The 57,671-nt window shown below is 71.9% G+C and carries 46 protein-coding genes, 2 tRNA genes and 2 pseudogenes (2 of these 50 only partly in view); 32 read left to right on the top strand and 18 right to left on the bottom strand.

Annotated features, from left to right (window positions below):
* The 6 genes in view from O5O46_RS01460 to O5O46_RS01435 are tightly spaced (at most 14 nt apart) and all read left to right on the top strand, a layout consistent with a single transcriptional unit that may run on beyond the window.
* Positions 1–114, top strand: partial view of an NDP-hexose 2,3-dehydratase family protein gene (locus O5O46_RS01460; RefSeq protein ID WP_269853325.1) — the final stretch only. The gene continues 1,287 nt to the left of window position 1, outside the view; the window shows 114 of its 1,401 coding nt (coding positions 1,288–1,401); its start codon lies off the left edge, out of view; the stop codon is at positions 112–114.
* Positions 107–1,219, top strand: a complete 1,113-nt coding sequence (locus tag O5O46_RS01455) for a Gfo/Idh/MocA family protein (RefSeq protein WP_269853324.1) — start codon at positions 107–109, stop codon at positions 1,217–1,219. Before O5O46_RS01460 ends, O5O46_RS01455 begins: the two co-directional genes overlap by 8 nt.
* Positions 1,216–2,871 carry an acyl-CoA carboxylase subunit beta gene (locus tag O5O46_RS01450; RefSeq protein WP_269853323.1) on the top strand — a complete coding sequence of 552 codons (1,656 nt, stop codon included), beginning with the start codon at positions 1,216–1,218 and terminating at the stop codon, positions 2,869–2,871. Before O5O46_RS01455 ends, O5O46_RS01450 begins: the two co-directional genes overlap by 4 nt.
* On the top strand, positions 2,868–3,089 hold the full coding sequence (locus O5O46_RS01445; RefSeq protein WP_269853322.1) for an acyl-CoA carboxylase subunit epsilon: 222 nt from the start codon (positions 2,868–2,870) through the stop codon (positions 3,087–3,089). Before O5O46_RS01450 ends, O5O46_RS01445 begins: the two co-directional genes overlap by 4 nt.
* 14 nt (positions 3,090–3,103) lie before the next feature.
* The gene (locus O5O46_RS01440; RefSeq protein ID WP_269853321.1) at positions 3,104–4,105 is read left to right on the top strand and encodes a thiamine pyrophosphate-dependent dehydrogenase E1 component subunit alpha; all 1,002 of its coding nucleotides are present in this window, start codon (positions 3,104–3,106) and stop codon (positions 4,103–4,105) included.
* Positions 4,106–4,109: 4 nt separating this feature from the next.
* Positions 4,110–5,144, top strand: a complete 1,035-nt coding sequence (locus tag O5O46_RS01435) for an alpha-ketoacid dehydrogenase subunit beta (RefSeq protein ID WP_269853320.1) — start codon at positions 4,110–4,112, stop codon at positions 5,142–5,144.
* Positions 5,145–5,308: 164 nt separating this feature from the next.
* Here the strand turns inward: O5O46_RS01435 and O5O46_RS01430 are convergent, their stop codons facing one another.
* The 3 genes and pseudogenes from O5O46_RS01430 to O5O46_RS01420 all read right to left on the bottom strand — a co-directional run.
* On the bottom strand, positions 5,309–6,520 hold the full coding sequence (locus O5O46_RS01430) for a cytochrome P450 (RefSeq protein ID WP_269853319.1): 1,212 nt from the start codon (positions 6,518–6,520) through the stop codon (positions 5,309–5,311).
* A 55-nt stretch (positions 6,521–6,575) separates the two neighbouring features.
* Entirely contained in the window at positions 6,576–6,815 is a 240-nt protein-coding gene (locus O5O46_RS01425) for a ferredoxin (RefSeq protein WP_269853318.1), read from the bottom strand.
* 245 nt (positions 6,816–7,060) lie between these two features.
* Positions 7,061–7,321, bottom strand: a pseudogene (locus O5O46_RS01420) (leucine zipper domain-containing protein); the annotation flags it as partial.
* Positions 7,322–7,387: 66 nt separating this feature from the next.
* Here O5O46_RS01420 and O5O46_RS35275 point away from each other — a divergent pair.
* A pseudogene (locus O5O46_RS35275) lies at positions 7,388–7,459 on the top strand (transposase); the annotation flags it as partial.
* A 4-nt stretch (positions 7,460–7,463) separates the two neighbouring features.
* Here the strand turns inward: O5O46_RS35275 and O5O46_RS01415 are convergent.
* The 4 genes from O5O46_RS01415 to O5O46_RS01400 form a co-directional block, all read right to left on the bottom strand.
* On the bottom strand, positions 7,464–10,094 hold the full coding sequence (locus O5O46_RS01415; RefSeq protein ID WP_269853317.1) for a glycosyl hydrolase: 2,631 nt from the start codon (positions 10,092–10,094) through the stop codon (positions 7,464–7,466).
* 197 nt (positions 10,095–10,291) lie between these two features.
* Positions 10,292–12,250 carry an ABC transporter permease gene (locus O5O46_RS01410; protein WP_269853316.1) on the bottom strand — a complete coding sequence of 653 codons (1,959 nt, stop codon included), beginning with the start codon at positions 12,248–12,250 and terminating at the stop codon, positions 10,292–10,294.
* Positions 12,247–13,044 (bottom strand): molybdate ABC transporter substrate-binding protein, encoded by a 798-nt coding sequence (modA, locus tag O5O46_RS01405; RefSeq protein WP_269853315.1) that lies wholly within the window; start codon positions 13,042–13,044, stop codon positions 12,247–12,249. Before modA ends, O5O46_RS01410 begins: the two co-directional genes overlap by 4 nt.
* Before the next feature lie 168 nt (positions 13,045–13,212).
* Positions 13,213–16,068: a lysylphosphatidylglycerol synthase transmembrane domain-containing protein gene (locus O5O46_RS01400; protein WP_269853884.1), complete on the bottom strand. Its 2,856-nt coding sequence runs from the start codon at positions 16,066–16,068 to the stop codon at positions 13,213–13,215.
* A 251-nt stretch (positions 16,069–16,319) separates the two neighbouring features.
* Here O5O46_RS01400 and O5O46_RS01395 point away from each other — a divergent pair, with 251 nt between their 5' ends.
* The 5 genes from O5O46_RS01395 (at position 16,320) to nudC (ending at position 26,457) form a co-directional block, all read left to right on the top strand.
* A complete protein-coding gene (locus tag O5O46_RS01395; protein WP_269853314.1) occupies positions 16,320–16,718 on the top strand; it encodes an MGMT family protein in 399 nt (132 codons plus the stop codon).
* A 288-nt stretch (positions 16,719–17,006) separates the two neighbouring features.
* Complete coding sequence (locus tag O5O46_RS01390) at positions 17,007–20,462, top strand: ATP-dependent helicase (protein ID WP_269853313.1); 3,456 nt, start codon at positions 17,007–17,009, stop codon at positions 20,460–20,462.
* A 44-nt stretch (positions 20,463–20,506) separates the two neighbouring features.
* Entirely contained in the window at positions 20,507–23,983 is a 3,477-nt protein-coding gene (locus O5O46_RS01385) for an ATP-dependent helicase (RefSeq protein ID WP_269853312.1), read from the top strand.
* A 32-nt stretch (positions 23,984–24,015) separates the two neighbouring features.
* Entirely contained in the window at positions 24,016–25,413 is a 1,398-nt protein-coding gene (locus O5O46_RS01380; RefSeq protein ID WP_269853311.1) for a dipeptidase, read from the top strand.
* 129 nt (positions 25,414–25,542) lie between these two features.
* Positions 25,543–26,457: an NAD(+) diphosphatase gene (gene nudC / locus O5O46_RS01375; RefSeq protein ID WP_269853883.1), complete on the top strand. Its 915-nt coding sequence runs from the start codon at positions 25,543–25,545 to the stop codon at positions 26,455–26,457.
* Positions 26,458–26,462: 5 nt separating this feature from the next.
* Here nudC and O5O46_RS01370 read toward each other — a convergent pair whose 3' ends face one another.
* Positions 26,463–26,705, bottom strand: coding sequence for a mycoredoxin (locus O5O46_RS01370; protein WP_269853310.1), 243 nt, complete (start codon positions 26,703–26,705; stop codon positions 26,463–26,465).
* 229 nt (positions 26,706–26,934) lie between these two features.
* Here O5O46_RS01370 and O5O46_RS01365 point away from each other — a divergent pair, with 229 nt between their 5' ends.
* The 5 genes from O5O46_RS01365 (at position 26,935) to O5O46_RS01345 (ending at position 30,840) form a co-directional block, all read left to right on the top strand.
* Complete coding sequence (locus O5O46_RS01365; RefSeq protein ID WP_269853309.1) at positions 26,935–29,205, top strand: ATP-dependent DNA helicase UvrD2; 2,271 nt, start codon at positions 26,935–26,937, stop codon at positions 29,203–29,205.
* Positions 29,206–29,357: 152 nt separating this feature from the next.
* Complete coding sequence (locus tag O5O46_RS01360) at positions 29,358–29,699, top strand: hypothetical protein (protein ID WP_269853308.1); 342 nt, start codon at positions 29,358–29,360, stop codon at positions 29,697–29,699.
* A 164-nt stretch (positions 29,700–29,863) separates the two neighbouring features.
* Entirely contained in the window at positions 29,864–30,229 is a 366-nt protein-coding gene (locus O5O46_RS01355) for a WhiB family transcriptional regulator (protein ID WP_269853307.1), read from the top strand.
* Positions 30,226–30,537: a hypothetical protein gene (locus O5O46_RS01350; protein ID WP_269853306.1), complete on the top strand. Its 312-nt coding sequence runs from the start codon at positions 30,226–30,228 to the stop codon at positions 30,535–30,537. The genes O5O46_RS01355 and O5O46_RS01350 overlap by 4 nt, the downstream gene beginning before the upstream one ends.
* Positions 30,538–30,630: 93 nt before the next feature.
* A complete protein-coding gene (locus O5O46_RS01345; RefSeq protein WP_269853305.1) occupies positions 30,631–30,840 on the top strand; it encodes a hypothetical protein in 210 nt (69 codons plus the stop codon).
* Position 30,841: 1 nt separating this feature from the next.
* On the opposite strand, the gene O5O46_RS01340 is transcribed toward O5O46_RS01345, so the two are convergent.
* Positions 30,842–32,191: an ABC1 kinase family protein gene (locus O5O46_RS01340; RefSeq protein ID WP_269853304.1), complete on the bottom strand. Its 1,350-nt coding sequence runs from the start codon at positions 32,189–32,191 to the stop codon at positions 30,842–30,844.
* Positions 32,172–33,359 (bottom strand): TOMM precursor leader peptide-binding protein, encoded by a 1,188-nt coding sequence (locus tag O5O46_RS01335; protein WP_269853303.1) that lies wholly within the window; start codon positions 33,357–33,359, stop codon positions 32,172–32,174. Before O5O46_RS01335 ends, O5O46_RS01340 begins: the two co-directional genes overlap by 20 nt.
* A gap of 225 nt (positions 33,360–33,584) precedes the next feature.
* Between O5O46_RS01335 and O5O46_RS01330 the strand changes: the two genes are divergently transcribed.
* Positions 33,585–34,187: a M48 metallopeptidase family protein gene (locus tag O5O46_RS01330; RefSeq protein WP_269853302.1), complete on the top strand. Its 603-nt coding sequence runs from the start codon at positions 33,585–33,587 to the stop codon at positions 34,185–34,187.
* Positions 34,188–34,212: 25 nt separating this feature from the next.
* Here the strand turns inward: O5O46_RS01330 and O5O46_RS01325 are convergent, their stop codons facing one another.
* Both O5O46_RS01325 and O5O46_RS01320 read right to left on the bottom strand, forming a co-directional pair.
* Positions 34,213–34,746, bottom strand: a complete 534-nt coding sequence (locus tag O5O46_RS01325; protein WP_269853301.1) for an NUDIX hydrolase — start codon at positions 34,744–34,746, stop codon at positions 34,213–34,215.
* Entirely contained in the window at positions 34,743–36,176 is a 1,434-nt protein-coding gene (locus O5O46_RS01320) for a zinc-dependent metalloprotease (protein ID WP_269853300.1), read from the bottom strand. The genes O5O46_RS01325 and O5O46_RS01320 overlap by 4 nt, the downstream gene beginning before the upstream one ends.
* Before the next feature lie 133 nt (positions 36,177–36,309).
* Between O5O46_RS01320 and O5O46_RS01315 the strand changes: the two genes are divergently transcribed.
* The 4 genes from O5O46_RS01315 (at position 36,310) to O5O46_RS01300 (ending at position 39,574) form a co-directional block, all read left to right on the top strand.
* Positions 36,310–37,419, top strand: coding sequence for an SDR family oxidoreductase (locus O5O46_RS01315; RefSeq protein ID WP_269853299.1), 1,110 nt, complete (start codon positions 36,310–36,312; stop codon positions 37,417–37,419).
* 121 nt (positions 37,420–37,540) lie between these two features.
* Positions 37,541–38,005, top strand: coding sequence for a molybdenum cofactor biosynthesis protein MoaE (locus O5O46_RS01310; protein ID WP_269853298.1), 465 nt, complete (start codon positions 37,541–37,543; stop codon positions 38,003–38,005).
* 252 nt (positions 38,006–38,257) lie between these two features.
* A complete protein-coding gene (locus O5O46_RS01305; RefSeq protein WP_255927486.1) occupies positions 38,258–38,428 on the top strand; it encodes a hypothetical protein in 171 nt (56 codons plus the stop codon).
* Between the two features lie 78 nt (positions 38,429–38,506).
* On the top strand, positions 38,507–39,574 hold the full coding sequence (locus tag O5O46_RS01300; protein ID WP_269853297.1) for a YlbL family protein: 1,068 nt from the start codon (positions 38,507–38,509) through the stop codon (positions 39,572–39,574).
* Positions 39,575–39,672: 98 nt separating this feature from the next.
* On the opposite strand, the gene O5O46_RS01295 is transcribed toward O5O46_RS01300, so the two are convergent.
* Positions 39,673–40,236 carry a PPA1309 family protein gene (locus O5O46_RS01295; RefSeq protein ID WP_269853296.1) on the bottom strand — a complete coding sequence of 188 codons (564 nt, stop codon included), beginning with the start codon at positions 40,234–40,236 and terminating at the stop codon, positions 39,673–39,675.
* Between the two features lie 166 nt (positions 40,237–40,402).
* Here O5O46_RS01295 and O5O46_RS01290 point away from each other — a divergent pair, with 166 nt between their 5' ends.
* The 4 genes from O5O46_RS01290 to O5O46_RS01275 all read left to right on the top strand — a co-directional run bounded on the left by O5O46_RS01290 (position 40,403) and on the right by O5O46_RS01275 (position 45,496).
* Entirely contained in the window at positions 40,403–43,243 is a 2,841-nt protein-coding gene (locus O5O46_RS01290) for a UPF0182 family membrane protein (RefSeq protein ID WP_443072378.1), read from the top strand.
* Positions 43,244–43,286: 43 nt separating this feature from the next.
* Positions 43,287–43,360, top strand: a tRNA-Met gene (locus O5O46_RS01285).
* Between the two features lie 206 nt (positions 43,361–43,566).
* Positions 43,567–45,357: a tetratricopeptide repeat protein gene (locus O5O46_RS01280; protein ID WP_269853294.1), complete on the top strand. Its 1,791-nt coding sequence runs from the start codon at positions 43,567–43,569 to the stop codon at positions 45,355–45,357.
* A 65-nt stretch (positions 45,358–45,422) separates the two neighbouring features.
* A tRNA-Met gene (locus tag O5O46_RS01275) sits at positions 45,423–45,496 on the top strand.
* Between the two features lie 51 nt (positions 45,497–45,547).
* On the opposite strand, the gene O5O46_RS01270 is transcribed toward O5O46_RS01275, so the two are convergent.
* Positions 45,548–46,405 (bottom strand): trypsin-like serine peptidase, encoded by an 858-nt coding sequence (locus O5O46_RS01270; RefSeq protein WP_269853293.1) that lies wholly within the window; start codon positions 46,403–46,405, stop codon positions 45,548–45,550.
* A 287-nt stretch (positions 46,406–46,692) separates the two neighbouring features.
* Between O5O46_RS01270 and O5O46_RS01265 the strand changes: the two genes are divergently transcribed.
* A complete protein-coding gene (locus O5O46_RS01265; protein WP_269853292.1) occupies positions 46,693–48,237 on the top strand; it encodes a HEAT repeat domain-containing protein in 1,545 nt (514 codons plus the stop codon).
* Between the two features lie 5 nt (positions 48,238–48,242).
* Here O5O46_RS01265 and O5O46_RS01260 read toward each other — a convergent pair whose 3' ends face one another.
* Positions 48,243–48,659 carry a Fur family transcriptional regulator gene (locus O5O46_RS01260; protein ID WP_269853291.1) on the bottom strand — a complete coding sequence of 139 codons (417 nt, stop codon included), beginning with the start codon at positions 48,657–48,659 and terminating at the stop codon, positions 48,243–48,245.
* A gap of 134 nt (positions 48,660–48,793) precedes the next feature.
* Between O5O46_RS01260 and O5O46_RS01255 the strand changes: the two genes are divergently transcribed.
* Entirely contained in the window at positions 48,794–50,254 is a 1,461-nt protein-coding gene (locus tag O5O46_RS01255) for a catalase (protein ID WP_269853290.1), read from the top strand.
* An 80-nt stretch (positions 50,255–50,334) separates the two neighbouring features.
* Here O5O46_RS01255 and O5O46_RS01250 read toward each other — a convergent pair whose 3' ends face one another.
* Both O5O46_RS01250 and hisN read right to left on the bottom strand, forming a co-directional pair.
* Positions 50,335–50,745: a CBS domain-containing protein gene (locus O5O46_RS01250; protein WP_269853289.1), complete on the bottom strand. Its 411-nt coding sequence runs from the start codon at positions 50,743–50,745 to the stop codon at positions 50,335–50,337.
* 123 nt (positions 50,746–50,868) lie between these two features.
* Positions 50,869–51,678, bottom strand: coding sequence for a histidinol-phosphatase (gene hisN / locus O5O46_RS01245; RefSeq protein WP_269853288.1), 810 nt, complete (start codon positions 51,676–51,678; stop codon positions 50,869–50,871).
* Between the two features lie 181 nt (positions 51,679–51,859).
* Here hisN and O5O46_RS01240 point away from each other — a divergent pair, with 181 nt between their 5' ends.
* The gene (locus O5O46_RS01240) at positions 51,860–52,405 is read left to right on the top strand and encodes a TetR/AcrR family transcriptional regulator (RefSeq protein ID WP_269853287.1); all 546 of its coding nucleotides are present in this window, start codon (positions 51,860–51,862) and stop codon (positions 52,403–52,405) included.
* Here the strand turns inward: O5O46_RS01240 and O5O46_RS01235 are convergent.
* Positions 52,398–54,083, bottom strand: a complete 1,686-nt coding sequence (locus O5O46_RS01235) for an ABC transporter family substrate-binding protein (protein ID WP_269853286.1) — start codon at positions 54,081–54,083, stop codon at positions 52,398–52,400. The two genes, O5O46_RS01240 and O5O46_RS01235, sit on opposite strands and share 8 nt — an antisense overlap.
* A 179-nt stretch (positions 54,084–54,262) precedes the next feature.
* Between O5O46_RS01235 and O5O46_RS01230 the strand changes: the two genes are divergently transcribed.
* From O5O46_RS01230 to O5O46_RS01220, 3 genes are all read left to right on the top strand, one after another.
* The gene (locus O5O46_RS01230) at positions 54,263–55,246 is read left to right on the top strand and encodes an ABC transporter permease (protein WP_269853285.1); all 984 of its coding nucleotides are present in this window, start codon (positions 54,263–54,265) and stop codon (positions 55,244–55,246) included.
* A 13-nt stretch (positions 55,247–55,259) separates the two neighbouring features.
* Complete coding sequence (locus O5O46_RS01225) at positions 55,260–56,171, top strand: ABC transporter permease (protein ID WP_269853284.1); 912 nt, start codon at positions 55,260–55,262, stop codon at positions 56,169–56,171.
* Between the two features lie 75 nt (positions 56,172–56,246).
* Positions 56,247–57,671, top strand: the 5' portion of a protein-coding gene (locus O5O46_RS01220) for a dipeptide ABC transporter ATP-binding protein (protein WP_269853283.1). The gene runs 630 nt beyond the window's last position; only the first 1,425 of its 2,055 coding nucleotides appear in the window; it begins with the start codon at positions 56,247–56,249; the stop codon falls past the right edge of the window.

Genomic DNA, 57,671 nt, shown 5'->3' with positions numbered 1-57,671 from the left:
CGTTGGCTGACGCCCGGTCAGCTGTCCTGGTTCATCCAGCAGGGGCACTGTGTCAACGTCCAGGCCCGTACCCTGGCGGCCTGCCTGGCGGCGGAGCTGGGCGACCATGGCTGAGCCCGCACGCGACCTCTCCGGACGTCCCCTGCGCATAGGGGTGCTGGGGTGTGCGGACATCGCCCGGCGGCGGATGCTGCCCGCCTTCGCGGCTGCCGACGGCATTGAGATCGCCGCGGTCGCCAGCCGTGACGCGGCACAGGCCACCGACGTCGCGGGCCGGTACGGCTGCCGCCCCGTCACTGGCTATGCGCATCTGCTCGGCCTGGACGACGTGGACGCGGTGTACATACCGCTGCCCGCCGTGCTGCACGCCACCTGGGCGGAAGCGGCGCTGCTGGCCGGCAAGCACGTTCTCGCCGAGAAGCCGCTGACCTGCGAGCCCGCGCGCACGCGCGCGCTGCTGACGCTGGCGGCGGAGCGTTCGCTGGCGCTGATGGAGAATGTCATGTTCGTCCATCACCCCCAGCACCAGGCCGTGCGCGCCCTGGTTGCCGACGGGGCGATCGGCGAACTGCGCTCCTTCAGCGCCGCGTTCGCCGTGCCCCGGCTGCCCGCCGACGACATCCGCCACGTACCCGAACTCGGCGGCGGCGCGCTGTTCGACATCGGCGTGTACCCGGTCAGGGCCGCCGTCCACTTCCTCGGCGAGCGGCTGCACACCGTCGCCGCGACTCTGCACGCGAGACCCGGCAGCGCCGTGGAGACCGCGGGTGCCGCCCTGCTGCGTGACGAGCACGGCGTCAGCGCCCAGTTGACCTTCGGCATGGACCACGCCTACCGGTCGGCCTACGAACTGTGGGGCAGCGAGGGGCGGATCACCCTGGACCGCGCCTTCACCCCGCCGCCCGGCCGCCGCCCGGTGATCCATCTTGAGCGTCGCGAAACCACCGAGCGGATCGAGCTGCCGCCCGCCGACCAGGTCGCCCTGACCGTCCGGGCCTTCGAGACCGCCTGCCGCTCCGCGGCCGCCCCGGATCCCCGTCGGCGAGAGGCCGCCCCCGGCACCGACCTGGCGGGTCTCCCCGACGCGCGCGCCTGTCTGCGGCAGGCCGACCTCCTGGACGCGGTGCGCCGCTCGGCAGCGCCGCAGCGCCCGCCCCGCACCGCTTCGCAGACCGCAGTCGACGACCCCACCCCGTACGCAGCGGAAGGACGCAGATGACCATCATCGAGGACGCCCCGGTCGCGCAGCGGACGTCGGACGTGACCGCACGCCGGTCCGCCCCCGCCGCCCCGCCCTACCCCATCGGCGACAAACCGGTCAGGTCCACCCAGGACCGCGTCGCCGACCTGGTGGAACTCCAGGAGAAGGTGGTGCGCGGCCCCAGCGCCAAGGCCACCGAGGCCCAGCACGCCAAGGGCAAGCTGACCGCCCGGGAACGCATCGACCTGCTCTTCGACAAGGGCACCTTCACCGAGGTGGAGGGGCTGCGCCGGCACCGGGCCACCGGCTTCGGCATGGAGGCCAAGCGCCCCCACTCCGACGGCGTGATCACCGGCTGGGGCCTGGTCGATGGCCGCGAGGTCTTCGTCTACGCCCATGACTTCAGGATCTTCGGCGGGGCGCTCGGCGAGGCCCACGCCACCAAGATCCACAAGATCATGGACATGGCCTCCGCGGCCGGCGCGCCCATCGTCGGACTGTGCGACGGGGCCGGCGCCCGCATCCAGGAGGGCGTGACCGCGCTCGCCGGATACGGCGGTATTTTCCAGCGCAACGTCCGCAACTCCGGAGTGATTCCGCAGATCAGCGTCATCATGGGCCCGTGCGCGGGCGGCGCCGCCTACTCCCCCGCGCTCACCGACTTCGTGTTCATGGTGCGCGAGACCTCGCAGATGTTCATCACCGGACCCGACGTGGTCCAGGCGGTCACCGGCGAGCAGATCACCCAGAACGAGCTGGGCGGCGCCGATGTGCACACCGGTGTCTCCGGAGTCGCCCAGTTCGCCTACGACACCGAGGAGGAGTGCCTGCAGGAGGTGCGCTACCTGCTGTCGCTGCTGCCCGCCAACAACCGCGAACTGCCGCCGCGCACCGCGGTGGACGACCCCGAGGACCGGCGCACCGACTCCCTCGTGAACCTGGTGCCCGCCGAGCGCGGCCGCTCCTACGACATGCGCCGGGTCATCGAGGAGATCGCCGACGACGGCGAGTACTTCGAGGTGCACGAGCGCTGGGCCGGCAACGTCATCTGCGCGCTGACCCGGATGGGCGGCCAGGTCGCCGGCATCGTCGCCAACCAGCCGAGCGACCTCGCGGGCGTGCTCGACATCTCCTCCTCCGAAAAGGCCGCGCGCTTCGTGCAGTTCTGCGACGCGTTCAACATCCCGCTGGTTACCCTCGTCGACGTGCCGGGCTTTCTGCCGGGCGTCGACCAGGAGCACGGCGGCGTCATCCGGCACGGCGCCAAGCTGCTGTACGCGTACTGCAACGCCACCGTGCCCCGCATCTCCGTCGTACTGCGCAAGGCGTACGGGGGCGCGTACATCGTCATGGACTCCCAGTCCATCGGCGCCGACCTGACGCTGGCCTGGCCCACCAACGAGATCGCCGTCATGGGCGCCGAGGGCGCGGCCAACGTCATCTTCCGCCGCGAGATCGCCGCGTCCGACGACCCCGAGGGCACCCGCGCCCGGCTGATCGAGGAGTACCAGAACAAGCTGATGCACCCCTACTACGCGGCCGAGCACGGGCTCGTCGACGACGTCATCCACCCCGGCGAGACCCGCATCAAGCTGATCACCGCACTGAAGATGCTGCGCGCCAAGTACAGCGCGTTGCCCAGCCGCAAGCACGGGAACCAGCCCCAGTGACCGGCCAGGACCCCCAGGCGCTGCGCGTCCTGCGCGGCAACCCGATGCCCGAGGAAGTCGCCGTCCTCACCCTCGCCCTGCTCGCGGTCTCCCGCCAGGCCGCGCAGTGCGCGGGCAACCAGACCGACGCCCGGCCGCGCTGGCCGCGCGGCGCCGATCCCGTACCCGCTGCCGGGCAGTGGGCGGGCGGCGCCCGGCCCGGCTGGTGCTCCCACTGAAAGGAAACAGAGCAATGACGACCAACGACCGGCTGCGGCTGGTGCGCGACATGGTGCGCATCCGCTGTGCCGAGGAGACGCTCGCGGACCTGTACCGCGACGAACAGCTGATGCGCACCCCGACGCACTTCTCCATCGGACAGGAAGCCACCGCGGTCGGGGTGTGCGCGGCGACCCGGCGCACCGACGTGGTCTACAGCGCCCACCGCTCCCACGCGCCCTACCTCGCCAAGGGCGGCGACCTGCACGCCCTGGTCGCCGAGCTGTACGGCAAGGCGACGGGCTGCGCGGGCGGCCGCGGCGGCTCGGTACACCTGGTGGACCACGCAGCGGGCTTCGGTGGATCGGCGGCCATCCTCGGCGAGATGATCCCCGTCGCGGTCGGCGCGGCCTGGGCGTTCGCAATGGAAGGCGCGCCGCGCGTAGCCCTCACCTTCTTCGGCGACGGCGCCTCGGAGGAGGGCGTCTTCCACGAGTCGCTGAACTTCGCCGCGCTGCACCGGCTGCCGGTGGTCTTCGTGTGCGAGAACAACCAGTACTCCATCGCCTCGCCGCTCTCCGCCCGGCAGCCCGCGGGCACCAGCATCTGGCAGCGGGCCCTCGGCTACGGCATGGCGGCGAGCCGGATCGACGGCAACGACGTCTTTGCCGTCCACGAGGCGGCCCGCGGCGCCGTCGAGGCCGCCCGCGCCGGGCACGGCCCGCACCTGCTGGAGCTGGACACCTACCGCTGGCGCGAGCACGTCGGACCCAACTGGGACGAGGACGGCGCCTACCGCACCCACGCCGAGGTGGCGTCCTGGATGGGGCGCTGCCCGATCCGTGTCGCCGCCGACGCGCTGCGCGCCGAGGCCCCCTCCATCGACGCCCGTATCGACACCTGGCGGGCCGAGTGCGCCGAGGAGGTCGCCCGGGCCGTGGACTTCGCGCGCGCCGGCGCCTTCCCCGACGTGACCGACCTGCTCTCGGGCGTGTACGAGCCGCAGCCGCTCGCCGCGACCACCGGGAGGAACTGAACCGATGCGCAAGCTCACGTACTGGCAGGCCATCAGCGAGGCCACCGTGCAGTGCATGGCCGAGGACCCGGCCGTCTTCGTCGCGGGTGAGGGCGTCGACGATGACAAGGGCATCTACGGCACGACCCGCGCGGCCTTCGAACGGTTCGGCCCCACCCGGGTCATCGACGTCCCCAACTCCGAGAACGCCACCGCCGGCATCGCTGTCGGGGCCGCCGCCATGGGCCGCCGCCCGCTGATCGTGCACTCCCGCGCGGACTTCCTGTTCCTAGCCATGGACGCGCTGGTGAACCTCGCCGCCAAGTGGCGCTACATGTACGGCGACCAGGGCGGTGTGCCCGTGGTCACCCGCGCCGTCGTGGGCCGCGGCTGGGGCCAGGGCGCCACCCACTCGCAGAGCCTGCAGTCCGTCTTCGGGCACTTCCCCGGGCTGCACGTTGCGATGCCCGCGTCCCCCGCCGACGCCAAGGGCCTGCTCGTCCAGGCCCTGCGTGCGCAGACGCCGACCCTGCTGCTGGAGAACCGCGGCCTGTACCGCATGGCGGGCGAGGTGCCCGAGGAAGCGGTGGCCGTCCCCTTCGGACGCGGCCGGATCGCCCGGCCTGGCACGGACGTGACCGTGGTCGCCGCCTCGCTGATGGTGCACGAGGCCGAGCGCGCCGCCGACCTGCTGGCCGAACAGGGCATCAGCGTCGAGGTCGTCGACGTGCGCAGCGTCCGCCCGCTGGACGAGGAACTCATCTGCGCCTCGGTCGCGCGCACGGGCCGGCTGGTGGTCGCGGACACCAGCTGGGCCCGGTACGGCCTGGCCGCCGAGGTCGCGGCCGTCGTCGCGGAGAACGTGTTCGACGCGCTGCGCCGGCCGGTGCGCCGGGTCACCCCGCCGGACTGCCCGGCACCGGTGTCGCACCCGTTGGAGGAGGCGTTCCACCCCACCGCGGACCGGATCGCGGCGGCCTGCCTGGAGATGGTCGACGGCGGCCCGTCCCAGGTGCGCAAGCTGTCGGACGTCACAGCCGGCTTCGTCGGCCCGTACTGACCCGACGCCACCCCCTACGCCCCTCGGGCCCAGCCCGAGGGGCGTACGCGTCCCCGCGGCACTGTCCGACCGGGCGCGCCTGGCGGGGAAGCGGTGGTACGGCGTGGGGCCGGCGGAGACCTCCGCCGGCCCCACGCCGTACCACCCGGTGCCGCCGTTCCGGCTCACCAGGTCACGGGCAGCGAGCGCACACCGTAGACCGCCTTGTCCGTGCGGTACTCCAGCTCCTCGTACGGCACCGCCAGCCGCAGGTCCGGCAGTCGGCGCAGCAGCGTGCCCAGCGCGATCTGGAGCTCGGCGCGGGCCAGCGGCTGGCCGATGCACTGGTGCCCACCGAAGCCGAAGGCGAGGTGACGGCGGGCGTCGCGGGTGATGTCCAGCTCGGCGCCGCCGGAGAACACCTGCTCGTCCCAGTTGGCCGCGGACAGCATGCACAGCACGCCCTCGCCCGCCCGGATCAGCGTGCCGTCGATCTCGACGTCCTCCAGCGCCGCGCGCGGCAGCCCGAAGTGGACGACGGACAGATAGCGCAGCAGCTCCTCGACCGCACCCTTGATCAGCTGCGGCTCGGCCCGCAGTCTGGCCAGCTGGGCGGGGTTGCGCAGCAGTGCCAGCGTGCCGAAGGAGATCATGTTGGCGGTGGTTTCGTGGCCCGCCACCAGCAGCACCATGCCCATGGCCGCACACTCGGCCTCATTCAGCTCACCACGTGCGACCAGTCGGCTCAGCAGGCTGTCGTCCGGCTCGCGCCGCTTGCGCTCGGCTAGTTCGGTCAGATACCCGTTCAGCGTGCCCATGGCCGCCTTGATCTGCTCCGGCGGGGTGCTGAGGTCCACCAGCATGCTGGTCTGGCCCTCGAAGAACTCGTGGTCGGCGTACGGGACGCCGAGCAGCAGGCAGATCACGCGGGAGGGCACCGGCAGGGCGAAGTCCCGGACCAGGTCCGCGGGGGAGCCCTTGGCGATCATGCGGTCCAGGGCCTCGTCGACGATCTTCTGGAGCTGCGGGCGCTGGGCCTCGGCGCGCTTGACGATGAAGTCGCCGGTGAGCATCCGGCGCAGCCGGGCGTGCTCGGGGTCGTCCAGCCGCAGGAAGCTGGGTTGGGCCTTGGTGAGCAGCTGGCGGCGGCCGGGGGAGAGGAAGGGGAAGCCCGGGACCCGCGCGTCGGCGCTGAACCGCTTGTCCTGCAGGATCGTACGCATCTGCTGATGGCCGGTCACCAGCCAGCAGGGTTCGCCGTCCCACAGACTCATCTTGGTGAGCGGGGCGGCGCGGTGGGCGTCGAGATAGGCGGGCGGCGGGGAGAAAGGGCAGGCACCCCGGGGGGCGGGCAGGGTCAGTTCCTGGCCGGCGACGGCACTGGGGGCGGGAGTCATACGACGGGCTCCTTGCACGGACGAGGGTGAGACGAACGGGGCTGGGGCGCTGCGGTCAGGCATCGACGGTGCCGTCGGCGTCCCCGGACCCGGTGCGAGGGTCTTCGCGCACGGTGATGGCACCGGCCGGGCACAGGCCGGCGGCCAGCTCCAGGTCGGTGCGGGCGGCCTGCTCGACGGCGCCCGGGCGCAGCAGGACCAGGCCGTCGTCCTCGCTCTGGTCGAAGACGTCGGGAGCTGCCATGACGCACTGGCCGGCGCCGCAGCACCGGTCCTTGTCGACGCTCACCTGCATATCGGACACCTCCGGTGGAGTGGGGGTTCGGTCACGCCGTACGGCAGAGGGCATCGAACCGGAATCCACTCGCGCACTGATCGAGCAGCGCCTGCACCGTGCGGTGCAGCTGGCCAACGACTGGCGCCACGTGCTGAGCCAGCCCGTGCCGTCGATCCGATCGGCGAGCTGGAGCAGTCCCGAGTCCCTATCAAGCCATCACCGCGCGCTGCCGGTCCGGCCTTCAGAATTCCGGCCGATACGGGAGGGCGGAGCTTGCGGGCCTGTCGCAGTCGGCACACCTGCGCCTCGGTATCGGCCGGGGTGCGGTGCGGTGTTGTGCGGGTCCGGCTGGACCGGTCCTGCAAGCCTGCCTCGCCCTCGGCCCGCAAGAGCGGACCACTTGTCAGCCGTGGTGCGTGAGACGCCCATCTCGGCGGCCGCATGGCCACAGGGCGGCCACAGCGGACACGGTCGACCAGCAACCGCCTGCCGTGAACAGTCAGTCGGGCATTACGGTGGGACACGAAGACCTCCGTGCGGTGCGTTCCTAGACAGCTCCACCACACCGGAGGTCTTCGTCTCAAGATTCCCATCCCGGGCGGCAGCGCGCCGAACCCGGCGGGAAGCACAAGGACCCCGACCGCGAGCCCCGGCCACGCCGACTCACTAGTGGCAGGCCCGCAGGCTGATGGACCAGATGCCGCGCCCGTGCGTGGCCGCGTACAGCCGCCCGTCCGGGCCGAGTTTGACCTGGAGCACGGCGACAGCCGGAAGCCGCCCCACCCGCTGCCAGCGCGTGGCGTGCGGGGCCCGGTACAGCACTCCGAGGTCGGTGGCGACGACCAGCCCGCCGCCCGGCAGGGCGAGCACCGAGTTGGCCGGTACGTCCGGCAGGTTGGCCGAGATGTCCGACCAGCTCACGCCGCCGTCCCTGGACTCGTAGAGGTGACCGACGCCCGCTCCCGGACCTGAAGTCCACTGCCGGGAGAATCCGTTGACCGCCAGGTAGACGTGGTCGGCGTTGCCGGGGTCCAGGGCGAAGCCCGCCAGGAAGCGGTTGGGCACGGTGCCCGCGGCACCGGTCGTCGGCAGGCTCAACTGGTGCCAGCCGGTGCCGTCCGCGTTGCCCACCGCGATGCCCCGGGTGAAGCCCACGCTGTCGCACGGCCCGCACCACGCCGCGTACACCTTGCCGCCCTCGGCGGCGACGGCCGTCGCGGTGTGGCCGGCGCCGAGGTCGAAGGCGCTGGTCCACTCCTTGGGGTCACGGATGGCGTAGCCGTGGGTCTGCACCCAGATGTGGCGTCCGCCAGCGACCCAGGTGTTGCCGTTCTTCAGGTCGGTGGTGAGCGGTGCGATGAACCGGGCCTCGTTGGTGGCGTTGTCCGGCGGCGCCACCGCGTACGAGGTGGCCTTGGACGGGTCGGTCTCCCAGGCGCCGTTGTTCACCGCGCAGTTCTGCGTGACGTTGACCGCCAGGTAGACGTACTCCTGGGCGATGTCGCACCCGTTGGCCGGATCGGTGAGCGTGTCGCCGCCGTCTCCGCCGAAGTTGGAGCCCATCACGGTGTCCCTGCCACGCAGCTGCGACTGCCCGTTGTCCTGGAGCCCACCGGTGACCGAGACCCCGCCGAACTCACGGTCCGTGCCCACGCCCACCGAGTAGTACTGCAGGGTGTCGATGGTGCCGTCGTTGAGCGAGGTCCAGTCCGTGGCGTGCCCGGAGGCGTCCTGGCTGCCGTTCAGCGGGCGCCGGTAGACGCCGCCGTCGTTGCCCGCGTAGAGGTAGGTCTGGCCGTGGTAGCTGCCCACCGCCACCGCGTGCTGGTCGGAGTGGGTGGTCTGGTGGCAGTCACCGGTCTGCTTGCTCGGATCGACGCTCCAGCAGGGGAAGTTGAAGTTCCAGTACGGGCCGACCGCCGACCACTTGGCACCGCCGTCCTTGGACTCGAAGACCTCCTCAAGGCCGGCGTAGACATGCTTGGGATCGTTGGGGTCGACCTGGAGGAACTGGTTGTACCAGGCCTGGATGCCGACCATGTCCTTGGCCGTGGTCAGCGCGGATCCGGAACCGCTGAGCGCCTTGTAGTCGGTCACCTTCGTCCACGGCCCGAGCGGGGACCCGGACGGCGAGACGAAGATCCCGGCCAGCGAACTGTTCGGGTCGCCCCCGCTCAACTGTGCCGGGGACTGGTCGATGGCGTAGTAGCGGGATCCGTCGGCGGCCCTGGCGAACGTGACCGCGCCCACCTGGTCGCTGGTGGTGGGCAGGTCGCCGAGCGCGTTGACCCGCTGCCATGAGCCGCTGGCGTCCTTCGCGTAGAAGCCGTTGTAGCCGTCGCCGCTGCGCCAGCCGATCGCCAGCAGGACCTTGGAGGGATCCTTGGGGTCGATGGCGATGTCACTGGCGATGTTCTTGTAGGGGGCGTCGGGGTCGCCCGCCTGTGAACCGCCCGGCAGATAGGAGGGATTGGGGGCGAACTCCAGCTTCCACGGTCCGCGCAGATCGGTCGAGGAGTGCGACCACACCCCACGACTGGTCGCCGCCCATACCTTTCCGCCGCCGAACCGCAGCTCGTGCACGGTGGTGCTGTCCAACTCGGCGCCGCCGACCCGGCCCCGGGCGCTGAACGTGCCGTTCCGGGGGTCGCGCAGCACATAGACGCCGCTGCCCAGGAACGCGTCCGAGTTGGTGGTCGCCTCGCCGGTGCCCAGCCACAGATGTCCGTGGTCGAGGGCGAGCGCGCCGGTGGACTGGGACGGCAACGCGTCGCTGATCGGCTGCCAGTGCCCGCCGCCGGTGCGCGACCGCCATACGCCGCCGCCCGCGCTGCCCGCGTAGACGTAGCCGTCGTTGTCGGCGGCAAGCGCCGCGGTGCGGCCGGTGACGTCGCCGTAACCGCCGCTGGAGTTGGAGTCGGTGTCGCGGTAGCGGGGGTCGTCCGAGTTGTAGGTCAGTCCGGTGACGTGCCGCCAACTGCCACCGGTTGACGGCAACTTGTTCAGGGCGTTCCAGGCGGCGCCGTAGGCGCCGGGGGCGAGGGTGCCGGGCGAGGTGCGGGCCCCCGCGTACTGGGCGGCGCCCTCGGCGATCTCGTCGGCCTCACCGCCCTTGTCACCCCCGTCGTCCAAGGGCCTGGCGGTGTGCGCGCGGTACGGGTTGCCGTACGGGCCCGGCGCCGTGCCGTGCCCGGACGCGGCTGTCGCGGGTACGGCGACGAGTGCCGCACTGGTGGCCAGGGCGTAGATGGTGAGCCACCGTCTGGTGCGGTGTGTGCGGGTTGGTGCTCTCAACATAGCCTCCCCGAACGGGCGTTGGGACGACACCACGGCCGCTGTCACCACAGCTCGTGGTGTCGCGATGCGAGGCAGACCCGATCACGGGAGGTGTGCGGAGGGGGAGCGGGCGGCGTTAACTTGAACAAAATTTGACAGAGGTCAGTCAGGTGTCGGGGTTTCGCGGTATGCGTCGCGCCAAGGGCCGCCGCCGCGTCCTACAGCGCGATCAACGTGATCTCGGTGGCCTTGACGCTGACCCAGACCTCCTCGCCCTCCGAGAGGGCGAGTTCGGCCGCCGCCGCGGTGGTGATCTCGGAGATCGCGTCCAGCCCGTCCGCGGTGACCAGGACGCGGATCCGCGCACCGAGCGCCGTCAACTCCCTTACCCGGCCGCGCCAGACGTTGCGCGGGCTGCCCGTCGGCCGTTCGCGGTGCAAGGAGACCGCCTCCGGCCCGGCCACGGCCAGTGCGCCCGCGCCGTCCGCGCCGTCGGGCAGCGGCTCGGCGGCCATCAGCCTGCCGCCACCGGGCAGTTCGAGCACCGAGTCCCTGATCCGGCCGGACCAGGCGTTGCGCCCGAGCATCCGGGCCACCCAGGGCGAGCGCGGATGCCGGGAGACCTCGGCGGGCGGGGCGAACTGCACCGGACGCCCACCTTCCAGTACGAGCACCTGATCGGCGAGCGAGACCGCTTCGACCGGATCGTGGGTGACGATCAGGCACACCCCTGGGAAGTCCGCCAGGTGCTCGCGCAGTGTGTGCCGCACATGGGCGCGCGTGGACTGGTCGAGCGCCGCCAACGGCTCGTCGAGCAGCAGCAGCCGGGGACGGGCGGCCAACGCCCTTGCCAGCGCCACACGTTGGGCCTGGCCACCGCTCAGCCGCCCCGGTCTGCGGGAGGCCAGGTCGCCCACCGCCAGCCGGTCCAGCCACGCCTGCGCCTCGACGCGGGCGGAGCGCCGGGGGACGCCCTGGGCCCGTAGGCCGTACGCCGTGTTGCCCAGGGCGGTCAGATGCGGGAAGAGGGCGCCGTCCTGCGGTACCCAGGCCACATGGCGCCGGTGGGGGGCCTGGGCGGCGACGTCCTCGCCGCCGAGGGCCAGCCTGTGCGCGGTGGCCAGTGGCGTCAGGCCGAGCAGCGCCCGCAGCAGGGTGGTCTTGCCCGCGCCGTTGGGTCCTACGACGGCGATCGTGGTACCGGGTTCCGCCGTGAGCGTGAGCTGGGTGAAGCCGGTCACCTCGGCGGCGAGCGGCCACGCCTCGTCCCGGCGCGGCGGCGTACGGGGGGCGGCGGGGGGTTCCGGGGCGCTGCCGTTCGACCCGTCGCCCCCGCTGGTCCGGGGCTGCGCGGTCGTCACCGTGGTGGGCTTCGTGCCGGTCCACCTGCCCCGTAGGGCGATCAGCACCACCATCGCCACCGCGAGCAGCAGCAGCGACACCGCCGTCGCACCCTCCGGGTCGTCCTGAAGCATCAGATAGACCTGGAGCGGGAGGGTCTGGGTGACTCCCGGAAGGTTTCCGGCGAACGTGATCGTCGCCCCGAACTCGCCCAGGGCGCGAGCCCAGCACAGTGCGGCGGCGGCGAGCAGGCCCGGTGCCGTCATGGGCAGCGTCACGGTGAAGAAGGCCCGCAGCGGCCGTGCCCCAAGGGACGCGGCGGTCTCCTCGTAGCGCGGGTGGAGGGCGACCAGGGTGCCCTCCAGACTGATGACCAGGAACGGCATCGCGACGAACGCCGCCGCCACCACCGCGCCCGGGGTGGAGAACGGAAGCGTTGTCCCGAACATGTTCTCAAGTGCCGGACCCAGCAGGCCCCTTCGGCCGAAGCCGAGCAGGAGCGCGACACCGCCCACCGTGGGCGGCAGCACCATGGGCAGCATTACCAGGGCGCGCACCAGCGTCTTGCCGGGGAAGTCCACCCGGGCCAGCACCCACGCCAGCGGTACGCCCACCAGCAGCGCCAGCGCCAGCGCCCAGAAGGAGACGGTGAGGGACAGGCCCAGCGCCTCGGTGACGTCGGGCGCCGTCAGCCGGGAGCCCAGGTTGGACCAGGGGGTGCGGACGAGGACACCGGCCAGCGGCAGCGCCAGGAAGACGACCGCCGCCACCGCGGGGAGGACGAGGGCGAGGGGAGTCCTCTGCCGGGGGCGCCGCGCTGGCCGGTCGCTGGTCACGGCTGCTGGAAGCCCGCGGAGCGCAGGATCGACTGGGCCTGCGGGCTGCTCAGCCACTTGACGAAGTCCGCCGCGGCGGCCGCGTGCTGGGAGCCGTTGAGGGTGGCGGCGGGGTAGGAGGCGATCGCGTTCTGTGTGTCGGGGATGGTGACGGTGCCGACCTTGCCCTTGGCGGACTCCGCGTCGGTGACGTAGACGATGCCCGCGTCGGCCTCGCCGAGTTCCACCTTGCTCAGCACGGCGCGCACGCTGGCCTCCTCGGACACCGGCTTGACGTTGACGTGCTGGGCGGCCAGCACCTTGTCACCGTAGTTGCCCACCGGCACCTGCTTGGCGGCGAGCACCACCTTGAGGCCCGTGTTCGACAGGTCGCCCAGGCCGTGGATCTTCCTGGGGTTGCCGGGCGCGGTGGCGATGGTGAGCCGGTTCTTGGCGATGACCGTCGGGGTGCCGGTGTCCTTCTTCAGGCCGTCCATGGTCTTGGTGTCGGCGGTGACCAGCGCGTCGGCCGGGGCGCCCTGGCTGACCTGCGCGGCGAGGTCCTGGGATCCGGCGAAGGAGAACTTGACCGTGGTGCCGGGGTGCGACTTCTCGTACGCCGCGCCCTCGGCCTTGAACACGTCGGTGAGCGACGCCGCGGCGAGCACGGTGAGGGTGGTCCTTCCGCCGCTGCCGCCACTGCCGCTGGGGGAGCTGGAGGCGCTGGTCTTGCCACCGCCGCAGGCGGCCAGCGGCAGCAGCAGTGCGGCGGCGACGGCTGGCAGGGCGACACGGCGGACGAGGGTCTGAGGCATGGCGAGACTCCGGGCTGCACGTCAAGTGCGGTCGATGGTGCGGCCCCGTCGGGCCGCCCGGCCGGTGGTGTAGGGCCGCATATGCGGCACGTTAGAACCGCCGCACTCGCATCTGCAACAAAGTTCGGGTGATGGGACCGGCAGATGCCGTGTCCGTCGTAGGAAGCTCTATAGCGCGCCCTTGCGAGTGAGGTGGGTGAAGGAGATCCAGCCGGGCAGCACCGGCAGCCAGAACGTCGCGAGACGGAACAGCAGCACCGCCGAGATCGCCCGGTCGTAGGGCATCCCGGCGAAGGTCAGGGCACCGGACAGAGCCGCCTCGATGGGGCCCACACCGCCCGGTGACGGCACCGCGGACCCGGCCGCGTTGGCCACCAGGAAGACCACCGCGACGCTGGCGAAGCTCATCGAGTTGAAGCCGAAGGTGCGGATCGAGGCGTCCAGGCAGGCCACGTTCAGCAGCGTCAGCAGGACCACCCCGGCCGCGCCGGTGGCCAGCTTCTTCGGCCGTTGCAGCATGTCCAGCATGCGCGGCACGACCCCGGCGAACAGCGACCGGATCCGGGTGGAGACGAACTTGCGCAACTGCGGCACGGCCGTGACGACCAGCACCAGGACGGCCGCGGTCAGCAGCCCGGCGATCACCGTGCGGGACGGGGACAGGGACGGTGCGTGCTGGGTGCCGGTGAGGTAGCCGAAGGTCGCCAGCAGCATGATGTGGCCGCCGAGCGAGGCCAGTTGGGACGCGCCGACGCTGGCCACCGCCAGGCCCGGACGGACGCCGTTGCGCTGCAGGAAGCGGGTGTTGAGCGCCACACCGCCGACCGCCGCGGGCGCCACCAGCTTGACGAAGTTCCCCGCCACCTGCGCCAGCACGGTACGGCCGAACGGCACCTTCTCCGGGACGAAGCCCAGCAGGCTCATCGACGCGGGGATGTAGGTCAGCGCGGACAGCGCCAACACCGCCAGCACCCAGGCCCAGTTGGCGTGGCTGATCAGGTCGCCCCACTTGAGCTGGGCGAACTGGGAGAGCAGGAAGTATCCGGCGATCGCCCCGGCGATGTAGCTGACCAGGGTGCGGGCCTTGAAGCGCTCCAGCCGGGCGGGCTGTACGGGCGCCTGCGGCCGGATCTGCAACACCTGCTGCCGTATCTGCGACAGCAGGTCCTCCTCACGGGCCGCCTCCAGCGCCTCCTCCATGGCGCGCTTCTCCGCGTCCTTCTCCGCCTTCCGCTGCGCCTTGGCGACCTTGCGGTCCGCGGAGAGCTGGGCGGGCTCCACGGTCTTCTTGGTGCGGGTGGCCTCGATGACGGCTGCGCGCTCGCGCTCCGCCCGCTCCTTGGCGAGCTGCCGCAGGGTGGCGCGGGTGGAGCGGCTGAGCGCGATCGGTTGCAGCATCGGCAGGCTGTCCGCCACCGCGTCCGGGCCGAGTACCCGCACCGCGGAGGCGACGGCCCGCTCCGGGCCGACCCGCAGCGCGAAGGTGGTGAGCAACTGGGCGATGTCCATCCGCAGCACGATGTCGCCCGCCGCGATCTCGCCGCTGCGCAGATCGGTCACATAGAGGGTGCCGGAACGATCTACCAGCAGTGACTCACCGACCAGCCGGCGGTGCGAAATGCGACGCGACTGCAGCGCCTTGACCTGCTGCCAGGCTCCGTCCAGCACCGCGTCGGTGATCTCCTCGTCGCTGAGGGTGTCCAGGGAGCGGCCGTCGATGTGCTCGTAGACCAGCATCACCGCGTCCGGGCCCAGCTCCGAGGTGGCGATGAGCTTGGGGGCGTGCGCCCCGGCGGAGATCGCCGCGTAGGCGAGCAGCGCCTCCTGTTCAAGTGCCTGGCGCAGCGACTGGAGGCTGTGCCGCTCCTCGTTGACGCCGCGCAGTTGCAGCCGTCTCCACACCCGGTAGAAGAAGCCGTGCGCCTGCTGCTCGCGATCGACCACCGTGATGTCCAGCGGACGGCCGTCCTCCAGGGTGACCAGGTAGCGACGGCCGCGTTCGGAGTCCGCGGCCTCCGGGCCACCGTCGTCCAGCCGCTGTGCGGTGACCGGGCTGAAGCCGAGCCGCTGCAGGCCGGCCAGCAGCGTCCGCCCGGTGGGCCGGACGTTGGGCGAGCCGACCGTGTAGACGGTGCCGTAGGCGACGGTCCAGCCGATCAGCACCGTGGTGATGATGGAGAACGGTGTGGTGTAGCCGCCGACGAGCACCGCGAAGGAGTCCAGCAGCAGCACGAACCACAGCGCCACCCGCCAGCGCGGCCTGCGGGCCATGCCCACCGCGGTCATGTAGGCGATGACCGGCGCCAGATAGCCGTGCACGGGATCGGTGATGCCACCGCTCGGCGCGGTCCTGGTGAGCGCGTCACGGATCGCCGAGGGCGCGGAGTTGGTCACCCACAGGTCACCGGCGAGCGACACACCATGCGCGAGCACGGCCGCCAGCACACCGTCGGCGACCCGTAGTCCGTCCCGCTTGATCAGCCGCTCCACGGCGAACGCGACCGGCACGATCAGCACCGCGACGCTCGCGGTGAACCCGGCGATGCTGGTGAGGATGGACGGCGCGTGGCGGGCGCCGTTCGCGATGTCGTTGGCCACACCGGCCGTGGTGCCGTGCGCGAACCCGGCGATCGCCAGCACGATGCCGACCCCGAGGATGCCCATCAGGAACCTGAGCAGGTCCGCCGGGCGGTGCACCCGGGCGGCCAGCAGCGGTTCGTCGCCCGCCAGCTGGTCGACGTGCTCCACGGCGGGTGGCCCGCTCACCGGGTGCGCGCCGGACGGCGGCTCGGCCGGTCCCGCCGGGCGCCGCTGGGCGGCGGTGGCGGCCCTTACGACCTCGTCCACGGCGCTCGCGGGGGGTTCGGGGTGCGGGGGGTGACCGGCGTGGTCCACGTCGTCCGGTCGATCGGTGGACGGGGGTGGGCCGGTCTGGTCCGGTGGCGGGGGCGCGGGGTCGCCGCCCGTGCGGTCCGGGCCGGGCCGCTCGGGGTCCTCGTGCCCCTGGGGGTTACCCGCCGCCATGGTCGCGGGCAGCCCTGAGGCGGCGCGGAGTGCGTCCTGCGCCTTGTCGCCCAGCTCTCCGGCCGTTGGTTCTTGATCTCGTATCACCAGTCACCGCCCGGAAGATGGTGGCATGGCCGGACCTCGTATGGGGGCATGAGGGGGCATTTCGAGGGTGTGCACCCCGGATGGTATGCGCTGACGCGCCGTGCCGCCCGGTCAGCGGACCGGCCTGTGGACAACCGCCGGAGCTGTCGGTGGGGTGCGGCAGGATGGGGGACGTGAGCGAGAACCGGTTCCTGGAGGAGCCCGCTGAGCTCCCCGAATACGCGGAGCGGGTGCTCGGCGTCGCCGAACTGATTCCGCCCGGCAGGGTGATGACGTACGGCGACGTCGCTGAGTGGCTGGAGGAGGGGGGACCCCGGCAGGTGGGCCGGGTGATGGCACTGTACGGCGGCGCGGCGCCCTGGTGGCGCGTGGTGCGGGCGGACGGCGTGCTGCTGCCGGGACACGAACTGCGCGCGCTCGCGCGCTACCGCCAGGAGGGCACCCCGCTGCGCTCCGCCGGGCGCGCCGCCGACGACCACATACCGCGGCTGGACATGGCACAGGCACGCTGGGACGGCCGCGCGGGGGAGTCCCCGGCACGCGGGAGGGGCGGGGGCGGCTGACGACCGGCTGTTCACACCATCCAGCTTCCGCCATTCGGGCACCCGCCATGCTCGCCGCCGCCCGGACGGAGTAGCGGCCAAGGCCACCGCCCTGCGCTGCCCCCGAACGAGTGAGGCGGATGATCGTCGAGTGGTTCCCGGGACAGCGGACCGGTCCTGGGAGGAGGCTGAAGCAGAGAGCCGCGATGAACCGTCCGAGGCGCGTCGCGTAGCGTCGAGGGCTGCCCGCGAACAACCGCGCCAGCGCGCCCAGTACCACCCCGCACGGAACCGGAACCGCCGATCCACGTGACCTCCTCGTCCACTCGTCCCACCGCCGACCGGCCGGCCCGCACCTCGGCCGCCGGCGGCTATCGGCTGGTCCGCACCCGTCCGGAACCGTCCGTGCTCCCTGTTCTGGACGCCAGACAGCGCGCGGTGGTTGACCACGCGGGCGGACCGCTTCTGGTGCTCGCCGGCCCGGGCACCGGCAAGACGACCACGCTGGTGGAGGCGGTGGCGCGGCGGGTGCGCCAGGGCACCGACGCCGAGCGGATCCTGGTGCTGACCTTCAGCCGCAGGGCCGCGGTGGAGTTGCGTGACCGTATCGCGGCCCGGCTCGGCGGTGCGGGCGCGCCGCGCGCCACCACCTTCCACTCGTTCGCCTACGGGTTCGTCCGCGCCCACCAGGACCCCGAGCTGTTCGCGTATCCGCTGCGCCTGCTGTCCGGCCCCGAGCAGGACCTGGTGGTACGGGACCTGCTGGCGGGCCAGGCCGAGTTGGAGCGGGCGGGCCTCGGCTCGTTGCGCTGGCCCGACGAACTGCGCGCCTGCCTGACCACCCGGGGCTTCGCGGACGAGGTGCGGGCGGTGCTGGCGCGCAGCCGCGAACTGGGGCTCGGGCCCGATGAGCTGGCCGCCTTCGCGGGCGGAGCCGGGCGGCCGGACTGGACGGCGGCGGCCGGGTTCCTCGCCCAGTACCTCGATGTGCTGGACGCCCAAGGCGCCATCGACTACGCGGAGTTGGTGCACCGCGCGGCGCTGCTCGCGGAACGGCTGGGTCCGGGCGCCGGGCGGTATGACGCGGTGTTCGTCGACGAGTACCAGGACACCGACCGGGCGCAGTTGCGGTTGCTGCGCGCGCTCGCGGGCGGCGGCCGGACCCTGGTGGCGTTCGGCGACCCCGACCAGTCCATCTACGCGTTCCGCGGCGCCGACGTGAACGGCATCCTCGACTTCCCGACCGACTTCCGCCGCGTGGACGGCCGCCCGGCCCCCGTCGAGGTGCTCGGCGTCTCCCGCCGCGCGGGCGCCGATCTGCTCGCCGCGACCCGGCTGATCACCCGCAGGATGCCGCTCACCCGCCTCCCCGCGGAGGCGGTACGGGCCCACCGCGAGCTGGCGGCGGTACGGAACGGCGGGAGCGTGGCGGTCGTCACGTACCCCACGCCGGGCGCCGAGACCGACAACATCGCCGACATCCTGCGCCGCGCCCACCTGGAGGACGGCGTTCCGTGGCGGGAGATGGCCGTACTGGTCCGCGCGGGCGCCCGCTCCCTCCCCGCCCTGCGCCGCGCCCTGACCACCGCGGGGGTCCCCGTGGAGATCACCGGCGACGACCTCCCGCTACGCCAGGAACCAGCGGTGGCCCCGCTACTGCTGGCGCTGCGGGTCGCGGCGAGGGCGGCGCTGGCGCGGGCCGGGGAGGGCGACGACGAACCGGTCCTGCCCGCCCCACGCGCGACGGACACGCCTTCGGCACCGGAATCGGAGGCTCTTGTTCCGGACGGGCACCCCGCACCCGAAGCGGCGGCGCTTGCGGCCGCCCACACTCCGGCCGACGACCCCGTAACGGCGGCGCTTGAGCAGGGGCCGCCCACCCCGCAGACCCCGGCAGAAGCCGACTGGCTCCCCGTCGAGGACGCCATCACCCTGCTCACCTCCCCCCTGAGCGGCATGGACGCCGCCGAACTGCGGCGGCTCGGGCGGGCGTTGCGGGAGGAGAAGCGGGCCGCGGGACGGGCCGTGCCGCGGCCGTCGGACGTGCTGATCGCGGAGGCGTTGGCGCGGCCCGAGCTGCTGGTGGCCCACGATCCCGCGTACGCCAGGCGCGCCCACCTGCTGGGCGGGCTGCTGCGGGAGGCACGGGAGATCCTCGCCCGCGGCGGTACCGCCGAAGCGGCGTTGTGGCGGCTGTGGTCCGGCACCTCGTGGCCGGAGCGGCTGGAGCGTGCCGCGCTGCGCGGCGGCGCCGCGGCGCGCAACGCCGACCGGGACCTCGACGCGGTCTGCGCGCTGTTCGAGACCGCGGCCCGCGCCGAGCAGCGCACCGGCGGCCGGGGCGCGCTGAACTTCCTTGAAGAACTGGACGCCCAGGACATCGCGGCGGACGTGCTGTCCCGCAGGACCGTGCGCCCGGAGGCGGTCAGTTTGATGACCGCCCACCGCAGCAAGGGACTTGAGTGGCGGCTGGTCGTCGTGGCGGGCGTGCAGGAGGGCCTGTGGCCCGACGTGCGCCGCCGCGGCTCGCTGCTCGAAGCCGACCGGATCGGCCGCGACGGACTCGCCGAGCCGCTTCCGGCGGGCGCGCTGCTCGCCGAGGAGCGGCGGCTGTTCTACGTCGCCTGCACCCGCGCCAAGGAGCGGCTCGTCGTCACCGCCGTCAAGGCCCCGGCCGATGACGGCGACCAGCCGTCGCGCTTCCTGACCGAGCTGGGCGTCGAGCCACTCGATGTGACGCATCGGCCGCGCCGCCCGCTCTCCGTCGCCGCGCTCGTCGCCGAACTGCGCGCCACCACCGTCGATCCCGCCGCCTCGCCCGCGCTGCGCGCCGCGGCCGCCACCCGGCTGGCCCGGCTGGCGGCGCTCCGGGACGACGAGGGGTACGCCCTGGTACCGGCCGCGCATCCGGACCGCTGGTGGGGACTTAATGAGCCGACCCGCGCCACCGTCCCCCTGCGCGACCGGGACCGCCCGCTGGCGCTGTCCGGAAGCGCTCTCGACCAGCTCGTCAACACCTGTGCGCTGCAGTGGTTCCTGGGCCGAGAGGTGCGGGCCGACGACCCGTCGACCGCCGCCCAGGGCTTCGGCAACGTCATCCATGTGCTCGCCGACGAGGTCGCCACCGGCCGCACACCGGCCGCCCTCGACGTGCTGATGGCGCGCCTGGACTCGGTGTGGGACGCGCTCGCCTTCGACGCGCCCTGGAAGTCGCGGCAGGAGCGGGAGCAGGCACGGGCCGCGCTGGAACGCTTCCTGCGCTGGCACGTCATGGAGCGCGGTCGGCAACCGGTCGCCTCGGAGCACGGCTTCGACGTCACCCTGGAGGCGGGTGAGTACGCGGTGCGGATCCGCGGCAGCATGGACCGGGTCGAGCGGGACGCCGAAGGCCACCTCTACGTGGTCGACTTCAAGACCGGCAAGGGGGCGCCGCCGACCGCCGCCGAGGTCTCCCGGCACCCGCAGCTCGCCGTCTACCAGCTCGCCGTACGCGAAGGCGCGTTGGGCGACCACGGCACCCTCCCGGGCGGCGCGGAACTGGTGCACCTGCGCCAGGGCGCCGTACGCAAGGAGGGCGGCGACGCCCTGCCGAAGGCGCAGTCCCAGCCGCCGCTGGACGGCGACTGGGCAGCCGACCTCCTGGCGACCGCCGCGGGACGGGTACTGGACGAACGTTTCACCCCCACGCCGGGCCAGCACTGCGAGCGCTGCGCCTTCCGCCGGGCGTGCAGTGCCCGGCCCGAGGGGCGGCAGGTGGTGGAGTAGCGGCTCGGCGCCGGTTGTCAGTGGGGCCCGCTAGCCTCACTGGGGTGTCTTCCCGTATCTCCGACCCCGAGCAGCTCAAGGAGCTCCTCGGCATCCCGTTCACCGCGGAGCAGATGGCGTGCGTCACCGCACCCCTCGCCCCGAACGTCATCGTGGCCGGGGCCGGATCGGGGAAGACCACCGTGATGGCGGCGCGGGTGGTCTGGCTGGTCGGCACCGGGCAGGTCGCGCCCGAGCAGGTGCTGGGGCTCACGTTCACCAACAAGGCGGCGGGTGAGCTGTCCGAGCGGGTGCGCAGGGCCCTGGTACAGGCGGGTATCACCGACCCGGATCCGGCAGACCCGGACGAAGTGCCTGGAGAGCCGCGCGTCTCGACGTACCACGCCTTCGCCGGGCAACTGCTGAAGGACCACGGACTGCGCATGGGCCTGGAGCCCGACACCCGGCTGCTCGCCGACGCCACCCGCTACCAGCTGGCCGCCCGGGTGCTTCAGGCCGCTCCCGGCCCCTACCCGGCGCTCACCAAGGGGCTGCCCGCGCTCACCGCCGATCTGCTGGCGCTCGACGGCGAACTGTCCGAACACCTGGTGCCGGTGCCGCGACTGCGCGGCCATGACACCGCGCTCACCGAGCGGCTGGACCAGCTCGATCCGGAGCGGCGCGGCTTCGCCTGGGTGCGCGAGGTGGCGCCTGCCGCTCGTGCCCGCGCCGACCTCGCGGGCCTGGTCCTGGCGTACCGCGAGCAGAAGAGACAGCGCGGCCTGATCGACTTCGGTGACCAGATCGCCCTGTCCGCGACCCTCGCCCTCACCCGCCCCGAGGTCGGCGGCCTGCTGCGCGACGAGTTCGCCGTGGTGCTGCTCGACGAGTACCAGGACACATCGGTGGCCCAACGCCTGCTGCTCGCCGGGCTGTTCGGCGGTGGTACGGGCCATCCGGTCACCGCGGTCGGCGACCCCTGCCAGGCGATCTACGGTTGGCGCGGTGCCTCGGTGGCCAACCTGGACGACTTCCCCCAGCACTTCCCCGCCGCCAACGGCACCCCGGCCCGCCGCTACTCGCTGGGCGAGAACCGGCGCAGCGGCGGTCGGCTGCTGGACTTCGCCAACGAACTGGCGGCGCCGCTGCGGGAGCGGCACGCGGGTGTGGCGGCACTGCGGCCCGCGCCCGGTGCGGAGCGCGACGGTGTGGTGCGCTGTGCACTGCTGAACACGCGGAACGAGGAGATCGACTGGCTCGCCGACTCGATCCGCCATCTGGTGGCCACCGGGACACCGCCCGGCGAGATCGCGGTGCTGTGCCGCACCACGGGCCAGTTCGCCGACATCCATGCCGCGCTGGTGGCCCGGGACGTACCCGTCGAGGTCGTCGGCCTGTCCGGGCTGCTGCACCTGCCGGAGGTGGCGGACCTCGTCGCCACCTGCCAGGTACTGCACGACCCGACCGCCAACTCCGCCCTGGTCCGGCTGCTGACCGGCCCGCGCTGGCGGATCGGCCCGCGTGACCTGGCCCTGCTCGGCCGCCGCGCCCGACTGCTCGTACGGTACGGGCCGGGCGAGGGCGAACAGGACCGGCTGGCGCGGGCCGTCGAGGGTGTCGACCCGGCCGAGGTGGTCTCGCTGGCCGACGCCCTGGAGACCTTCCTGGACGCCCAACAGCCGGACGACGGGCTGCCGTTCTCGCCGGAGGCCCGCGAGCGGTTCGCCCGGCTCGCCGCCGAGATACGCGATCTGCGGCGCTCGCTGGCCGACCCGCTGATGGACGTGCTGCACCGGGTGCTGGCGGTGACCGGCCTCGAGGTCGAACTGTCCGCGTCGCCGCACGCGCTGGCCGCCCGCCGTCGGGAGACGCTGCGGTCGTTCCTGGACATCGCCGCCAACTTCGCCTCGCTGGACGGTGAGGCCACCCTGCTGGCCTTCCTCGCCTTCCTGCGCACCGCCGAGCAGCACGAGAAGGGGCTGGACGGTTCGCTGCCCGGCGGCGACAACACGGTCAAGGTGCTGACCGCGCACAAGTCCAAGGGCCTGGAGTGGGACGTGGTGGCGGTGCCGGGCCTGGTGCGCGACGCCTTCCCCAGCACCAAGGTGCGCGAACTGTGGCCATGGCACGGCAAGGTGCTGCCGCACGCGCTGCGCGGCGACGCGGCCACGCTGCCCGACGTCGGCGAGTGGACCAAGCGCGGGCTTGACGAGTTCAAGGCGGCGATGAAGGAGCACAACACCACCGAGGAACTCCGGCTGGGCTATGTGACGTTCACCCGGCCGCGCTCGCTGCTGCTCGCCTCCGGACACTGGTGGGGGCCCACACAGAAGAAGCGGCGCTGCCCGTCGGACTTCCTGCTACGGCTGCGCGCACACTGCGAGGCGGGCCACGGCGAGATCGAGCACTGGGCGGACGAACCGGCCGCCGACGCGCAGAACCCGGCACTGGAGAGCGACACCGACCACGTCTGGCCGCTGCCGCTGGACCCCGAGGCCCTGGAGCGCCGCCGCCAGGCCGCCAAGACGGTGCTGGCCCTGCTCGACGCGCCGCCTGCCCCGGACGGCGCGTACGACGCGGACTGGCCGCCGGTGCCGTGGGACGAGGACTTCGACGGCTTCGCGCCGGAGGACGGATTCCAGAACCCGCCGCCCAACGAGGAGTTCGCGCCGGAAGACGAGCTTCCGTTGGACGGGGAGTGGGACGACTGGTCGACAAACCGCCCCATACCCGCGCAAACCAACCGCACCCCGGACGCCGAGCCGGACCACGCCCCCGCCGCTGACCCGGCCCCCCGGGCCCGCGAGCACCCCGCGCCCGACCCGGCCGACGGCGCCGCCCTCTCGCCGGAGGAGGCCCGGCTGGTCGAGTCCTGGGACCGCGACCTCGGAGCGCTCGCCGGGGAGCTGCGGCGCGCCCGCGCGACCGTACGGGAGGTGCCGGTACCGCCGTCGCTGTCCGCCTCGCAGCTGCTGCGGCTCGCCGCCGACCCCGATGACTTCGCCCGCGAGCTGGCCCGCCCCATGCCGCGCGAGCCGCGCCCCGAGGCCCGGCGCGGCACCCTGTTCCACGCCTGGGTCGAGTCCCGCCACGAGGAGCTGCCGCTGATCGGCCTGGACGAACTGCCCGGCGTCGAGCCGGACAGCGACCAGGAGGTCGCCGACGAGCGGGACCTCGCGGTGCTCAAGGAGGCCTATCTGCGCACCCCTTACGCACACCGCACCCCGTACCAGGTCGAGGCGCCCTTCGAGCTGGTGCTCGCCGGACGGGTGGTGCGCGGCCGGATCGACGCGGTGTACCGGGACGGGGACGGCTTCGAGGTCGTCGACTGGAAGACCGGCCGCAGGCCGACCGCCGACCCGCTGCAGCTCGCCGTCTACCGGCTCGCCTGGGCCGAGCGGCACGGCCTGCCCCCGGAGCGGGTGAGGGCCGCCTTCGTCCACATACGCACCGGGCAGGTCGTCCGCCCCGCCGAGCTACCGGACCGCCCGGCGCTGGAGCGGCTGCTGCGCGGTGAGGTGGCCGACGACCCTGCGGGGTGAAGTGTTCGGAACGTCCCCGTTAGGCTCACCTCATGAGCACCGCACCGGACAACGCCGTCCGCTCGTACATCGAGGCGCATCGCGCCGCCTTCCTCGACGACCTGGTGGAGTGGCTGCGGATCCCCTCCGTCTCCGCCGACCCGGAGCGTTCGAAGGACGTGGCGCGCAGTGCCGAGTGGCTCGCGGCGGAGCTCAGCGCCACCGGCTTCCCCATCGCCGAGGTATGGCAGACCGCGGGCCTGCCCGCGGTCTACGCGGAGTGGCCGTCCGGCGACCCCGACGCGCCGACCGTCCTGGTCTACGGGCACCACGACGTGCAGCCCGCCGCCCGTGCGGACGGCTGGGACAGCGAGCCGTTCGAGCCGGTGGTGCGCGACGGCCGGATGTACGCGCGCGGCGCGGCCGACGACAAGGGCCAGGTGTTCTTCCACACCCTGGGGGTGCGCGCGCACCTCGCCGCCACCGGCCGCCACGCGCCCGCCGTCAACCTCAAGCTGCTGATCGAGGGCGAGGAGGAGTCGGGCTCCCCGAACTTCGCCGCCCTGCTGCGCGAGCGCGCCGACCGCCTCGCCTGCGACGCGGTGGTCGTCTCCGACACCGGCATGTGGTCCGCGGACACCCCGACCGTGTGCACCGGCATGCGCGGCCTCGCCGACTGCCAGGTCGACCTGTACGGGCCGGACCAGGACATCCACTCCGGCTCCTTCGGCGGCGCGGTGCCCAACCCGGCCACCGAGGCGGCCCGGCTGGTGGCCGCGCTGCACGACGAGGAGCGCAGGGTCACCATCCCCGGCTTCTACGACGACGTGGCCGAACTCACCGACCGCGAGCGGCAGCTGTTCGCCGAACTGCCCTTCGACGAGGCCTCCTGGCTGCGCACCGCCAAGTCCCACGGGGTGCTGGGCGAGTCCGGGTACAGCACCCTGGAGCGCGTCTGGGCCCGCCCGACCGCCGAGGTCAACGGCTTCTACGGCGGTTACACCGGACCCGGCGGCAAGACCATCGTCCCCGCCTCCGCCCACCTGAAGCTGTCGTTCCGGCTGGTCGCGGGCCAGGATCCGGCCAAGATCCAGCAGTCGGTACGGGACTGGGTGGCCGATCGGCTGCCCGCCGGGATCCGGCACGAGATCACCTTCTGGGGCACCACCCGCCCCTGCTTGACCCCGCTGGACCACCCCGCGCTGCGCTCCACGGTGCGGGCGATGGAGCGTGCGTTCGGCAAGACCGTGCGGTTCACTCGTGAGGGTGGCTCCGGACCGGCCGCCGATCTTCAGGACGTGCTCGGCGTCCCGGTGCTGTTCCTGGGAATTTCCGTGCCGTCGGACGGTTGGCACTCGGTGAACGAGAAGGTTGAACTCGATCTGCTTCTCAAGGGTGTGGAAACCACCGCGTACCTGTGGAGCGACCTGGCCGAGAATTGGCAGCGCTGAGCACCCGTGTGATCTGCTCGTGTTCCGCTGAGTGAGTAAACATCCACGCGATACGGGGAGTTGGAAGCCGTCTTGTCCGTAAGTGACCTGCCCCTCGCGCCGGGCACGGAGAACCCCGCAGCCATCGGCATGGTGGGCGGCAAGCCGCTCGTGCTCGCCCGCCCCGGTCTCGACCGGGCCGCCCACCACCGGCTGGACGAGGCCTGGCTGGCCGCCGCCTGGAGCCACCCGTCCACCCGGGTTCTGGTGGTCTGCGACGGCCAGGTGCTGGTCGAGGACACCGCGGACGGTCGTACCGAACTCGTGCTGGTGCCGTCCTTCGACGCGCCGACGACCGAGAAGCACCGCTACTTCCTGGGCACCGACGAGCAGGGCGTGAGCTACTTCGCGCTACAGAAGGACGCGCTGCCCGGCCGGATGGACGCCGCCGCCCGGCCGGCCGGACTGCGCGAGGTCGGTGGGCTGCTCTCCGAGCGGGACGCGGGCTTGATGGTGCACGCCGTGGCGCTGGAGAACTGGCAGCGGCTGCACCGGTTCTGCTCGCGCTGCGGCCAGCGGACGGTGATCGCCGCCGCGGGCCATGTGCGCCGCTGCCCGGCGTGCGGCGCCGAACACTATCCGCGCACCGACCCGGCGGTGATCATGCTGGTCACCGACGACCAGGACCGGGCGCTGCTCGGCCGCCAGGTGCACTGGCCCGAGGGGCGCTTCTCCACGCTGGCGGGCTTCGTGGAGCCGGGCGAGTCCATCGAGCAGGCGGTGGTCCGCGAGGTCCTGGAGGAGGCGGGCGTCCGCGTCGGCGAGGTGTCGTACGTGGCCAGCCAGCCCTGGCCGTTCCCGTCCAGCCTGATGCTCGGTTTCATGGCGAAGGCCAGCTCGTCCGAGATCAGGGTGGACGGCGAGGAGATCCACGAGGCCCGCTGGTTCTCCCGTGAGGAGTACCGGCGGGCCATCGGGACGGGCGACGTGCTGCCACCGACCGGGATCTCGATCGCCGCCCGGCTGATCGAGCTGTGGTTCGGCGAGCCGCTGCCGCGGGGCTGACCGGATCAGACCCCTACCTTGGCCTTGACCTGGGCGAGGGAGGGGTTGGTCAGCGTGCTGCCGTCCGCGAAGAGGACGGTCGGCACGGTCTGGTTCCCGCCGTTCGCCTTCTCGACGAAGGCCGCCGACTCCGGGTCCTGCTCGATGTTGATCTCGGTGTACGTGATTCCCTCGCGGTCCATCTGGCTCTTGAGACGGCGGCAGTAGCCGCACCACGTGGTGCTGTACATCGTGATGGTCCCCGGCATCGGTCCTCCTGATCTTGGCGGGTTCGGCGGGCGCGTTCGGTGTGGGTGAACCGCTCGGCGCGGCCGTGGGGTGAGTGCAGTACTGGAACGCGCAACTATTGCGGACCATTCCCAGACGGCTGCCTGACCGACAGTAGCCCGCAGGAAGAGCGTCAGGTCAGGGCCTGTGGACAACCGTGCCTGTGGATAACTTTCCCGGGCGTCCCGGCGGACCTGGCAGCATGGCGGGGTGACAGCAGCAACGGACTCCCCTCTGTTCCCGGCCGTGCCGCCGTCGACCCAGTTCCCGGAACCGCCGGAGGGGGCCGACGCGGTACTGGCCGGTCTCGACCCCGAGCAGCGCGCGGTGGCGACCGCGCTGCGCGGTCCGGTGTGCGTGCTCGCAGGTGCGGGCACCGGCAAGACCAGGGCGATCACCCACCGGATCGCCTACGGGGTGCGTGCGGGCATAGTGCAGCCCGCCAGCGTGCTGGCCGTCACCTTCACCGCGCGGGCCGCGGGCGAGATGCGCGGACGGCTGCGGCAGCTCGGCGCGGGCGGGGTGCAGGCGCGTACCTTCCACGCGGCGGCGCTGCGCCAGCTCCAGTACTTCTGGCCGCGCGCGGTCGGCGGCCCGCTGCCCCAACTGGTGGAGCGCAAGATCCAGTTGGTGGCCGAGGCCGCGGCGCGGGTACGGATCCGGCTGGACCGCAATGAACTGCGGGACGTAGCGGGTGAGATCGAGTGGGCCAAGGTCACCCAGACGGTTCCGGAGGACTACCCGGCCGCCGCCGCCAAGTCCGGCCGCGAGGCGCCGCGCGACCCCGCCGAGATCTCCCGCGTCTACACCGCCTACGAGCAACTCAAGCGAGAACGCTCGGTGATCGACTTCGAGGATGTGCTGTTGCTCACAGTCGGCGTGCTGGAGGAGCGGTACGACGTGGCCGAACAGGTCCGCTCGCAGTACCAGCACTTCGTCGTCGACGAGTACCAGGACGTCAGCCCGCTCCAGCAGCGGCTGCTCGACCTGTGGGTGGGCGGCCGCGGCAACCTGTGCGTGGTCGGCGACGCCAGCCAGACCATCTACTCCTTCACCGGCGCCACCCCCGAGTTCCTGCTGGGCTTCCGCGCCCGGTACCCGGACGCCACCGTGGTGAAGCTGGTGCGCGACTACCGGTCCACCCCGCAGGTGGTCCACCTGGCCAACGGCCTGCTGGCGCAGGCGCGCGGCCAGGCCGCCGCCCACCGGCTGGAGCTGGTCTCGCAACGCGAGCCGGGCCCGGAGCCCACCTTCACCGAGTACGCGGACGAGCCCGCCGAGGCCGAGGGCACCGCGCGGCGCATCAGGGACCTGGTCGCCGGCGGGGTCCGGCCCAGCGAGATCGCCATCCTCTACCGGGTCAACGCCCAGTCCGAGGTCTACGAGCAGGCCCTCGCGGACGCCGGGGTGCCGTACCAACTGCGCGGCGCCGAGCGGTTCTTCGAGCGCCCCGAGGTGCGGGAGGCCGGAATGCTGCTGCGCGGCGCCGCCCGCGCCGGGGGAGGTGCGGGGGCCGGACTGGACGAGGCCGATGTGCCCGCGCAGGTGCGCGCGGTGCTCGGCTCTCGCGGCTGGACCCCCGAGCCGCCCGCCGGTTCCGGCGCGGTGCGGGACCGCTGGGAGTCGCTGGCCGCCCTGGTCCGGCTCGCCGAGGACTTCGTACGGGCCCGGCCGGACGCCACCCTCGCCGATCTGGTGGCCGAACTCGACGAGCGGGCCAACGCCCAGCACGCCCCCACCGTCGAGGGCGTCACGCTCGCCTCGCTGCACGCCGCCAAGGGCCTGGAGTGGGACGCGGTGTTCCTGGTCGGGCTCAGCGAGGGCATGATGCCCATCACCTACGCCAGGACCGACGAGCAGGTGGAGGAGGAACGGCGACTGCTCTATGTGGGCGTCACCCGTGCCCGTAGCCACCTCGCGCTGTCCTGGTCGCTGTCCCGGGCTCCGGGTGGGCGTGCCGGCCGTCGGCCTTCGCGCTTCCTGACCGGGCTGCGCCCGGGGTCGGCGGCGCGCGGCGGGGCGCCCGGCGGCGGTGTGCGGGCCGGGGTCGAGCGGCCCGCGGGTGGGCGGCGCAGACGCGGTCCGGTGCACTGCCGGGTGTGCGGGCGCAGCCTGTCCGAGGCGGGCGAGATCAAGCTGATGCGCTGCGAGGACTGCCCTTCCGAGCTGGACGAGGGCCTCTACGAGCGGCTGCGCGAATGGCGCAGCGAGCAGGCTCGGCAGTTGGGCCAGCCGCCGTACTGTGTGTTCACCGACAAGACGCTGCTTGCGATCGCCGAGACGGTGCCGTCGGACGCGGCCGCGCTGACCCGAATCGCCGGGGTGGGGGCCCGTAAGCTGCGGCGATTCGGTGCAGATGTCCTGGCGTTGTGCGCCGGTGAGGAGCCCGGCTCGGACGGCGGCGAGGGCGGAACTGCCGGTTCCGGAAAAACGCCTGGTGGGGCTCTTGATGAGCCTGACGAGGATTCGTTGGAAAAATAGTTTGCGCGGGCCGAGGAAATCCTCATAGCCTGCGGGAGCACGGTCAGTGAGGCCCCTTCCAGGGGCCGAGGCGGCCGTGATGTACTGAAGCAGTACGACTTCGTACGACCCAGTTCCATAGCCCTACGAGACGCCGAGAGGAGGCGAGCCCAATGACCAGCTTCATCAACACCGTGAAAATGACCGGTCGTCCGGCCATCGCCTCCTGCCTGCCCGGCTCCACCGTCATTCCGGCCACCGCCGAACGCGGCACCGGTCTGCTCGCTGTCATCAACGAGCGACCGACCCAGGCATCGGCGGCAGCGGCGGCACAGGCCCACGCCTATGCGTCGTGGGCCAACGGTGCCGGACTCCTTGAGGCGAATGGCGACTTCGGCGGCTCCGCCGCCTTTGCCAGCGGCTTCGCGGCCAATGGCAGCACGACCGTAGCGACGCAGCACCACCGCAAGATGCGGGCCTTCCGTGGGCTCAAACCCTGGAGAGATCCAGCCTGATCCAGCATCAGGTCGGCACCTTCCAGGGCCGCGGAACCCGCAAACCGGGATCCGCGGCCCTTCTGTTTGCGCAAGCGAGACAGGCGAAGGGGCCTCGGAAAAGCCGACCCGGTACCGACCACGTCCGGCCGACCGCCGGACCTACAGACGAGGAAGACACGACCGTGCACCGCGAACCGCACGCCCCGTCCGTACCGCCTTCCGAAACGATCCCCCCGCCCATCCAGACCGCATCCCCGGAGGCCCCGTTGCTGCCCCTCACCGCGCTCGACGACGAGATCGAGCGCCTCGGCGTACCCGTCCCGTGCCGGTCGTACGACCCGGAGGTCTTCTTCGCCGAGACCCCGGCCGACGTCGAGTACGCCAAGTCGCTGTGCCAGACCTGCCCGGTGCGTGAGGCATGCCTTGAGGGCGCCAAGATGCGCCGCGAGCCGTGGGGCGTCTGGGGCGGTGAGCTGTTCGTGCAGGGCGTCGTGGTGCCGCGCAAGCGGCCGCGTGGTCGTCCGCGCAAGACCGAGGTCATGGCATGAAGCTCCGTGCCGCCCTTGGAACCATCGACAACCCCCCGACGCACGACCCTCAGAAGCAGGCCCCGATGACCACGTCCGCCACCGAGACCCCAGCCCGTTTCCCAGGCGCGCAAGCGCGCCAGAACAGGACCCATGAGATGCATCTCATCCAAGAAGCCCTGGCCCGGGCACATGTGCAGGAAAGGCTCTACGAGGCCGAGTCCGAACGGGTCGCCCGTCGGCTGGTCCGGGCCCGTCGGCTGTCGCGGCGCGCCGAGCGCGCCTCGCTGCGGGCCCGGCGGGCGCTCGCCCTCGTGGTGATGCAGTAGCCCACGCCGTGACGCGGGACCGGTTCCTCAACGGACCGGTCCCGCGGTGCGTTGTGCCCCGTTCCGTCCGGCGGGCGGAGGTATCGTCGGTAGGTGGATCAGAAGACTCAGCAACCCGCTTCTGACGACGCTTCCGCGCCATCGGAGCCCGTGGCCTGTGCCCGGTGCGGCACCGCCGCCGAATCCCTGCCGATCACCTGGACCTGCTCCGTCGAGGGCGGTGTCCGCCGCTACTTCTGCGACGAGTGCGCCCGCGCCAACATCCGGGGGATCGAGGGGCGCCTCGACTCCGCCTGGTGGTAGCTCACGCCGTCTCGGATTCCTCCTCCTCGGCGAACCCCGGCAGCCAGTCGAGCAGTTCGTCGCGCAGCCGTACCGTGGCGTCCAACTGGCAGAGCACCCCGATGGTGCTCAGCGTCACCCGGTGGATGAGCAGATACGACGGCGGCAGGTTCAACTGCTTGCCCAACTGGTAGGCGGGTGAACGCGGATCGGCGACCCGGGCCGCCTGGTGGCGCATCCAGCCGCGCCCGAAGGTGAACTCCGCCGCCCGGGCCGGTTCGATGATCGGCCGCAGATAGTCCAGCACCGCGTCCGGATCGAGCTGGACCGACGGCTTGACGAACCCCTCCTGGCACAGCATCGCGTGCACCGACTCCGCGTCGTCCTCCAGCGCCAGTCGCAGCGACGCGCCGATCGGCAGCGGCAGCCCGTCCGGGAGCCGGTCCACCGTGCCGAAGTCCAGCACGCCCAGCCGCCAGCCGTCGGCCGGGCCATCGTCGACCAGCAGCCGGAAGTTGCCCGGATGCGGGTCGGCGTGCAGCAGCCCGGTGCGGGCCGGCCCGGCGAACAGGAAGCGCGCCAGCAGTTGTCCGGCCCGGTCGCGCTCCTCCCTGCTGCCACCGGAGATCACCTCGGCCAGTGGGACACCGTCCAGCCACTCGGTGATCAGGACCTGATCCGCCTGGTAGACCACGTCGGGCACGACCACATCGGGATCGTCGGCGAACTCGGCGGCGTGTGCGTGCTGGGCCGCCGCCTCCAACTCGTAGTCCAGCTCCTCGGACACCCGGTCGCGCAGCTCGGTGATCAACGGCTTGATGTCCATGCCCGGGATCAGCGGGCCGAACAGCCTTGCCACCCGGCCGAGTTGCGACAGATCGGACAGCAGCGCCTCACCCGCGCCCGGGTACTGCACCTTGACCGCGACCTCACGGCCGTCGTGCCACACCGCGCGGTGCACCTGGCCGATGGACGCCGCCGCGGCGGGCTTGTCCTCGAACTCCGCGAACATCTCCCGCCAGCCGTCGCCCAGCCGCTTGGCCAGCACATCGTGCACGGTACGGGCGGGCATCGGCGGCGCGGCGTCCTGGAGCTTGGTCAGCGCCGCCCGGTAGGGCCCCGCGACCTCCTCCGGAAGCGCGGCCTCGAAGACGGACAGCGCCTGACCGAACTTCATGGCGCCCCCCTTCAGCTGGCCCAGCGTCTTGAACAGCTGCTCGGCGGTGCGCTGCTGCAGCTCGCTGGCCACAACTTCGGCCGGTCGCCCCCCGATTCGCTTGCCCAGACCCAAGGTGGCTCGGCCCGCGAAGCCGAGGGGTAGCGCGGCGAGCTTCGCGGTCCGGGTCACTGCCTTACGCGGAAGATCCGACATGCGCCCCTCTTTCGTATCCCCGTGTGGCCCGCGATCGGCGCGGGGTGGTCACCCGCTCATTGTCGCGCGCCGCCGATGCGTCGACCGCACCGCATCCACACCCCGGGTGGGGCGCCACATCCACTGTCCGCATCCCCAGTCCGGACAGCGAGAATTCCGCCCGCCCGCCGACACTCGGCGGCAGCCGCCCGTCCACCAGGGCCAGCGCGTGTGCGGCGGCCAGCCCGGCGACCAATGTGGCCAGTGCGACGTCACAGGGCTGCACCCCGGGCGGCCGTCCCGACCGCAGCTGGGCGAGTATCCGCGGCCATGCCGGATCGGCCTCGGCCCCGGCGCGCTCCAGGCACCCCGCACACGCCGACCGGCCCGGTAGCACCAGCGGTCCCACCACCCCCATGCCCTCGACCACTCCGGCGTACAGATGCGGGATGCCCGCCGCCAGCAGCGGCTCGGCGTCCCGGGGATCCGGCGCGTAGGCCGCCAGGCCCTCCCGTGGCGCGACCACCGCGAGCGCCAGGGCCGCCTCGGGGCCGGCCGGTCGGGCCGCCGGGCGCGGATCCGGCGAGGCCCGCCGTACCGCGCCACGCGCCGCCGCCTCCCGGCGCTCGCCGACCGCCGCCGCGGGGATCCCGCAGGGTGCCGCGTCCCACGGCTCGACCTCGCCGCCGTCCGCCACATTCACCCGGCCCACCCCGGCGGCGGACAGCACGGCGGCCACCGAGGCGCCGACCCGTCCGGCGCCGCACACCTTCACCCGCGCCGCCCGCCGGGCCGCCAGCCGGGCGCCGGCCGCGCCCGGCTCGGGGTGCACCACCGACAGGGACGCCAGATCCGGCCGCAGCCGCTCCAGCGCACCGCCCTGGCGCCTCATCACAGCGCCGAGTCGGCCCGCGCTGTCGGCGTCGTCCAGCACTCCGCCCTCCGCGAGCGTGCCGAGCAGTCGCTCCGCGCGGGCCGGGGCGAGCCCCAGCGCCGCCGCCTCTTGGCGCAGCAGACCGGGGCCGCGGGTGCCGTCCAGCAGGCCGAGGAACCGGGCGGCGGGGTCGTCCAGCGGTCCGAGTGCCACGGCGTGTGCCGGATCGATGCCGAACTGGAGGGTCTGTGGGTCCCGCCAGCCGCGGCGCAGGGCGGGCTTGAGCATGGGATGTCCGGTGTGAACGCTGTACATGGCTACCCCCGTGGTGGTCCAAGGCCCCAACTCCCCTAGCGCTGTTGGGAGTTGGGGTTCGGCGCGGGTCCGGTGCGGACCCGCTCGGGACTCATCTTGCCCGCCGGAGCCGACACCCGCCGAAAGTTATCCACAGGGTGTGGGGAATAGTCGTCTGATACGCCTACGGCGGCCACCTGTCGAGGAGACGGGACTTCACCGCGCCCGAGCCGGTACCGTCGTCCCGTGCCCGCCGACCCCGCCCATCACGTCTCCCGTAGCCAACCCCTCGGCAGTCAGCCCCATGGCGTCCGGGCGAGCGCGGTGGAGGTGCGCCGTAGCGCGCGCCGCCGTAGAACGGTCTCGGCCTACCGCGAGGGAAACCGCACCATCGTCCTGATTCCGGCCCGGATGTCCGCCGCTGAGGAGCAGCGCTGGGTCACGGTGATGCTGGACAAGCTCGCCGCCCAGGAGAGCAAGCGGATGCTGGGCGACGCCGAGCTCGCCGAGCGCGCGGAGTGGCTCTCCACCCAGTACCTCGGGGGCCGCGCCGCGCCCGACAGCGTGCGGTGGGTGACCAACCAGAACACCCGATGGGGCTCGTGCACCCCCGCCGAGGGCAGCATCCGGCTGTCGCACCGGCTACAGGGCATGCCCGAGTACGTCATCGACTACGTGCTGCTGCACGAGCTGGCGCACCTGCTCGTGCCCGGCCACGGACCGCGCTTCTGGAAGCTCCTCGATGCCTATCCGCGCACCGAGCGGGCGCGCGGATACCTGGAGGGTGTCGTCGCGGCCGGTCGGCTGCCCCATCTGCCCGCCGCCCGCGACGAGGAGCACGCGCAGTAGCGGCCGAGCGGAACTGCCGCTTGCACTAAAGCAGTTCGCGCACCCGGGCCACCAGCCGGACCACCGACTCGTCGGCCACCGAGGGCACCTCGTCGTAGCGGAACCAGCGCAGGTCCAGCGACTCGTCGCTGATCGCCTCGACCGCGCCGGGCGGGGCGATCGCCGCGTACTGCACGTCCAAGTGCCAGGCGCAGGGCGTCAGATGGCGGTCGAGGCGGACCGGCCCGCCCGGCAGCAGGGCGAGCCCGGTCACCCCGGACTCCTCTGTCGCCTCACGCAACGCCGCGCCCGCGAGCGCCGGATCGGCCGGTTCGCAGTGGCCGCCCATCTGCAACCACATGCGCAGCTTCCGGTGCAGGGTCAGCAGCACGGTGCCGTGCGCCGGATCCACCACCAGGGCACTGGCGGTGATGTGGCCCTCACCGCAGGACTTCCACATTCCGTCCGGGTGGCCGGCGAGGTGCTCCAGGTAGGCCAGGCGCAGCTGCTCCTGATCAGGCGCGGCGACCGGTGGCGCCCACTCCTTGAGGACGCGTGCCGCGTCCGCGTGCAGACTCACCGGTCGCCGTCGCCCTTGCCGTCTTCCTTCTCGCCGTGCTCGGGCTTCTCGCCGTCCTCGGGCTTGGCCTCGCCGCTCGCCCGGCCCTCGGCGGCCTCGCCGAGCATCTTGTCCAGCGCGTCGAAGTCGAGGCCCTCCTCGCGGTGCACGAAGCCGTCCGGGTCGTCGAGGTCCTCGGCGGTCGGCAGCATGTCCGGGTGCGCCCACAGCGCGTCCCGCCCGTCCATGCCGCGCGCGTCGGTCAGCGACGCCCACAGCCGGGAGGCGTCCCGCAGCCGCCGCGGCCGCAGTTCGAGACCGATCAGCGTGGCGAAGGTCTGCTCGGCCGGGCCACCGGTCGCCCGGCGCCGCCGCAGCGTCTCACGCAGCGCGCCCGCCGACGGCAGATGCGGCGCGGCGGCGGAGTGCACCACCGCGTCCACCCAGCCCTCGACCAGCGCCAGCGCGGTCTCCAGCCGGGCCAGCGCGGCCTTCTGCTCAGGAGTGTCCTCGGGCTGGAACATGCCCTGCTGGAGCGCCTCCTGAAGCGCCTCCGGGTTCGCCGGGTCGAGCTGGCCGACCGCGTCCTCCAGGCGGGCCGTGTCGACCTTGATGCCGCGCGCGTAGCCCTCGACAGCGCCGAACAAGTGCGCCCGCAGCCACGGGACATGGGCGAACAGCCGCTGGTGCGCCGCCTCGCGCAGGGCGAGGTAGAGCCGCACCTCCTCCTCGGGAACGCCGAGTCCGGAGCCGAACGCCGCGATGTTCACCGGGAGCAGCGCGGCCTTGCCCGCCGGACCCAACGGCAGCCCGACGTCGGTGGAACCGACGACCTCACCCGCCAGCACGCCGAGCGCCTGCCCGATCTGGGTACCGAACATCGCGCCGCCCATGGAGCGCATCATGCCGAGCAGCGGGCCCGCCATGGCCTGCATCTCCTCCGGCAGTACACCGCCCATGGCCGCGCCCACGCGCTCGGCGACCGGGTCGACCAGCTCCTTCCAGGCGGGCAGCGTCGCCTCGACCCACTCGGCCCGGCTCCACGCCACCGACGCCCCGGAACCGGAGGGCAGCGACGTCGCGCCGTCGAGCCACAGGTCGGCCAGGCGCAGCGCCTCCCCGACGGCGGCGCGCTCACTGTCGCCCACACTGGCGTCCTTGGTGCCGTTCTGGGCGCCCTGGGCGACCGTCTGACGCGCGATGTCCTTGGCCATCTCCCAGTTCACCGGGCCGCCCTCGAAGGAGAGCATCTGGCCGAGCTGCTGGAAGGCCGCGCCCAGGTCGTTGGGGTTCAGCGAGCCGAACATCGCGGCCAGCGGGTTGTCCCCGCCGCCTGCCGTGCCGCCGCCGAAGCCGAACGGGTTGCCGCCCGGCAGGCCCTTCTTCTTGCCCTCGTCCCCGTCCTCGGGCTCTTCCGGAGGCACGCCGAATCCAAATGGGGTGTCACTCACGGGCTTCCTCGGCTCTGTGTGGTCGGAACGGTTTGCCTTGCGGGCTTGTCAGGGCTGTACCACCAGCCTAGACACCTCTCAGGCAGGATGGGACCTGCGTACCTCGTACCAAGACAACAGTGGGAGACACCTGGTGAGTTCCCCGGCACCAAACGTTCGCTCAGGGCGGACCCACACCTCGGGACCGGTCGTGGCGATCACCGGCGCGGCGTCCGGTGTCGGACACCTGCTCGCCCTGCGGCTGGCCGCGTCGGACGAGGTCAGAAAGGTCGTGGCGGTCGACGAGCGGCGCGGTGAGGTGCCCGGCGCGCTGTGGCGGGTGATGGACGTACGGGACCCGGCCATCGCCGACCGGCTGCGGGTCGACGGGCATCCGGTGGACGTGCTGGTGCACCTTGCGCTGGACCTGAACCTGGAGTCCGACCCCAAGGCGCGTACCGCCTTCAACGTGCGCGGCACCCAGACCGTGCTCACCGCCGCCGCGGCCGCCGGGGTCCGCAGGGTGGTCCTGGTCACCTCCGCGATGGTCTACGGGGCGCTGCCCGACAACGATGTTCCGCTGGCCGAGGACACCCCGCTGCACGCCACGGCCGAGGCCACCTGTGTCGGGGACCTGCTGGAGATCGAACGGCTCGGCCGCCGTGCGCCGCGCGCCCACCCGGGACTCAACGTCACCGTTGTGCGGCCCGCCGTCCTGGTCGGCGGAATGGACACCGCGCTCACCCGCTATTTCGAGTCACCGCGCCTGCTGGTGGTGGCGGGCAGCCGCCCCCGCTGGCAGTTCTGCCACGTCGAGGACCTGGTCTCCGCGCTGGAGTACGCGGCGCTGGAGAAGGCCGAGGGCGAGATGGCGGTCGGCTGCGACGGCTGGCTGGAGCAGGAGGAGGTCGAGGAGCTGTCCGGGATCCGGCGCATGGAGCTGCCGCAGACGGTGGCGCTCGGCGCCGCGGCCCGGCTGCACCGGCTCGGCCTCACCCCGTCCCCGGCCGGTGACCTGGAGTACACCATGCATCCGTGGGTGGTCAGCGGCAGCCGGTTGCACGAGGCGGGCTGGCGGCCGCAGTGGACCAACGAGGAGGTGCTGGCCGAACTGCTGGCGGAGGTCGCGGGCCGCCACACGGTGGCCGGCCGCCGGCTCGGCCGCAAGGACGCCGCCGCCTCGCTCGGCGCGGCCGGGGCCACCGTGGCCCTGGTGGGCACCGCGGCACTGGTGCGGCGGGCGCGCAAGCGGCGGGGGATCTGAGCGCTGCTCCGGGCGCCGCGCCGGCTTCCTGGCGACCGGATCCGTTCGTCGGATCCGACTGACGGGTCCTTGGATATTCATACAGGAACTGCCTTTCCGTAACCGCCGCCCGTGCGGCACCATGGCCCACATGGCACGCACGTACGACAAGGGGCAGGGCCTGCCGGACCCCATCCGGCTGCTGGCCGTCCGCGACACCCCGCTGTCCGTGGACGAGGTCTTCGGCGCGGTCGGCGACGACGCCGCCGGGGGCACCGCCCTTTTCGTCGGCACCGTCCGCGATCATGACGGCGGCCCGGCGGAGGTCACTCGTCTGGCGTACTCCGCGCACCCCAGCGCCGAAGCCGAGCTGCGCCGGGTCGCGGAGAAGGTCGCCGCCGACTTCCCGGTTCGGGCGATGGCCGCGGTGCACCGCGTCGGCGACCTGCGGGTCGGCGATCTGGCGGTCGTGGTGGCGGTCTCCTGCCCGCATCGCGGCGAGGCGTTCGCGGCGTGCCGCCGCCTGATCGACGACCTCAAGCGCGAGGTCCCGATATGGAAGCACCAGACCTTCGCCGACGGCGCCGACGAATGGGTGGGCGCGTAGCGCCTGCGTCGGGAGGCGGTGGTCGGGGGGCGGGCGGGCGCGTAGCGCCTGCGTGGCGGCCTGGGCCCTTTGTGGATATGTCTCTTTGCGGACGCCAAGCCTCCACAAAGGACCGCATATCGTGCGCATTCCGCTTCATCGCTGGGCGCGTCAACTTGCGTAACTCCGTACCCGGGCTGAGCGTTGGACCAGCGAACGATTAATCTGCTCATAGGTCCTGCGTTGGTATGTGCGTGTGGTCGGGAGGCCGGTATGGCGGCTCTGGCATGGTTGCTGATTCCGGTCATCGGCGCGGTTGCCGCCACGGTGTGGGCGGGCTGGGCGGGGCGTACCCGCCGTACGGCCGGTGACGTGCACTCGCTCGCCGGGTACGAACGGTTCCGCGAGGCCATGGCCAAGACGCACACCGGCTCGGACGCCTGACGCGGACCGACCAGGCGGGATACCCGGACGGCCCGGCCCGGCAAGCCGCTTGTCATACCCGTCCCGTACTGTCATGGCATGCCACGCCGCACCGCGACCATGCTCACCTCGACGCTGCTGCTGATAGGGCTGCTCTGCGTCGGGGTGCTGATCCCCGTGCCTTACTCCGCGATGTGGCCGGGGCCCACGGTGAACACCCTCAGCGAGAACGAGGGTGAGCCGGTGCTCCAGATCTCGGACCACCGCACCTATCCGGTGACCGGTCATCTGAACATGACCACGGTCCGGGTGACGGGCGCGGACTACACGATGAACCTGGTCGAGGCGATCTCGGACTGGCTGTCCGACGACCACATCGTGGTGCCGCACGACACGCTGTACCCGAAGGGGCAGACCGCGCAGCAGGCGGACCAGCAGAACGCCGAGGAGTTCAGCCAGTCCCAGGACAGCGCCAAGGTCGCGGCGCTCGAGCAGCTGCACATCCCGGTCGGTTCGCGGGTGATCGTGGGATCCGTGGTCAAGGGCAGCCCGGCCGAGGGCAAGCTGCACGCGGGCGACGTGGTCAAGTCCGTGGACGGCACCGGGGTCGCCCAGCCCGGCGACGTCGCCAAGCTGGTCACCAAGCACAAGCCCGGCCAGGACGTGGTGTTCAACGTGGTCCCGTCCGGCGAGGCGGACAAGGCGGGCGCGGCCACCCGCCAGGTCACCATCAGGACCGCCAAGGCGGACGGCGGCCGGGCGATCGTGGGGATCCAGGCCATGCTGGGCCACACCTACCCGTTCCCGATCGACATCAAGTTGGCCGACGTCGGAGGTCCCAGCGCGGGCCTGATGTTCTCGCTGGGCATCATCGACAAGCTGACGCCGGACAACCTCACCGGCGGCAAGTTCGTCGCCGGTACCGGCACGATCGACGACAACGGCCAGGTCGGCCCCATCGGCGGCATCGCGATGAAGATCATCGGCGCCCGGGACGCCGGTGCGCAGTACTTCCTGACGCCCAAGGACAACTGCGCCGCCGCGGCCAAGAACACCCCGAGCGGGCTGCGCCTGGTGAAGGTCAACACACTGGGCGACGCTCTCAAGGCACTGACCGACATAAGGACCGGCAAGACCGCCGATCTGCCCAGCTGCACGGCAGGGTGACCGCCCGCGCGCCATCGGGCCGGGTGGCGGCGCACCGAATGCCGCCACCCGAGTGCCGCCACGTAAGCGGCGGCGCCGCACAGGCGGCCTTGACGCGGCTACTCCTCGAACGTCGCCGTGAGCGCCTCGGCCAGCCCCGGCACCAGGTCCTTGCCGGTGAGCACCTCGGTCGGCGAGTCCTTCTCGCGCAGCCGGATCGCCGACTCGCGCTCGCCGTCGCGCAGCACCGCGACCGTCATCCGCACCTCCTGGCGCTCCGGGTGCCTGGCCACCCAGGCCGTCAGACCGTCCTCGTCCAGTCCTTCGGGGATGGACGCCTCGGCGGTGGGCGGGAGCATCAGCCGCTCCACGGTCAGCGCGCACCCGGCGACCGCGTCGGGCCACGCGATGGTCGCCAGGAACTCGTCAAGCGGGGTGTTGGAGGGCACCTCGTCCTGTTCGACGGGGGTCAGTGCCCCGGCGGCCTCGTCGCCTTCCCCTTCCAGGCCGAGCTGGGCGAAGAGCATCGGCTCCTCGGTGCGGAGGCGGTCGGTGTCGACGAGGGCGAAGAGACGGGCGGGCTGGTCCCAGCCGAGCCCGGAGGCGTACTCGTCGATTTCGAGCACGGCACGGGTCAGCGGGGTCGCGGCGAGGGGGGCGCCGCCGGTGGGAGTGTTGGACATGCTGAACATCCTGCCCGTTCCAGGCCCCGGAACGGGAACCACGTAAAGCGTGAGTAAGTTGCATGGATGGGTGTCCGCCCCCGGACGCCGTACGGACGCGACGTAACGACGTATTTTCGAGGTGCGCACCTTGGCTTTCCAGATGCCGGAGCGAGGCGGCGGTCCCATGGGGCCGCGGATCACCGTGGGCCGGCCGTCCCGGCGTACCCGGACCCTGCTGATGACGCTCGCCGCGCTGGCCGTGCTGGCCATGGCGTTCGTGATGTTCTCCGGCTTCTGGACGGACTGGCTGTGGTACCGGTCGGTCCACTACTCGTCGGTCTTCACCACCACGCTGTACACCCGCATCGCGCTGTTCGCGGTCTTCGGGCTGCTGATGGCCCTGGCGGTGGGGGTGAACGTCTACCTGGCGCACCGGCTTCGGCCGCAGTTGGGCGCGATGTCGCTGGAGCAGCAGAGCCTGGACCGCTACCGGCTGGGCATCGCGCCGTTCCGCGGGTGGCTGCTGCTCGCGGTCTGCCTGCTGGTCGGGCTGATCGGCGGAGCGTCGGCCTCCGGCCAGTGGCGCACCTGGCTGCAGTACGTCAACGCGGTTCCGTTCGGCACCAAGGACCCGCAGTTCAGGATGGATGTCGCGTTCTACGCGTTCGACCTGCCCTGGTACCGCTTCCTGTTGAGCTTCGGCTTCGCCGCGGTCGTGCTGTGCCTGGTGGCGGCGGCCCTGGTGCACTACCTGTACGGGGGATTGCGACTGAGCAGCCCGGGAGCGCGGGCGACGGCCGCCGCGACCGGTCATCTGTCGGTGCTGCTCGGCCTGTTCGTCTCGCTCAAGGCGGTGGCGTACTGGCTGGACCGCTACGGCCTGGCGGTGAAGTCCAGCTCCTTCCATCCGACGAGCGGCTGGACCGGACTGCGGTACGTGGACGCCAACGCGTATCTGCCTGCCAAGACCATCCTGTTCTGCATCGCGATCATCTGTGCGCTGCTGTTCTTCGCGACACTGTGGCGGCGCACCTGGAGCCTGCCGATGCTGGGCCTCGGGCTGATGGTGCTCTCGGCGATCCTGATCGGCGGGCTGTACCCGGCGATCGTGCAGAAGTTCCAGGTGCAGCCCAACGAGGCGGCCAAGGAAGCGCCGTACATCCAGAAGAACATCAACGCGACCCGCGCCGCGTACGGCATCGACAACAGCAAGGTCACCGACTACCCCGGCACGAGTTCGACGCAGAACACCACGCTGCGGGCGGACGCCGACACCGCCGCGAGCATCCGGCTGCTGGACCCGAACGTGGTCTCGCCTTCGTTCCAACAGCTCCAGGGCATGCGCGGGTTCTACTCGATGGGCTCGCCGCTGGCCGTCGACCGCTACCAGATCAACGGCAAGGAGCAGGACACCGTCGTCGGACTGCGGGAGCTGAACCTCAAGGGCATCCCGGAGAGCAACTGGATCAACGACCACTTCAAGTACACCCACGGTTACGGGATGGTCGCGGCCAGGGGCACCACCGTCACCCCCGACACCGGCGCCCCGGACTTCACCGAGCACGACCTGCCGCCGAAGGGCCAGTTGGGCCCCTATGAGCCGCGTATCTACTACGGCCAGCAGACCAAGCAGTACTCGATCGTCGGCGGTCCCACCAAGGAGATCGACTACTCCGACGTCAACGGTGAGAAGAGCTACTCGTACACCGGTAACAGCGGTGTGAGCCTGGAGAACCCGGTCACCAGGGCCGCGTACGCGGTGCAGTTGGGCCAGCCGCAGATACTGTATTCGGGCGCGATCGGCAAGGGGTCGAAGATCCTCTACAACCGGACGCCCAAGGAGCGCGTCGAGGCCGTCGCGCCGTGGCTGACCATCGACGGCGACCCCTATCCGGCGGTGGTGAACGGCCGCGTCCAGTGGATCGTGGACGCCTACACCACCAGCAACGGCTACCCGTACTCGTCCCGCACCACCCTCGGCGACACCACGTCCGACTCGCTGACCGGCGGCAACCGCTCGGTGCTCGCCCAGCAGAACCAGGTCAACTACATCCGCAACTCGGTGAAGGCGACCGTGGACGCGTTCGACGGCACGGTGAAGCTGTACCAGTGGGACACCCAGGACCCGGTGCTGAAGACCTGGATGAAGGCGTACCCGGGCACTGTGGAGCCGCGCAGCGCCATCTCGCCGCAGCTGATGGCCCATCTGCGGTATCCGCAGGACCTGTTCAAGGTGCAGCGCGAACTTCTCACCCGCTACCACGTCACCGATCCGGCGACGTTCTACAGCGGCAGCGAGGTGTGGCAGGTGCCCAACGACCCGGCGAAGCGGGACAGCGGGGCGGTTCCGCCGTACTACTTGAGTGTGAAGATGCCGGGGCGGAGTTCCCAGGCCTTCTCGTTGACGACCACGTTGACGCCCAACCGGCGGGACAACCTGGGCGCGTTCATGTCGGTTGACGCGGACGCCAGCAGTCCGGACTACGGCACCATCCGGCTGCTCCAACTGCCGTCCAGCAGCAACGTGTCGGGGCCCAAGCAGGTGCAGAGCAAGTTCAACTCCGATCCCAGGGTGGCCAATCAGGTCAACATCTGGCAGCGGGGAGACTCCGAGGTCGAGTACGGCAACCTGCTGACGGTGCCGCTCGACGGGGGGCTGCTGTACGTCGAGCCGGTCTACGTACGCGGCGCGGGCACCAACTACCCGCTGTTGAAGAAGGTGTTGGTGAACTGGAACGGCGACAAGATCGCGTTCCGCGACACCCTCGGTGAGGCGCTGGACGAGGTGTTCAACACCTCGGGTTCCGGTCCCGCGCAGTCGCCGCCACCGAGCGACAACGGCTCCCAGCAGCCCGTGAACCAGACGGTGAAGCAGGCGCTGCAGGACGCGCAGAACGCGTACGACCAGGGTCAGCAGGCGCTGAAGAACAACGACTGGGCGGCGTACGGCAAGGCCCAGCAGGACCTGCAGAACGCCCTGAAGCGAGCCCAGGAGGCGGAGAGCCCACCGTCGAAGCAGTCCTGATCGGGTGATCTCCGCGGCTCGTGGTACAGTTGTTACACAACGACGCGGGGTGGAGCAGCTCGGTAGCTCGCTGGGCTCATAACCCAGAGGTCGCAGGTTCAAATCCTGTCCCCGCTACTGAAGAAACATCAGCGGCTGACGCCGCGGGGGGAAGGCCCGGAGTCAACGACTCCGGGCCTTCTCACTTGTCTGGGGGTCCACGAAACCGGTGGTTTGGCTACGTTGCGCTTCGGGAAGTCGGGATGTCGTGAAGTCGACAAAACGCTGAAGTGACCTCGGGGATGCGGTATACCAGGTGTACGCCGGTTTCGGGTGGTGCGACGATGGATCCCATGGGGGATGGTGTAAGCGTGCTGGAGGCGCGTCCGCTTCCGCGGGATACGGACGACGCAACCTCAGTGTCAGAGCAGCCGGTTGAGGCTGCCGCAGTGCTCGACGACGACGTACTGACCGCCCGTGAGGAAGCCGAGCTGCAGGCGCGCTACCGCCGCGCCGCCGACCTCGGCGACACCGCCGCGCAGGGCATGATCGGCACCCTGCTGCTGCGCAGGGGCGACCTGGACGGTGCCGAGCCGTATCTGCGCGCGGCCACGTCGGCCGGGGACCGGGCCGCCGCCAACAACCTCGGGGTGCTGCTGCACCAGCGCGGGTACGCGGACGAGGCCGCCGGATGGTGGCGGATCGCCGCCGTCGCGGGCAGTGCCGCCGCGGCGCACGCGCTGGGCCGCCACTACCGCGAGCGCGGCGACGAACCGGCCGCCGAGTACTGGCTGCGGCAGGCCGCCGAGACCGGGCACGTGCTCGGCGCGTACGCACTGGCCGACCTGCTGGAGCACCGCAGCGACGTGGGCGCCGAGCGCTGGTACCGGGCCGCCGCCGAGCACGGCCACCGCGAGGCGACGTACCGGCTGGCCAGGATCTGCGCGGAGCGCGGCGAGGAGGCCGAGGCCGAGCAGTGGTACCGGCAGGCGGCGGCCCGCGGCCACACCCGGGCCGCGCTGCGGCTCGGCACACTGCTGGAGCAGCGCGGCGAGACCAGGGAGGCCACTCGCTGGTACCTGACGGCGGCCAAGGACGGCGACCCGCGCGCGGCCTGCGCGCTGGGCTTCCTGCTGCGCGATGCGGGCGATGTGGAGGGCGCCGCCGACTGGTGGCGGCGGGCCGCCCAGGAGGGCGACGGCCAGGCCGCCAACGCGCTCGGCGCGCTGCACGCCCAGGAGGGCGAGACGCAGACCGCGGAGCGCTGGTACCGGGCCGCGCTGGAGGCGGGCGACGACAACGGCGCGTACAACCTCGGCCTGCTGTGCGCCGCCCGCGGCCGGGTCCCGCAGGCCGAGCAGTGGTACCGCAGGGCCGCCTACGCGGGCCATCGGGAGGCCGCCAACGCGCTCGCCGTGCTGCTGCTCCAGGGCGGCGACGCGGCGGGCGCCGAGCCGTGGTTCTCCAAGGCCGCCGAGGCGGGCAGCGTGGACGCCGCCTTCAACCTGGGCATCATCTGCGCCGGACGCGAGGACCACACCGCCGCGCACCGCTGGTACGAGCGGGCGGCGGCGGCCGGGCACACCGAGGCGGCGCTTCAGGTGGCCATGGCGCTCCAGCGCGAGGGCGACCTGACGGGCGCCGAGAAGCACCTGCGGTGCGCCGCGGGCGGCGGCAGCGCGGAGGCCGCCTTCCGGCTCGGCGCCGTGCTGGAGCAGGGCCCGGCGGAGGGCGGTGCGGAAGAGAGCGAGGAGTGGTACGAGCGGGCCGCGCGGCTGGGCCACCGGCGGGCGCAGGTGCGCCTCGGCATGTGCGCGGCCCGGCGCGGGGACTCGGAAACCGCCGCGCGCTGGTACCGGCTGGCCGCCGAGGCGGGCAGCCGGAACGGGGCCTTCAACCTCGGGTTGCTGCTGGCCCGCGAGGGCAGCGAGGCGGAGGCCGCGCTGTGGTGGACGATAGCGGCCCAAGGCGGCCATGGGCGCGCCGCGCTGCGGCTGGCGCTGCTGGCGGCCCGGCGCGGTGAGCTGGACGAGGCCGGGAAGTGGTGCGACCAGGCGGTCGAGTGCGGACCGGCCGAGGTGGCCGAGCGCGCGGCCCGGCTGGCGGACGCGCTGCGGCAGGAACTGAGCGCCTGAGCCCGGCGGGGCGATCATCGATTTGCCCTGCCCGACGCGTGTCGTCTACAGTGGTGACACAACGACGCGGGGTGGAGCAGCTCGGTAGCTCGCTGGGCTCATAACCCAGAGGTCGCAGGTTCAAATCCTGTCCCCGCTACTGAAGGAAGAGGCCAGAACCATTCGGTTCTGGCCTCTTTCGGTTCCGCTTTCAGTTCTCGGTCTGCCCGCCGTCGTCATTGATGGCCTGGTTGAGCAGTGCCTGTGTGTCATCGGTGAAGTACGGGCTGTACGAGATGTCGTCCACATGCGGGTCGTCGTCGGCCGGGCCGCCGCCGTTGTAGCCGCCGATGATGCCGATCAGCGCGCCGGTCCTGGCGCGGGGCTTGAGTTCCAGCCACGGGCCGCCGGACACCCCGGCCGAGTATCCGCCGCAGCGCATCTCGCGGTACTGGTCGTGGGCTCCGGACTGGAAGGTCTCCAGGCCGCAGCTGATCTGGGCGTCACCCGGGTTGTTGCTGTCCGGGTAGCCGATGGTGGTGATCCCGCGCAGGTGGTACGGCTGGTTGACTTCCAGGGTGTTGCCGCCGACCGCGTCCTCGATCTCCGGGCCGCCGGAGCGGGAGACCCGCATGAAGGCGTAGTCGTACCGCTCGTCGTTGTCCTTGGTGTAGCGCGGGTCGACCCAGATCTTGTCGACCTGCCAGGTGCCGTGCGGGCTGTTGCCGCCGGTGCGGCCGGGGGCGACGGTGAGCGACGAGGCGTAGGAGCCGTCGCCGTACACGCAGTGGGCCGCGGTGATCACGATGTCCGCGCCCGGGCTGTGCACCACGGCGCCGCTGCAGTAGGGGGAGCCGTCGCTGCCCAGCACCTCGACCACGGACGGGTTGGCCTGGCTCGCGCTGAGGTAGGTGCCCTTCTTCGACCAGTCGTCGGGCGGGTTCGGTCCGGTGTGGTGCTTGGCCTGGGCCAGCGCCACCACGTCCGGTGCGTACTGGATGAGACCGGCGGCGGCGAGGGCACCGGCAGCTGTCAGCGCGGCGACCCTCGTTCGGCTGCGACGGCGCACCCATCTACCTCCCGTCACCTTGTCCGACCGCTGATGAAGACGGCTTGAGCCAGGATAAGGGCAGAATCTGAGAACGGGCTCATAACAATCAAGAAACGGGCGCAACGCTTCGGCGGGACACCGGTTCTTGACGATGCGTCAGGTATGGTCGCCTACCTGTGGGTCGTATCAGGCTTCGGTAGAGGAGCGGTATGGCCTGGGCAAAGCCGAGCAAACTCTCTTGGAGCGGCGCTCCCGCTGGGTGATGCTGGACTTCTGGACAGCGTGGATTGGCGGCGGAGGCGGCATTGCTGCGCAGAGGGCAGGCGCGATCCGTATTGCGCCGCCGGGGTCCGCACCCCGAGGTGGAGGACGTCGGCCGCTGGCGGAAGTTGTGCCTGGCCGCGTCGACCGGCCACCGCGCCGCCGTGCGGTCGCTGTTCACCGCGCTGCGCACCGCCGACGAACGCGGCTCCGCCGAGGACCGCAAGGCCGCGCTGGACGAGCTGGTTCGCGCCGCGCCGCGGCTCTGGCTGGATCTGGACCGGTACGCCCGCTCCCCGCACGCCGTGACCGGCGCACACCCGACCGACGACTCTGGGCCGCTGCACCTGGTGCTGGCCTCCTTCGACCGGGACGGCCGGATCCGGCAGGCCGCCGTGGAGCGGCTGGCCCGGCGCAGCGGCCGGTACGCGGCGAGCGCACTGGCGCTGCGCACCGACGACTGGGTGCCCGCGGTACGGGAACGCGCGGTGACCGCGCTGCTCGGGCATGTCGCCCCCGACGAGGCCGCCGCGGCGGTCCGGTTGCTCGCCCGGCTCGACCGGCGGCGGCGCGCCGCGGGCGTGCTGGACGCCTACCGGATGGTGCTGTCCGCGCCCGAGCGGCGGCGCACCGTCCGCAGGCTGGCCGCGGAGCCCGATCCGCACGCCCGCCGCTTCGGCGTCGAACTCGCCCTGGAACTGGGCGAGTACGTCCGCGGTGACCTGGCCCGTACCGCACTGCACGACCGGGACCAGGTGTGCCGCACGCTGTGCGCGGCGCGGTTGCTGGAGCTGGACCCGGACCAGGCGGGACGGCTGATGTGGGCCAGGTCGGCGGTGATAAGGGAGTTGGCGGTGGCCGCGCTGCCGGACGACGTGCCCTCGGCACGGCTGGTCGGGCCGCTGGCCGACCGGTCGCGGATGGTGCGCGCGCAGGCCCGGTGGAAGCTGTACGAGCGCGGTGAACCGCCGGTCGACGTCTACCGCAGACAACTGCGGCGGTGCGGCCGGGCGACTCAGCCCCGGCTGGTGGCGGGGCTCGCGGCCGGGCTGGGGGAGTGCGGCGACTCCTCCGACCTGGCGGTGCTGGAGCTGCTGGCCGCCGATCCGAGCTGGTCGCCGGTGGTGCGCCGGGCGGCGGTACGGGCGCTGGGCCGACTCGGGCACGTCTCGGAGCAGGTGGCGGCGCTGGCCCCGTTGGTGACGGACGCCTCGCCGAGCTTGGCCCGGGAGGCACTGGACGTGCTGGCCGCGGGCTACTGCGCGCCGCCGAAGGCGCTGGCCGCGGCGCTGGCGCGGCCGGAGCCGCCGGTGTGGAAGGCGGCGTTGCGGGCGGCGCGCACCCTGGCGCACTGGGACCGGTTGGAGTTCACGCTGCGAGCCGCCGCCGATCCGCGACCCCAGGTGGCCGAGCGGTCCCGTGCGGAGTTGCGGCGCTGGACGCACGCGGGTTGGTCGGGCGGCGCCGTCGATCCGGCCCAACTGCGGCTGGTCGGCAGGTTGTTGCGGCAGGCACCGCTGTCGGAGCCGGACCGCATCGGCGTCGAGTGGGTGCTACGGGCGGCGGCACGGGTGAGCCGCCCGTCGTGATCCCCTTACGCCGTGGCGCAGTTGGGGCACAGGCCGCGGTAGGTCACCTCGACCTCGGAGACGGTGAAGCCGAACCGCTCCGAGGAGGGCAGGTCGGAGAGAAGGTCGCCGCTCGGGTGCACATCTCGGATGGCGCCGCACCGTGAGCACACCAGGTGCTGGTGCGGGCGGTGGGCGTTGGGGTCGTACCGCTTGGCGCGGCCGTCGGTGGCCACCTCGATCACCTCGCCGAGCGAGACCAGTTCACCGAGGGTGTTGTAGACGGTCGCACGGGAGATCTCGGGCAGCCGGGCGGCGGCGCGCGCGTGCACCTCGTCCGCGGTGAGGTGCACATGATCCCCGTCGAGCACCTCGGCGACGACCCGGCGCTGTGCGGTCAGCCGCCAGCCACGTCCGCGAAGTCGTTCCAGCAGGTCACTCATACCCCCAGCTTAACAGGGCGGGATCCGGATTCTGAATCCGTACGGCTTTGACCGCCTTCTTGACTTAGACTCTGTCTAGCGTAGGATCGGTTCTGGCGGCAGCCAAGGGACAGGACGACTCCAGGGAGACGCAAGTGACGGTTCAGGAGAGGGGCCCGCTGACCACCGAGGCCGGCGCCCCGGTAGCGGACAACCAGAACAGCGAGCAGGCGGGCCCCGGTGGGCCGGTGCTGGTGCAGGACCAGGTGCTGCTGGAGAAGCTCGCCCACTTCAACCGGGAGCGCATTCCGGAGCGCATCGTGCACGCCCGTGGCGCCGGTGCGTACGGCACCTTCACGGTCACCGCGGACGTCACCGGGTACACCCGGGCGAAGTTCCTCTCCGAGATCGGCAAGCAGACCGAGGTCTTCCTGCGCTTCTCGACCGTCGCGGGCAACCTGGGTTCGGCGGACGCGGTGCGCGACCCGCGCGGTTTCGCGCTGAAGTTCTACACCGAGGACGGCAACTACGACCTGGTCGGCAACAACACGCCGGTCTTCTTCATCAAGGACGCCATCAAGTTCCCGGACTTCATCCACACCCAGAAGCGCGACCCGTACACCGGCTCCCAGGAGGCGGACAACGTATGGGACTTCTGGGGTCTGAGCCCGGAGTCGACGCACCAGGTGACCTGGCTGTTCGGTGACCGCGGCATACCGGCCTCGTACCGGCACATGAACGGGTACGGCTCGCACACGTTCCAGTGGAACAACGAGGCGGGTGAGGCCTTCTGGGTCAAGTACCACTTCAAGACCGACCAGGGCATCAGGAACCTGACCGCCGAGGAGGCCGCCAAGCTCGCCGGTGAGGACCCGGACAGCCACCAGCGCGACCTGCGCACCGCCATCGAGCGCGGCGAGTTCCCGAGTTGGACCGTGCAGGTGCAGATCATGCCCGCGGCCGAGGCGGCCGACTACCGCTTCAACCCGTTCGACCTGACCAAGGTCTGGCCGCACGAGGACTACCCGCCGATCACCATCGGCAAGCTGGAGCTGAACCGGAACCCGGAGAACATCTTCGCCGAGGTCGAGCAGTCGGTCTTCTCCCCGGCGCACTTCGTGCCCGGTATCGGCCCGTCGCCGGACAAGATGCTCCAGGGCCGGCTGTTCGCCTACGGCGACGCGCACCGCTACCGCGTCGGCATCAACGCCGACCACCTGCCGGTCAACCGCCCGCACGCCACCGAGGCGCGCACCCACGGCCGGGACGGCGCCCTGTACGACGGCCGGCACGGCCGGGCGAAGAACTACGAGCCGAACAGCTTCGACTCCGTCAAGGAGACCGGGCGTCCGCTGTGGCAGCCGATCCGGCTCACCGGTGTGACGGGCGAGCACGCGGCCCCCTCGCACGCCGAGGACAACGACTTCGTCCAGGCGGGCAACCTCTACCGCCTGATGTCGGAGGACGAGAAGACCCGTCTGATCGACAACCTCGCGGGCTTCATCGCGCAGGTCTCGCGGGACGACATCGCCGAGCGGGCGATCAACAACTTCCGCCAGGCGGACGCCGACTACGGCAAGCGGCTGGAGGCCGCGGTCCAGGCCCTTCGCGGCTGACCGGACGCTCGCCGTCGAAGAAGAGGCCGGAGCCCTGCGGGCTCCGGCCTCTTCGGCTTCCGGTCCGGCGACCTACCGCCTCACACGATCGCGGCCTGCTCCGCGGGCACGTGCAGACGGCCGCGCGTCCAGCAGCCGATGATGTCGCGCACCGAGACCACGCCGACCGGGTGCTGGTCCTCCAGTACGACCAGATGGCGGAAGCCGCCGCGAACCATCGCGGTCGCCGCCTCCTCCAGGGTCCACTCCGGGGCCGCGAACACCACGTCGGTGGTGGTGTGGGCGTGCGCCGGCTCCTCGTCGGGGCTCATGCCGTCGCCGATGGCGTTGAGGATGTCGCGTTCGGTGAGGATGCCGAGTCCGCAGGTGTCGGGGTCGAGGACGACGGCCGAGCCGACCCGGCGGGCGGACATCAGTCTGGCCGCCTGTCGGAGGGTGTGGGCGGGGCCGATGGTGAGGATGACGGTGCTCATGGCGTCGCGGACCAGCATGGGGGCACCCCCAGAGAGAGAATTCACAAGTTCACAAGCTGGTGGACTCTCATACTCACACGCATCCGGAGCGACGGACAAGGGGCGTGCGGGGTTACCGGGGCTCGTGCGGGGTCACACAGCTCAGCGCGTGGGATTCAGGTAGCGCAGCAGTTCCTCGTGCAACAACCCGTTGGACGCCGCCGCGTTCTGCCCGTACGGACCCGGTTTGCCGCTCAGATCGGTGAACCGGCCGCCCGCCTCCCGGACGACCACCGACGGCGCCGCCATGTCCCACACGCTCAGCTCGGGCTCGGCGCAGATGTCCACCGAGCCCTCGGCCACCATCATGTACGACCAGAAGTCGCCGTAAGCCCGGGTGCGCCAGCAGGCCCTGGTCAGCTCCAGCAGCCCGTCAAGCCGTCCCTGCTTCTCCCAGCCGCTGAGCGAGGAGTACGACAGCGAGGCGTCGGAGAGCCGGTCCACCCTGGAGACATGCAGCCTGGTCGCCGCCGACAGGCTGCGCCCGGTGTACGCCCCGCCGCCCTTCACCGCCCACCAGCGGCGGCCCAGCGCCGGTGCGGACACCACGCCGACCACCCCGTCGTCACCCTCGGGGCCGCCCTCGCCGCGTACCGACAGGGCGATCAGCGTCGCCCACACGGGCACGCCGCGCACGTAGTTCTTGGTGCCGTCGATCGGGTCGATGATCCAGCGCCGGTCACCGCCGCCCTCGGTGCCGTACTCCTCGCCCAGCACCGCGTCGCGCGGCCGGGCCCGCTGCAACTGGCCGCGGATCAGCTCCTCGGCGGCCTTGTCGGCCTCGCTCACCGGCGTCATGTCGGGCTTGGTCTCGACCTTCAGGTCGAGCGCCTTGAACCGTTCGGTCGTCACGGCGTCGGCGGCGTCCGCCAGGACGTGGGCGAGGCGCAGGTCGTCGTAGAAGTCGGGCATGTGCGAACAGTAGCGATCGCGGCCGCGCCCCGGCTACGTGGCGTGGTGGCCGAGGCGTGTCCATCCCCGTGACGGCGGTCTTGACACCCGTCCGGGGCAAGTCAATTCTTGCCGCACCGCTCATGCCATGAACTCGCGCCGGGCCGCCTTCCGACCCCGGCGCTGGTGCTTGGAGGCCGTGATGCCGACAGCGCGTGACTCCTTACTGAACGCGGCGTTGTCCGCGCTCGACGTACGGGCCTGGAGCTCGGTCCGCATGGTCGACGTGGCCGCCGCGGCTGGGGTCTCCCGGCAGACGCTCTACAACGAGTTCGGCACCAAGGAGGGGCTCGCCCGGGCCCTGGCCCGCCGGGAGACCGACGACTTCCTCGCCGGTGTCGACCAGGCGCTGGCCGCCGCCAGGCAGCATGACGCGGACCCCGCCGACTGCCTGGCCGCCGCCACCGCCTGGACGCTGCGCACCGCACGCCGCAGCCCGCTGGTGCGTGCCGCCATCACCGGCTGCCGCACCGACCGGCTGCCGACCGCCGTCCAGCCCCCGGCCGGTGAGCTGGCCCGGACGTTACGGGACCGGGTGGCCGCCGTACTGGGCCCCGAACGCGGCGGATGGGTGTACGAGGCGGCGGTGCGGCTCGCGGTGTCCTACGTGGTGGCGCCCGCGACCACGGACGAGGACGCCTGTGCGCAGGTGGCGCGGCTCGTCCGGGGTCTGAGCGAGGTCACTTGAGCCAGCCGACCCTGGTGTAGTCGGTGATGTTCTGCAGGCCGAACGCGCCGTAGTTGGCCAGGCCCTTGCGGACGGCGGCGATCTGCGGGCGCTGGTAGAGCTCTATCGAGTGGCCGAGCCGCCACACCTGCGCGTCCGCCTGGTTGTAGAGGCTGATCGCCTTGTTCCGGTCGGTGGTCCGGCCCGCCTGGGTGAGCAGCGCGTCGATCTGCGGGGAGCCGACCGAGCCGAAGTTCTGGAAGAGGTTCCGGCCCTGCGGCTGCCGGAAGACGGAGTACGCCATGGACAGGTAGAGCAGGTCGACGTTGCGGAAACTCGCCAGGTCGAAGTTGCCCAGATCGACGTACTGGTTGAAGTAGTCGTTCATCGGCACCTTCTGGATGTCCACCTTGATTCCCACCTGGCCGAGCATCTGCTGGACCAACTGGGCCTGGTCGACCTGCGACTGGTTGCCGCCCGAACTCAGCACGTATCCGAGTTCCAGTGGTTTGCCGTCCTTGGTGCGCGGCTTTCCGGCGCCGTTGTCCTGCCAACCCGCCTGGTCCAGCAGCTTCTTCGCGCGCTCCGGGTCGTACTTGCCGTAGATTCCGGAATTGTCCTGGTAGCCCTTCTGGTTGGGCATGAAGAAGTGGTTGCCCAACTCGGATATCCGGTAAGGGATGTCGGCGCCGTACGCGTCGGTGATCGCCTGGCGGTTCACGGCAGCCTCCACCGCGTTGCGCACCCTGACGTCCTTGAGCGGGCCGCGGCCGCCGTTGAGGGTGATGTGCACCTCGTCCCAGCGCGAGCCGGTGCGGATCGCGGCGTCCGGGTCCTTCGCCAACCGCCGGTAGTCCTCGGGGAGTTCCGCGGGCGCCTCGTCCGTTTCCTTGTTGAGGAAGGCGTCGGTCATCGCGGACTCGTCCAGCACCCGGTAGATGAGCGCGTCCAACTTCGGTCTGGTGCCCCACCAGTTGGGGTCGGGGACCAGGGTGATGGTCTGCCCGGTCTTGTCGTACCTGGCGATCTTGAAGGCGCCCGCGCTGATCGGCACATGCTCCAGCCAGCCCTTGTTGAACTGGTCGGGCGTGGAATAGGCCGCCGCTGGGAAAAGCGGCACGAAAAGCCGCTGCCAGTCCGCGTAGGGCTGTTTGAAGGTGATCCTCACCTGGTGGGCGTCCGCGCCCTGGGACACATCGCTGATCTGGTCGTAGCCGGAGGTGTCGTCCGCCTCGTAGGCGCTGTCGGTGCCGTTCAGCGCTCTCCACTGGGCCTGGAAGTCCAGCCAGCTCAGCGGTTTTCCGTCGGACCACTTCGCGCGCGGATTCAGTTCGTAGGTGACCACCTGCGGGCTGTCGGAGGTGACGGCGGCGGAGACCAGGTAGTCCGGGTCGGTGTGGGCCTCGCCCCGCGCGTCGGTGCGGAACAGCACCGGCTCGACGTCCTCGGTCAGCTCCTGGGCGTCGCCGTCCTGGCCGTCCGGGGTGTTGAAGTTGTACTGGCTGATCCACTGCTGGATGGGGACCTTCAGGGTTCCGCCCTGTCTGAGGTCGCTCAGCGGATGGGCGTCGATCTCCTGGCTGCCGACCGGCGGCGCCTGTTTCTTCGCGGCCGGTTCACCACCGGACGATCCACAGCCGCTCACCACCAGGGTCGCCGAGACGGTGGCCGCGATGGCGAGGGCGATGGATCTGCGCATGTCGTCCATTCCTTTGTCCGGGCGCGGCCGGACGGCCGCGGAACTGGGCAGACCGTAAAACGCCTCCCATGACTGGCGGGAGGCATCGCCGAACATTGTCATGCGCCCTTCACAGAGCCGCAATGGGGCGCGATCATCATGGTCGTCGAGCACCACAACCAGGGGGAGGACGACGACCGTTGGGGGCCTATCTGGCCAAGCGGCTCGGCTACTACGCCGTGCTGCTGCTGGCCGCCGTCTGCCTGTCCTATCTGCTGGCCTCGCTGGCGCTGGACCCGCGCGCGTACTTCGCGGGACGCCAGCCGCCGATCTCCCCGGCCGCCGTCGACCACCACCTCACCGTGATCGGCGTCAACGACCACCGGCCGCTGCTCGACCGGTTCTGGCACTGGGCCGGGCGCGCCGCCCACGGCGACCTGGGCCGGACCATCGACGACACCTCGGTGAACGCCGAGTTCGGACGGCGGCTCGGGGTGAGCCTGCGGCTGCTGCTGATCGGCACGCTGCTGGGGACGGCGCTCGGAGTCCTGGCCGGGGCGTGGACCGCGGTACGGCAGTACCGGCTCTCCGACCGGCTGGTGACCCTGGCCTCCTTCGCGCTGCTGTCAACCCCGGTGTTCCTGCTGGCTGTTCTGCTCAAGACCGGGGCGATCTGGTTCAACAACACCACCGGAACCGATCTGATCCAGTTCACCGGTGAGCAGAGCCCGGGACTGACCGGTGGGTTCGGGACCGTGCTCAAGGACCGGGCGGTCCACCTGCTGCTGCCGACCATCTCCATCGCCCTGTTCGCCATCGCCGGCTACAGCCGCTACCAGCGCAGCACCATGCTCGACGTGCTCGGCTCCGACTACCTGCGCACCGCGCGGGCCAAGGGACTCCGGCGGCGCAGCGCGCTGCTGCGGCACGGTCTGCGCACCGCGCTGATCCCGATGTCGACGTACTTCTCCTACGGCTTCCTCGCCCTGTTCACCGGCGCCACCTTCACCGAGACCATCTTCGGCTGGCACGGCATGGGCGAGTGGTTCATCAGCTCCATCAACAAGAACGACGTCAACTCGGTCGTCGCGGTCAACGTCTTCGCCGCCGTGGTGGTGCTGCTGTCCGGCTTTCTCGCCGATCTGCTGCACGCCGCGCTCGATCCGCGCGTCCGGCACGCCTGAGGAGCGCTCCCACGTGACCACCGCTGTCGTCGCCGACGCCGACGCCGTCGTCGAGAACCGTCCGGCCGGCCGGGCCTCCGTCGTCCTGCGGCACTTCCTGCGCAACCGCTCGGCACTGGCCGGGGCGGCGGTGCTGGTGCTGCTGTTCGTCCTGGCCTTCTGCGGTCCGCTGGCCTGCCACTGGAGCTACACGGACATCGACTACACCGCGCTGCGCCGGGGGCCGTCCGCGCGGCACTGGTGGGGTACGAACGGGATCGGCCAGGACGTCTTCGCGCAGACCGTGCGCGGTCTGCAGAAGTCGCTGCTGATCGGGCTGCTGGTGGCGGTCTTCTCCACCGCGCTGGCCTCGCTGGTGGGCGCCTGCGCGGGGTACTTCGGGGGGTGGACGGACCGGGCGCTGATGTTCCTGGTGGACCTGCTGCTGGTGTTCCCCAGCTTCCTGGTCATCGCGATCATCTCGCCCCGGTTGAAGGCGGGCGGCTGGATCGCCTTCGTCGGACTGCTCGCCGTCTTCGGCTGGATGATCACCGCGCGGGTGGTGCGGTCGATGACCCTCTCGCTGAAGGAGCGGGAGTTCGTAAGGGCCGCTCGATTCATGGGAGTCGGCCCGTTCCGGATCATCTGGCGGCATGTGCTGCCCAATGTGGCGTCGTTCCTGATCATCGACGCAACGATCGCGGTCGGCGGGGCGGTGATGAGTGAGACGGCGCTGTCGTACTTCGGCTTCGGCGTCCAGCCGCCGGACGTCTCGCTCGGCACGCTGATCGCCGACGGCACGGGCTCGGCGGTCACCTATCCGTGGATGTTCTTCTTCGCGGCCGGTCTGCTGGTGCTGTTCGTCCTGGCGGTGAACCTGGTCGGCGACGGCCTGCGCGACGCGTTCGATCCGACGGCGCGCCGCCGGACCGGCCGACGGGGGTGAGGGGTGGGGGCCTGCCCCGAGGGAGATTCACCTCAGCGCTATGAGGTGCGGTGCGGTAGACGGGAGTTGGGGCGGGTGGGCGGGGAGGACCCGGTGCTGCGGGTGCGGGATCTGCGGGTCGCGTTCGGCGGGGTGGACGCCGTGCGAGGCGTCCACCTGGAGCTGCGGCGCGGGGAGGTGCTGGGGCTGGTCGGGGAGTCGGGGTCCGGGAAGTCCACGATCGCGCTGGCCGTGCTGGGGCTGCTGCCGGACTCCGCCACCGTGAGCGGCTCGGTGCGACTCGACGGAGTCGAGTTGCGCGGGGCGGGGGACGCCGCCCTCTCCCGGTTGCGCGGCAACCGGATCGCCATGGTCTTCCAGGATCCGCTGTCCGCGTTCACCCCGGTGCACCGGATCGGCGACCAGATCGCCGAGACCATCCGCGCGCACCGCGACATCTCCCGCCGGGCCGCCAGGGAACGGGCGGTGGAACTGCTCGACCTGGTCGGCATCCCGGAACCACGCGCCCGCGCCGCCGCGTTCCCGCACGAGTTCTCCGGCGGCATGCGGCAGCGCGCGATGATCGCCATGGCGGTCGCCAACGAACCGGACGTGCTGCTCGCCGACGAGCCCACCACCGCCCTCGACGTGACGATCCAGGCCCAGGTGCTGGACGTGCTGCGCACCGCGCAACGTGCCACCGGCGCCGCGATGTTGCTGGTCAGCCATGACCTCGGGGTGATCGCCGGTACCGCCGACCGGGTCGCGGTGATGTACGCGGGGCGGATCGTGGAGACGGCCCCCGTGCACGAGTTGTTCGCGGCGCCCCGCATGCCGTACACCCTCGGCCTGATCGGTGCGGTGCCGCGGCTCGACGGCGGCACCGGTACCGGGATGCTGGTGCCGATCCCGGGCGCTCCGCCCGCCCCCGGAGCGCTTCCTTCCGGCTGTTCCTTCGCCCCCCGCTGCCCACTGGCCGACGATGTGTGCCGTGCCGCCGAACCCCCGTTGAGAAAGCTCGCGGACGACCACCTGGTGGCCTGCCGCAAGGCCGAAGAACTCCAAGGCGCCGCGCCCGCCGACGTGTTCCCGGTACCGGAAGTTCCGCGTACCCCGGCGGGGCCGGATGACCGGCCCGAGGTGCTGCGGGTGACCGGGCTGGTGAAGACCTTCCCGCTACTCAAGGGCGTGGCCTTCAAGCGCCGGGTGGGCAGCGTGTACGCCGTCGACGGGATCGACCTGCGGGTGCGGTGCGGCGAGACGCTGGCGCTGGTCGGTGAGTCCGGCTCGGGCAAGACCACCGCGCTCTTCGAGGTGTTGGGGCTCAGCGCGCCGGAGGGCGGCAGCATCGAGGTGCTGGGGCAGGACGTCGCCGGCCTCACCCGGCAGCAGGCCGCCGCACTGCGCGGCCGGACCCAGATCGTCTTCCAGGACCCGATGGCCAGCCTCGACCCGCGGATGACGGTGGCCGGGATCATCGCGGAGCCGCTGCTCGCGCGGGGCGTGGCACGGGCCGAAGCC

Source organism: Streptomyces sp. RPT161 (genome assembly GCF_027533845.1).
GTDB classification, from domain to species: Bacteria; Actinomycetota; Actinomycetes; order Streptomycetales; family Streptomycetaceae; genus Streptantibioticus_A; species Streptantibioticus_A silvisoli_A.
Note: the sequence above shows the minus strand (reverse complement) of the source record. Positions and strands in the feature narration are given on the sequence as shown.

Coding starts and splice junctions, on each gene's coding strand:
- O5O46_RS01455 (WP_269853324.1), top strand. CDS start 107: ATGGCTGAGCCCGCACGCGACCTCTCCGGACGTCCCCTGCGCATAGGG.
- O5O46_RS01450 (WP_269853323.1), top strand. CDS start 1,216: ATGACCATCATCGAGGACGCCCCGGTCGCGCAGCGGACGTCGGACGTG.
- O5O46_RS01440 (WP_269853321.1), top strand. CDS start 3,104: ATGACGACCAACGACCGGCTGCGGCTGGTGCGCGACATGGTGCGCATC.
- O5O46_RS01435 (WP_269853320.1), top strand. CDS start 4,110: ATGCGCAAGCTCACGTACTGGCAGGCCATCAGCGAGGCCACCGTGCAG.
- O5O46_RS01430 (WP_269853319.1), bottom strand. CDS start 6,520: ATGACTCCCGCCCCCAGTGCCGTCGCCGGCCAGGAACTGACCCTGCCC.
- O5O46_RS01425 (WP_269853318.1), bottom strand. CDS start 6,815: ATGCAGGTGAGCGTCGACAAGGACCGGTGCTGCGGCGCCGGCCAGTGC.
- O5O46_RS01415 (WP_269853317.1), bottom strand. CDS start 10,094: ATGTTGAGAGCACCAACCCGCACACACCGCACCAGACGGTGGCTCACC.
- modA (WP_269853315.1), bottom strand. CDS start 13,044: ATGCCTCAGACCCTCGTCCGCCGTGTCGCCCTGCCAGCCGTCGCCGCC.
- O5O46_RS01400 (WP_269853884.1), bottom strand. CDS start 16,068: ATGGCGGCGGGTAACCCCCAGGGGCACGAGGACCCCGAGCGGCCCGGC.
- O5O46_RS01395 (WP_269853314.1), top strand. CDS start 16,320: ATGGGGGACGTGAGCGAGAACCGGTTCCTGGAGGAGCCCGCTGAGCTC.
- O5O46_RS01380 (WP_269853311.1), top strand. CDS start 24,016: ATGAGCACCGCACCGGACAACGCCGTCCGCTCGTACATCGAGGCGCAT.
- nudC (WP_269853883.1), top strand. CDS start 25,543: ATGGTGGGCGGCAAGCCGCTCGTGCTCGCCCGCCCCGGTCTCGACCGG.
- O5O46_RS01370 (WP_269853310.1), bottom strand. CDS start 26,705: ATGCCGGGGACCATCACGATGTACAGCACCACGTGGTGCGGCTACTGC.
- O5O46_RS01360 (WP_269853308.1), top strand. CDS start 29,358: ATGACCAGCTTCATCAACACCGTGAAAATGACCGGTCGTCCGGCCATC.
- O5O46_RS01350 (WP_269853306.1), top strand. CDS start 30,226: ATGAAGCTCCGTGCCGCCCTTGGAACCATCGACAACCCCCCGACGCAC.
- O5O46_RS01340 (WP_269853304.1), bottom strand. CDS start 32,191: ATGTCGGATCTTCCGCGTAAGGCAGTGACCCGGACCGCGAAGCTCGCC.
- O5O46_RS01335 (WP_269853303.1), bottom strand. CDS start 33,359: ATGTACAGCGTTCACACCGGACATCCCATGCTCAAGCCCGCCCTGCGC.
- O5O46_RS01310 (WP_269853298.1), top strand. CDS start 37,541: ATGGCCCACATGGCACGCACGTACGACAAGGGGCAGGGCCTGCCGGAC.
- O5O46_RS01305 (WP_255927486.1), top strand. CDS start 38,258: ATGGCGGCTCTGGCATGGTTGCTGATTCCGGTCATCGGCGCGGTTGCC.
- O5O46_RS01300 (WP_269853297.1), top strand. CDS start 38,507: ATGCCACGCCGCACCGCGACCATGCTCACCTCGACGCTGCTGCTGATA.
- O5O46_RS01295 (WP_269853296.1), bottom strand. CDS start 40,236: ATGTCCAACACTCCCACCGGCGGCGCCCCCCTCGCCGCGACCCCGCTG.
- O5O46_RS01290 (WP_443072378.1), top strand. CDS start 40,403: ATGGGGCCGCGGATCACCGTGGGCCGGCCGTCCCGGCGTACCCGGACC.
- O5O46_RS01280 (WP_269853294.1), top strand. CDS start 43,567: ATGGATCCCATGGGGGATGGTGTAAGCGTGCTGGAGGCGCGTCCGCTT.
- O5O46_RS01260 (WP_269853291.1), bottom strand. CDS start 48,659: ATGAGTGACCTGCTGGAACGACTTCGCGGACGTGGCTGGCGGCTGACC.
- O5O46_RS01250 (WP_269853289.1), bottom strand. CDS start 50,745: ATGCTGGTCCGCGACGCCATGAGCACCGTCATCCTCACCATCGGCCCC.
- hisN (WP_269853288.1), bottom strand. CDS start 51,678: ATGCCCGACTTCTACGACGACCTGCGCCTCGCCCACGTCCTGGCGGAC.
- O5O46_RS01240 (WP_269853287.1), top strand. CDS start 51,860: ATGCCGACAGCGCGTGACTCCTTACTGAACGCGGCGTTGTCCGCGCTC.
- O5O46_RS01235 (WP_269853286.1), bottom strand. CDS start 54,083: ATGCGCAGATCCATCGCCCTCGCCATCGCGGCCACCGTCTCGGCGACC.